This is a genomic window from Streptomyces sp. NPDC044106 (assembly GCF_056433985.1).
On record NZ_JBWKFZ010000004.1, the window covers coordinates 54,365 to 110,719 of the forward strand.

General features: G+C 71.9%; 52 protein-coding genes and 1 pseudogene (2 of these 53 only partly in view). 31 read left to right on the forward strand and 22 right to left on the reverse strand.

The window, feature by feature from the left end; translation table 11 throughout:
- The 5 genes from AC07DI_RS07870 to AC07DI_RS07890 all read left to right on the forward strand — a co-directional run.
- A protein-coding gene (locus AC07DI_RS07870; protein ID WP_384259716.1) for a cation:proton antiporter crosses the window boundary here: on the forward strand, positions 1-1,168 show its 3' portion. It extends 116 nt beyond the left edge of the window; only the last 1,168 of its 1,284 coding nucleotides appear in the window; its start codon lies off the left edge, out of view; the stop codon is at positions 1,166-1,168.
- Between the two features lie 252 nt (positions 1,169-1,420).
- On the forward strand, positions 1,421-2,161 hold the full coding sequence (locus tag AC07DI_RS07875; protein WP_478902945.1) for a hypothetical protein: 741 nt from the start codon (positions 1,421-1,423) through the stop codon (positions 2,159-2,161).
- Positions 2,162-2,277: 116 nt separating this feature from the next.
- Positions 2,278-2,871: a sigma-70 family RNA polymerase sigma factor gene (locus AC07DI_RS07880; protein ID WP_478902946.1), complete on the forward strand. Its 594-nt coding sequence runs from the start codon at positions 2,278-2,280 to the stop codon at positions 2,869-2,871.
- Positions 2,872-3,006: 135 nt separating this feature from the next.
- On the forward strand, positions 3,007-4,548 hold the full coding sequence (locus tag AC07DI_RS07885; protein ID WP_478902947.1) for an MFS transporter: 1,542 nt from the start codon (positions 3,007-3,009) through the stop codon (positions 4,546-4,548).
- A gap of 66 nt (positions 4,549-4,614) precedes the next feature.
- Positions 4,615-6,192 carry an MFS transporter gene (locus tag AC07DI_RS07890; RefSeq protein ID WP_478902948.1) on the forward strand — a complete coding sequence of 526 codons (1,578 nt, stop codon included), beginning with the start codon at positions 4,615-4,617 and terminating at the stop codon, positions 6,190-6,192.
- 60 nt (positions 6,193-6,252) lie between these two features.
- On the opposite strand, the gene AC07DI_RS07895 is transcribed toward AC07DI_RS07890, so the two are convergent.
- Positions 6,253-6,729, reverse strand: a complete 477-nt coding sequence (locus AC07DI_RS07895; protein WP_384259705.1) for a GNAT family N-acetyltransferase — start codon at positions 6,727-6,729, stop codon at positions 6,253-6,255.
- A gap of 243 nt (positions 6,730-6,972) precedes the next feature.
- Here AC07DI_RS07895 and hemC point away from each other — a divergent pair, with 243 nt between their 5' ends.
- Together hemC and AC07DI_RS07905 are read left to right on the forward strand one after the other, a co-directional pair.
- A complete protein-coding gene (gene hemC, locus AC07DI_RS07900; RefSeq protein WP_478902949.1) occupies positions 6,973-7,908 on the forward strand; it encodes a hydroxymethylbilane synthase in 936 nt (311 codons plus the stop codon).
- Between the two features lie 549 nt (positions 7,909-8,457).
- Positions 8,458-9,024, forward strand: coding sequence for a type 1 glutamine amidotransferase domain-containing protein (locus AC07DI_RS07905; RefSeq protein WP_478902950.1), 567 nt, complete (start codon positions 8,458-8,460; stop codon positions 9,022-9,024).
- A gap of 80 nt (positions 9,025-9,104) precedes the next feature.
- Here AC07DI_RS07905 and AC07DI_RS07910 read toward each other — a convergent pair whose 3' ends face one another.
- From AC07DI_RS07910 to AC07DI_RS07920, 3 genes are all read right to left on the reverse strand, one after another.
- On the reverse strand, positions 9,105-9,728 hold the full coding sequence (locus AC07DI_RS07910) for an O-methyltransferase (RefSeq protein ID WP_478902952.1): 624 nt from the start codon (positions 9,726-9,728) through the stop codon (positions 9,105-9,107).
- A 97-nt stretch (positions 9,729-9,825) separates the two neighbouring features.
- Complete coding sequence (ligD, locus tag AC07DI_RS07915; RefSeq protein WP_478902954.1) at positions 9,826-10,779, reverse strand: non-homologous end-joining DNA ligase; 954 nt, start codon at positions 10,777-10,779, stop codon at positions 9,826-9,828.
- 157 nt (positions 10,780-10,936) lie between these two features.
- Positions 10,937-11,590, reverse strand: a complete 654-nt coding sequence (locus AC07DI_RS07920) for a hypothetical protein (RefSeq protein WP_478902955.1) — start codon at positions 11,588-11,590, stop codon at positions 10,937-10,939.
- 155 nt (positions 11,591-11,745) lie between these two features.
- Here AC07DI_RS07920 and aac(3) point away from each other — a divergent pair.
- The 4 genes and pseudogenes from aac(3) to AC07DI_RS07940 form a co-directional block, all read left to right on the forward strand.
- Positions 11,746-12,438, forward strand: a pseudogene (aac(3), locus tag AC07DI_RS07925) (aminoglycoside 3-N-acetyltransferase); the annotation flags it as partial.
- Positions 12,439-12,746: 308 nt separating this feature from the next.
- The gene (locus AC07DI_RS07930; protein ID WP_478902956.1) at positions 12,747-14,159 is read left to right on the forward strand and encodes a sensor histidine kinase; all 1,413 of its coding nucleotides are present in this window, start codon (positions 12,747-12,749) and stop codon (positions 14,157-14,159) included.
- 12 nt (positions 14,160-14,171) lie between these two features.
- Positions 14,172-14,816: a LuxR C-terminal-related transcriptional regulator gene (locus tag AC07DI_RS07935; RefSeq protein WP_478902957.1), complete on the forward strand. Its 645-nt coding sequence runs from the start codon at positions 14,172-14,174 to the stop codon at positions 14,814-14,816.
- Positions 14,817-15,286: 470 nt separating this feature from the next.
- Entirely contained in the window at positions 15,287-16,705 is a 1,419-nt protein-coding gene (locus tag AC07DI_RS07940) for a PP2C family protein-serine/threonine phosphatase (protein ID WP_478902959.1), read from the forward strand.
- Between the two features lie 3 nt (positions 16,706-16,708).
- Here AC07DI_RS07940 and AC07DI_RS07945 read toward each other — a convergent pair whose 3' ends face one another.
- On the reverse strand, positions 16,709-18,193 hold the full coding sequence (locus AC07DI_RS07945; protein ID WP_384263007.1) for a DNA-binding protein NsdB: 1,485 nt from the start codon (positions 18,191-18,193) through the stop codon (positions 16,709-16,711).
- A 234-nt stretch (positions 18,194-18,427) separates the two neighbouring features.
- Between AC07DI_RS07945 and AC07DI_RS07950 the strand changes: the two genes are divergently transcribed.
- A complete protein-coding gene (locus AC07DI_RS07950) occupies positions 18,428-19,615 on the forward strand; it encodes an aminoglycoside phosphotransferase family protein (RefSeq protein WP_384263009.1) in 1,188 nt (395 codons plus the stop codon).
- A gap of 172 nt (positions 19,616-19,787) precedes the next feature.
- Here the strand turns inward: AC07DI_RS07950 and AC07DI_RS07955 are convergent, their stop codons facing one another.
- Positions 19,788-20,525 (reverse strand): PAS domain-containing protein, encoded by a 738-nt coding sequence (locus AC07DI_RS07955; protein ID WP_478902960.1) that lies wholly within the window; start codon positions 20,523-20,525, stop codon positions 19,788-19,790.
- Positions 20,522-21,040 carry a methanogen output domain 1-containing protein gene (locus AC07DI_RS07960; RefSeq protein ID WP_478902961.1) on the reverse strand — a complete coding sequence of 173 codons (519 nt, stop codon included), beginning with the start codon at positions 21,038-21,040 and terminating at the stop codon, positions 20,522-20,524. The genes AC07DI_RS07955 and AC07DI_RS07960 overlap by 4 nt, the downstream gene beginning before the upstream one ends.
- 500 nt (positions 21,041-21,540) lie before the next feature.
- On the opposite strand from AC07DI_RS07960, the gene AC07DI_RS07965 reads away from it, so the two are divergent.
- The 5 genes from AC07DI_RS07965 to AC07DI_RS07985 all read left to right on the forward strand — a co-directional run bounded on the left by AC07DI_RS07965 (position 21,541) and on the right by AC07DI_RS07985 (position 25,496).
- On the forward strand, positions 21,541-21,774 hold the full coding sequence (locus AC07DI_RS07965; RefSeq protein ID WP_478902962.1) for an acyl carrier protein: 234 nt from the start codon (positions 21,541-21,543) through the stop codon (positions 21,772-21,774).
- Positions 21,771-23,006 (forward strand): beta-ketoacyl-[acyl-carrier-protein] synthase family protein, encoded by a 1,236-nt coding sequence (locus tag AC07DI_RS07970; protein WP_478902964.1) that lies wholly within the window; start codon positions 21,771-21,773, stop codon positions 23,004-23,006. The genes AC07DI_RS07965 and AC07DI_RS07970 overlap by 4 nt, the downstream gene beginning before the upstream one ends.
- Positions 23,007-23,061: 55 nt before the next feature.
- Positions 23,062-23,952: an alpha/beta fold hydrolase gene (locus tag AC07DI_RS07975; protein WP_384263018.1), complete on the forward strand. Its 891-nt coding sequence runs from the start codon at positions 23,062-23,064 to the stop codon at positions 23,950-23,952.
- Between the two features lie 69 nt (positions 23,953-24,021).
- A complete protein-coding gene (locus AC07DI_RS07980) occupies positions 24,022-24,273 on the forward strand; it encodes an acyl carrier protein (RefSeq protein WP_384263020.1) in 252 nt (83 codons plus the stop codon).
- A complete protein-coding gene (locus tag AC07DI_RS07985; RefSeq protein ID WP_478902966.1) occupies positions 24,270-25,496 on the forward strand; it encodes a beta-ketoacyl-[acyl-carrier-protein] synthase family protein in 1,227 nt (408 codons plus the stop codon). The genes AC07DI_RS07980 and AC07DI_RS07985 overlap by 4 nt, the downstream gene beginning before the upstream one ends.
- A 34-nt stretch (positions 25,497-25,530) precedes the next feature.
- On the opposite strand, the gene AC07DI_RS07990 is transcribed toward AC07DI_RS07985, so the two are convergent.
- Positions 25,531-26,211, reverse strand: a complete 681-nt coding sequence (locus tag AC07DI_RS07990) for a class I SAM-dependent methyltransferase (RefSeq protein ID WP_478902967.1) — start codon at positions 26,209-26,211, stop codon at positions 25,531-25,533.
- A gap of 142 nt (positions 26,212-26,353) precedes the next feature.
- Here AC07DI_RS07990 and AC07DI_RS07995 point away from each other — a divergent pair, with 142 nt between their 5' ends.
- The 8 genes from AC07DI_RS07995 to AC07DI_RS08030 all read left to right on the forward strand — a co-directional run bounded on the left by AC07DI_RS07995 (position 26,354) and on the right by AC07DI_RS08030 (position 34,551).
- Positions 26,354-27,163, forward strand: coding sequence for an alpha/beta fold hydrolase (locus AC07DI_RS07995; RefSeq protein ID WP_478902968.1), 810 nt, complete (start codon positions 26,354-26,356; stop codon positions 27,161-27,163).
- A complete protein-coding gene (locus AC07DI_RS08000; RefSeq protein ID WP_478903441.1) occupies positions 27,163-28,434 on the forward strand; it encodes a SpoIIE family protein phosphatase in 1,272 nt (423 codons plus the stop codon). Before AC07DI_RS07995 ends, AC07DI_RS08000 begins: the two co-directional genes overlap by 1 nt.
- A complete protein-coding gene (locus AC07DI_RS08005) occupies positions 28,431-28,790 on the forward strand; it encodes an STAS domain-containing protein (RefSeq protein WP_478902970.1) in 360 nt (119 codons plus the stop codon). The genes AC07DI_RS08000 and AC07DI_RS08005 overlap by 4 nt, the downstream gene beginning before the upstream one ends.
- Positions 28,791-28,839: 49 nt before the next feature.
- Positions 28,840-29,112 carry a hypothetical protein gene (locus AC07DI_RS08010; protein ID WP_384263044.1) on the forward strand — a complete coding sequence of 91 codons (273 nt, stop codon included), beginning with the start codon at positions 28,840-28,842 and terminating at the stop codon, positions 29,110-29,112.
- Positions 29,113-29,289: 177 nt separating this feature from the next.
- Entirely contained in the window at positions 29,290-31,008 is a 1,719-nt protein-coding gene (locus AC07DI_RS08015) for an ABC-F family ATP-binding cassette domain-containing protein (RefSeq protein WP_478902971.1), read from the forward strand.
- Between the two features lie 136 nt (positions 31,009-31,144).
- Positions 31,145-31,552 carry a RidA family protein gene (locus tag AC07DI_RS08020; protein ID WP_478902972.1) on the forward strand — a complete coding sequence of 136 codons (408 nt, stop codon included), beginning with the start codon at positions 31,145-31,147 and terminating at the stop codon, positions 31,550-31,552.
- 307 nt (positions 31,553-31,859) lie between these two features.
- Complete coding sequence (locus AC07DI_RS08025) at positions 31,860-33,851, forward strand: N-acetylmuramoyl-L-alanine amidase (protein ID WP_478902974.1); 1,992 nt, start codon at positions 31,860-31,862, stop codon at positions 33,849-33,851.
- Between the two features lie 139 nt (positions 33,852-33,990).
- The gene (locus tag AC07DI_RS08030; RefSeq protein WP_478902975.1) at positions 33,991-34,551 is read left to right on the forward strand and encodes a cysteine hydrolase family protein; all 561 of its coding nucleotides are present in this window, start codon (positions 33,991-33,993) and stop codon (positions 34,549-34,551) included.
- A 28-nt stretch (positions 34,552-34,579) separates the two neighbouring features.
- On the opposite strand, the gene AC07DI_RS08035 is transcribed toward AC07DI_RS08030, so the two are convergent.
- The 6 genes from AC07DI_RS08035 to AC07DI_RS08060 all read right to left on the reverse strand — a co-directional run bounded on the left by AC07DI_RS08035 (position 34,580) and on the right by AC07DI_RS08060 (position 39,682).
- Entirely contained in the window at positions 34,580-35,080 is a 501-nt protein-coding gene (locus AC07DI_RS08035) for a hypothetical protein (protein ID WP_384263042.1), read from the reverse strand.
- Between the two features lie 110 nt (positions 35,081-35,190).
- Positions 35,191-35,433 carry a DUF397 domain-containing protein gene (locus tag AC07DI_RS08040; RefSeq protein ID WP_384256363.1) on the reverse strand — a complete coding sequence of 81 codons (243 nt, stop codon included), beginning with the start codon at positions 35,431-35,433 and terminating at the stop codon, positions 35,191-35,193.
- Between the two features lie 107 nt (positions 35,434-35,540).
- Positions 35,541-36,734: a thiolase domain-containing protein gene (locus AC07DI_RS08045; RefSeq protein WP_478902977.1), complete on the reverse strand. Its 1,194-nt coding sequence runs from the start codon at positions 36,732-36,734 to the stop codon at positions 35,541-35,543.
- Positions 36,731-37,810, reverse strand: coding sequence for a thiolase domain-containing protein (locus tag AC07DI_RS08050; RefSeq protein WP_478902978.1), 1,080 nt, complete (start codon positions 37,808-37,810; stop codon positions 36,731-36,733). Before AC07DI_RS08050 ends, AC07DI_RS08045 begins: the two co-directional genes overlap by 4 nt.
- A complete protein-coding gene (locus AC07DI_RS08055; RefSeq protein WP_478902980.1) occupies positions 37,810-38,784 on the reverse strand; it encodes a Zn-ribbon domain-containing OB-fold protein in 975 nt (324 codons plus the stop codon). Before AC07DI_RS08055 ends, AC07DI_RS08050 begins: the two co-directional genes overlap by 1 nt.
- Positions 38,785-38,881: 97 nt before the next feature.
- Positions 38,882-39,682, reverse strand: coding sequence for a crotonase/enoyl-CoA hydratase family protein (locus AC07DI_RS08060; RefSeq protein ID WP_478902981.1), 801 nt, complete (start codon positions 39,680-39,682; stop codon positions 38,882-38,884).
- 210 nt (positions 39,683-39,892) lie between these two features.
- Here AC07DI_RS08060 and AC07DI_RS08065 point away from each other — a divergent pair, with 210 nt between their 5' ends.
- Positions 39,893-41,506, forward strand: coding sequence for an acyl-CoA synthetase (locus tag AC07DI_RS08065; protein WP_478902983.1), 1,614 nt, complete (start codon positions 39,893-39,895; stop codon positions 41,504-41,506).
- 59 nt (positions 41,507-41,565) lie between these two features.
- On the opposite strand, the gene AC07DI_RS08070 is transcribed toward AC07DI_RS08065, so the two are convergent.
- Positions 41,566-42,453 carry a LysR family transcriptional regulator gene (locus AC07DI_RS08070; RefSeq protein ID WP_478903442.1) on the reverse strand — a complete coding sequence of 296 codons (888 nt, stop codon included), beginning with the start codon at positions 42,451-42,453 and terminating at the stop codon, positions 41,566-41,568.
- 171 nt (positions 42,454-42,624) lie between these two features.
- Between AC07DI_RS08070 and AC07DI_RS08075 the strand changes: the two genes are divergently transcribed.
- Entirely contained in the window at positions 42,625-43,689 is a 1,065-nt protein-coding gene (locus AC07DI_RS08075) for a YncE family protein (protein ID WP_478902985.1), read from the forward strand.
- A gap of 34 nt (positions 43,690-43,723) precedes the next feature.
- Here AC07DI_RS08075 and yczR read toward each other — a convergent pair whose 3' ends face one another.
- The gene (gene yczR, locus AC07DI_RS08080) at positions 43,724-45,235 is read right to left on the reverse strand and encodes a MocR-like transcription factor YczR (protein ID WP_478902986.1); all 1,512 of its coding nucleotides are present in this window, start codon (positions 45,233-45,235) and stop codon (positions 43,724-43,726) included.
- A gap of 145 nt (positions 45,236-45,380) precedes the next feature.
- On the opposite strand from yczR, the gene yczE reads away from it, so the two are divergent.
- Complete coding sequence (gene yczE / locus AC07DI_RS08085) at positions 45,381-46,031, forward strand: membrane protein YczE (protein ID WP_384256345.1); 651 nt, start codon at positions 45,381-45,383, stop codon at positions 46,029-46,031.
- Here yczE and AC07DI_RS08090 read toward each other — a convergent pair.
- Positions 46,014-46,643, reverse strand: coding sequence for a chorismate mutase (locus tag AC07DI_RS08090; protein WP_478902988.1), 630 nt, complete (start codon positions 46,641-46,643; stop codon positions 46,014-46,016). The genes yczE and AC07DI_RS08090 overlap by 18 nt on opposite strands.
- Positions 46,644-46,807: 164 nt before the next feature.
- Complete coding sequence (locus AC07DI_RS08095) at positions 46,808-47,653, reverse strand: alpha/beta fold hydrolase (RefSeq protein WP_478902990.1); 846 nt, start codon at positions 47,651-47,653, stop codon at positions 46,808-46,810.
- Positions 47,654-47,864: 211 nt separating this feature from the next.
- Between AC07DI_RS08095 and paaK the strand changes: the two genes are divergently transcribed.
- Positions 47,865-49,148, forward strand: a complete 1,284-nt coding sequence (paaK, locus tag AC07DI_RS08100; protein ID WP_478903443.1) for a phenylacetate--CoA ligase PaaK — start codon at positions 47,865-47,867, stop codon at positions 49,146-49,148.
- A 79-nt stretch (positions 49,149-49,227) separates the two neighbouring features.
- On the opposite strand, the gene AC07DI_RS08105 is transcribed toward paaK, so the two are convergent.
- Complete coding sequence (locus AC07DI_RS08105) at positions 49,228-50,094, reverse strand: ANTAR domain-containing protein (RefSeq protein WP_478902992.1); 867 nt, start codon at positions 50,092-50,094, stop codon at positions 49,228-49,230.
- A 128-nt stretch (positions 50,095-50,222) separates the two neighbouring features.
- Here AC07DI_RS08105 and AC07DI_RS08110 point away from each other — a divergent pair, with 128 nt between their 5' ends.
- Complete coding sequence (locus AC07DI_RS08110) at positions 50,223-50,591, forward strand: helix-turn-helix transcriptional regulator (RefSeq protein ID WP_478902993.1); 369 nt, start codon at positions 50,223-50,225, stop codon at positions 50,589-50,591.
- Between the two features lie 71 nt (positions 50,592-50,662).
- Here AC07DI_RS08110 and AC07DI_RS08115 read toward each other — a convergent pair whose 3' ends face one another.
- The gene (locus AC07DI_RS08115; protein ID WP_478902994.1) at positions 50,663-52,177 is read right to left on the reverse strand and encodes an acyl-CoA synthetase; all 1,515 of its coding nucleotides are present in this window, start codon (positions 52,175-52,177) and stop codon (positions 50,663-50,665) included.
- A 106-nt stretch (positions 52,178-52,283) separates the two neighbouring features.
- On the opposite strand from AC07DI_RS08115, the gene AC07DI_RS08120 reads away from it, so the two are divergent.
- The gene (locus tag AC07DI_RS08120; RefSeq protein WP_478902995.1) at positions 52,284-54,695 is read left to right on the forward strand and encodes a penicillin acylase family protein; all 2,412 of its coding nucleotides are present in this window, start codon (positions 52,284-52,286) and stop codon (positions 54,693-54,695) included.
- A gap of 49 nt (positions 54,696-54,744) precedes the next feature.
- On the opposite strand, the gene AC07DI_RS08125 is transcribed toward AC07DI_RS08120, so the two are convergent.
- A complete protein-coding gene (locus AC07DI_RS08125; protein WP_478902997.1) occupies positions 54,745-56,313 on the reverse strand; it encodes an acyl-CoA synthetase in 1,569 nt (522 codons plus the stop codon).
- On the reverse strand, positions 56,310-56,355 hold the 3' portion of the coding sequence (locus AC07DI_RS08130) for an NAD(P)H-dependent flavin oxidoreductase (protein ID WP_384256327.1). It continues 1,082 nt past the right edge of the window; 46 of the gene's 1,128 nt are visible here — the last part of the coding sequence; the start codon falls outside the window, past its right edge; the stop codon is at positions 56,310-56,312. Before AC07DI_RS08130 ends, AC07DI_RS08125 begins: the two co-directional genes overlap by 4 nt.

The window sequence follows — 56,355 nt, forward strand, 5'->3', positions numbered from 1 at the left end:
GCTGGCGTTCGGCGAGGGCGGGCTCCTGCCGCTCGGGGCGAGCGAGGAGTTCGTGGCCATCGGCGCCGAGATCGGCGTCATCCTGCTGCTCCTGATGCTGGGGCTCGAGTACACCGCCAACGACCTCGTCAGCAACCTCAAGACGCAGTACCCGGCCGGCCTGGTCGACTGCACGCTCAACGCCCTGCCCGGCGCCATCGCCGCGCTGCTCATGGGCTGGGGCCCGGTCGCCGCCGTCGTCCTCGCCGGTGTCACCTGGATCTCGTCGTCCGGCGTCATCGCCAAGGTCCTCGGTGATCTCGGCCGGCTCGGCAACCGCGAGACGCCGGTCATCCTCAGCGTCCTGGTCCTCGAAGACCTGGCGATGGCCGTCTACCTGCCCATCATCACCGCCCTGCTGGCCGGTGTCGGGCTTGCCGCGGGCAGCCTCACGCTCGCCATCGCGCTCGGCGCCGCCGGGCTCGTCCTCTTCGTCGCGGTGCGCTACGGCCGGCTCATCTCGCGGTTCGTCTCCAGTGACGACCCCGAGAAGCTGCTGCTCGTGGTGCTCGGCCTGACGATCCTCGTCGCGGGGATCGCGCAGCAGCTCCAGGTGTCCGCGGCCGTGGGCGCGTTCCTGGTCGGCATCGCGCTGTCCGGTGAGGTCGCCGAGGGCGCGCACTCCCTGCTCGCGCCCCTGCGGGATCTCTTCGCCGCCGTCTTCTTCGTCTTCTTCGGGCTGCACACCGACCCGGCGAGCATCCCGCCGGTGCTGCTGCCCGCACTCGCGCTCGCCGTCGTCACCGCGCTGACGAAGATCGCGACCGGCTACTGGGCGGCCCGGCGCGCGGGCGTCTCGGTCAAGGGCCGCTGGCGGGCGGGCGGCGCGCTGGTGGCGCGCGGCGAGTTCTCCATCGTCATCGCGGGGCTCGCGGTCGGCTCGGGCATCGAGCCGTCGCTCGGCCCCCTCGCGACGGCGTACGTCCTCATCCTGGTGATCGTCGGCCCGCTGACCGCGCGTTACGCGCAGCCCGTCGCGGCGTACGCGGGTGGCGTCCTGGGGCGGCGGCGCGAAGGTGCCGGGGCCGGGGCCGGAACCGGGACCCGGGCCGATGCGGGGCCCGCGGTGCCCGGGCCGCGGGAAGCGGTCGAAGCGCTGGACGGGCAGGACGCGGCCGACCGCTCCTAGCGTCATCCCCCAAGGTGTCCAGGCGTCCAGGCACGCGGACGTACAGGCGACGCTTCCGGAGCGGACGCCTTCGGACGGCACGTGGACAGCACTCCCCTCGTGCCGTCCGGTCCACCGCCCGCACCGCTCTCACGTATGCGTAGCGCCCCAAGTGGCCACCAAGCGGGCACATATGGCGGCAATTCGGCACACTCCAGACATCTCACGGGCGCGACGAGCCGCACTCCAGCGCCGCCTGGCACGATGCTGCCCATGACCTATGGGCCCGCGTTCCGCCTCGCACGAGCCGCGATGTTCGCGGCCGTCTGCGTGGTGACGACGGCCCTGGGTCACGCCCTGATGTCCAGTGCCGCGCTGCCCTGGTGGGCGGTGGCGTACGCGTTCGGCGCCACGGTCGCCGCCGCCTGGTGGCTCACCGGGCGCGAGCGCGGGGCGCCGACCGTCACGGGCGCCACCGTCGCGGCCCAGCTGTGCCTGCATGAACTGTTCGGCCTCGCGCAGCGGTTGGGCGCGGGACCGAGCGGCGGCGGCGCGTCCCGCGCACCCGCGCTGCCGCACCACGCCGGCGACGGCATGAACCACATGAACCATCCGATGCCGGTCTCGGCGCCGCCCTCCGGCACCGGTCCGTCCGCCGTCGCCCCCTTCACCCCCTCCTCCCACTCCGCCGCCATGCCGGACCAGGGCGTCTCGCACTGGATCATGTCCGTCTTCGGACACAGCGGCTCCGGCATGTTCCTCGCCCACGTCGTCGCCGCACTGGTCTGCGCCCTGTGGCTGTGGCGCGGCGAGGCCGCCGTCTTCCGCAGCGGACGCGCCCTGGCCGCGGCCCTCTTCGTGCCGCTGCGCCTCGTTCTCGCGGTCCTGGTCGCCGCCCTCCCCCCGTCGACGCCCCCTGTCGGCGCGCTCGTGCCCGTGCCGCGGCTGCGCGGGGTCCTTCTCCAGTACGTCGTCTCCCGCAGAGGTCCGCCGGTCCTTCCGGTCAGTTCCTGAAAACCGCCCGCGCCCCAAGGTGCCGGGCGGATCTTCGGCGTCCGCGCAGGCCGGGCCATCACTCCCGCCGTGCGCGCGCCGCTTCCCGAACTCCGTTCACCGAAGGACCTTTTGCGATGACTCCTGCCCTTGTGCGGTCACGGCCCGGCGGGGACCTGGCCCGCGACGAATCGATCACCCAGTGGGCGCTGGCGGCCCGCGACGGCGACGCCCAGGCGTTCGAGCAGTTCGTGCGGGCCACCCGGCGCGATGTCTGGCGCTTCGTGGCCCATCTCAGTGGCGATCCGCACAGCGCCGACGACCTGACCCAGGAGACGTATCTGCGGGCCATGACCTCGCTGCACGGCTACGCCGCCCGGTCCTCCGCGCGCACCTGGCTGCTCGCCATCGCGCGCCGGACCGTCGCGGACCGCTTCCGTTCGGCGGCCGCCCGGCCGCGCATCGCCGACACCGGCGACTGGCAGGCCGCCGCCGAGCGGGCCCAGCCGCGCGGGCTCCCGGGCTTCGAGGAAGGCGTGGCGCTGCTCGACCTCCTGGAGTCGCTCGACGCTCCGCGCCGTGAGGCGTTCGTGCTGACCCAGCTCGCCGGTCTGCCGTACGCGGACGCGGCGGACGCCGTCGGCTGCCCCATCGGCACCGTGCGCTCGCGCGTCGCGCGCGCCCGGGAACGGGTGGGCGAGCTGCTGCTCGCCGCGGACCGGGCCGGGTAGCGGACCCCGCCGTCCAGCGGTCCGGTGCCGCGTCGGGGCCTTCTCTCGCGGGAGGTCCCGGCCGGGCCGCGGCGACCCCGGTCGCGTCACCCGATCAGGGCGTTTAGCGTGGGGCGGGGGTGTTGGGAGGACACCATGGACCGTGAAGCCGTGCCTGTTCCGGAGCCCTCGCCCACGCGGGATCCCGCGCCGCCCGGGAGCGGGCCCGCGGGCGCCGCGCCCTACCGGGGCGGCGGCCGTCACGAGCACCGCTGGCTCATTCTCGCGGTGGTCGGCATCGCCCAGCTCATGGTGGTACTTGACGCGACGATCGTGAACATCGCGCTGCCATCGGCCCAGCAGGATCTCGGGTTCTCCGACGGCAACCGCCAGTGGATCGTCACCGCCTACGCCCTCGCCTTCGGTTCCCTGCTGCTGGTCGGGGGCCGGATCGCCGACCTGGTGGGGCGCAAGATCGTCTTCCTGGCCGGGCTCGCCGGATTCGCGGTGGCGTCCGCGATCGGCGGCGCGGCGACCAGCTTCTCGATGCTGGTGGCGGCCCGCGCGCTGCAGGGCCTGTTCGGCGCGCTGCTCGCACCGGCCGCCCTGTCCCTGCTCACGACCACGTTCACCGACCCCCGGGAGCGCGCCAAAGCCTTCGGCATCTACGGCGCGATCGCGGGTGCGGGCGGCGCCGTGGGCCTGCTGCTCGGCGGCGTGCTCACCGAGTATCTGAACTGGCGCTGGTGCCTGTACGTGAACCTCGCGTTCGCCGCGCTCGCCATGGGCGGCGGCGCCCGCCTGCTGCACGCGGGCGCCCCGCCGGACCGGCCGAAGCTGGACGTGCCCGGCACCCTCCTGGTGTCGGCCGGACTGTTCTGCATCGTGTACGGCTTCTCCAACGCCGAGACACACGCCTGGAGCTCCGTCCTGACCTGGGGCTTCCTGGTGGTCGGCGCCGTACTGGTCGCCGCGTTCGGATGGTGGCAGACGCGCGCCGCGCATCCGCTGCTGCCCCTGCGGGTCGTCCTCGACAGGGACCGCGGGGCGTCGTTCCTCGCGATGTTCATCTCCGGCGCGGGCATGTTCGGGGTGTTCCTGTTCCTGACGTACTACCTCCAGCAGATCCTGGAGTACACGCCGGTCAAGACCGGTCTCGCGTTCCTGCCGATGGTCGCGGTGATGGTGGTGGCCTCGGTGGTGACCACCAACAGCCTGGTGCCGCGGATGGGGGCGAAGCCGATCGTGCCGCTGGGCATGGGGCTCGCGGCCGCCGGCATGGCCTGGCTCACCGCTCTCGACGTGACGAGCGGTTACGCGGCACACGTGCTGCCGCCGCTGCTCGTCGCCGGACTCGGCCTCGGCTTCGTCTTCGCCCCCGCGATGAGCATGGCGACGGCCGGTGTCGCGGCCCACGACGCGGGCGTGGCCTCCGCGATGGTCAACACCAGCCAGCAGGTGGGCGGTTCGATCGGCACAGCCCTGCTCAACACGCTCGCCACCACGGCCGCGTCCAACTACCTGGCCGGCCGGAAGCCGACGCCACAGGCGCGGGCCCAGGCGGCGATGCAGTCGTACTCGACCGCGTACTGGTGGTCGGCTCTCTTCTTCGCGATCGGCCTCGTCGTTACCGTCGTCCTGTATCGCAGAGGGGCGCCGGCTGCCACGGGGACGGACAGCGGTGCGGTTCATATGTAGGGCGGTCCACAAGGCGGTCCACGTAGAGGGCGGTGTGACGATGGCTTCACGCGGGGCGGTGTGACGATGGCTGCTGCGAGTCCGGGCTCGGCCTCCGGTGCGGGCGGCTCTGCTCCAGGCGCAGGCCGCCCGGCTCCCGGCGCAGACCCGGCTTCCACTGCCGACGGCGGTGTCGCGCTTGCCTCGGCCCGCGGGCGCTGGGTCCTGCTGTGCGCGGTGCTCGCCTCGGGCATGGCGCTGCTCGACGGAACCGTCGTCAATGTCGCCCTGCCGACGCTCGGCCGTGACCTCGGCACGTCGATCTCGGCCTTGCAGTGGGTCGTCAACGCCTACATGCTCACGCTCTCGGCGCTCCTCCTGCTCGGCGGCGCGCTCGGCGACCGCATCGGGCGCCGCCGCACCCTCGTCGTCGGCGTGGTCTGGTTCGCGGCGGCGTCCGCGCTGTGCGGGCTGGCACAGGACGCCGGGACACTGATCGCGGCCCGCGCGCTCCAGGGCATCGGGGGCGCGCTGCTCACGCCCGGTTCGCTGGCGCTCGTCCGCGCCTCGTACCGCCCCGAGGACCAGGCCCGCGCGGTGGGCGCGTGGTCGGGGCTCGGTGGTGTGGCGGGGGCCGTCGGCCCCTTCCTCGGCGGCTGGCTGATCGACGGGCCCGGCTGGCGGTGGATCTTCCTGATCAACGTGCCGCTGGCCGCGCTGGTCCTGTTCGCGGTGCGGCACGTACCCGAGAGCCGCGACGAAACGGTGGCCGAGCAGCCGTTCGACGTGCCCGGCGCGTGCCTCGCCGCATTGTTCCTCGCAGGAATCAGCTTCTCGCTGATCGGCGCGTCCGGTGACACATCGACGGTCGGCACGGTCCTGCCGGGCGTTCTGGGCCTCGCGGCGGGCGTCACCTTCGTCATGGTCGAGCGCCGCGGACGGAACCCGATGCTGCCCCTCGGACTGTTCCGCTCGCGCCTTTTCACCGCGGCCAACGTCATGACGTTGTGCCTGTACTCGGCGATCGGCGGAATCCTGTTCATGCTGCCGGTGCAGTTGCAGACGACTCTCGGCTACGACGCGTTGCAGGCGGGCACGGCGACGCTGCCGATCACCGTCCTGATGCTGCTCCTTTCCGCGCCCGCCGGTGATCTGGCGCGGCGCCTGGGCCCACGGCCCCCGCTCGTCGCGGGTCCTTCGGTGGCGGCCGCGGGCGTGCTGCTCATGCTGCGGATCAGGCCCGGGGCGGCATACGTCACCGAGGTGCTGCCCGCGGTGGTCGTCCTCGGCCTCGGCATGAGCCTGTTCGTGGCGCCGCTCACGGCGACCGTGCTCGCCTCGGTGGACGCGAACCGCGCGGGGCTCGCCAGCGGCGTCAACAACACGGCGGCACGCATCGCACAGCTGCTCGTCGTGGCCGGACTGCCGCTCGCGGTGGGCCTGTCCGGCACGGCGTACGCGGATCCGGACGCGCTGAACACCGCCTTCGGCAAGGCGGCCGTGGCCTGTGCGGCGCTGTTCATGCTGGCGGCGGTCGCGGCGGCCATGTTCGTCCGCACCACCGCACCGGCCTGGCACGGCGAACACGGCAACGAGCCGCGGTGCAAGACCTGCCTGGGCGTCGAGGCGCCGCCGCTGGAACCCGGCGGGCGCTGCGGAGGGTGACGCCGGACGCGGCGGGCGAAGCGGGCTCGGCAGAGGGGCAGGCGATGCGGGCGCTTCCGCCTACCGGGGCGTCTCTCGTACGAACAAGGTCACCGACACACTCGCCTCGAAGCCGTTGCGCCTCATCAGCGTGGCCGAAGCGGTGTTCCTCGACTCGACGTCGGTCACTACGGCGCTCGCCCCCGCCTCCGCGAGCGTCGCGCAGCACGCCTTCACGAGGCGGCTCGCGACGCCCCGCCCCTGGTACTCCGGGGCGCTCGCGATCCACTCCAGGTTCCCCCAGTCGGCGCGCTGGTCGAAGCCCATGGAGCCGAGCACGAACCCGGCGAGGTGCCGGCCGCCGTCCAGCGCGACCCAGCAGGCGGACGCCTCGTTGTCCATGTGCCGGGCGACCGCGGAGAGCGACCAGGACGTGTACGGCTTCACGGACGTGTCGTAGACCCGCCGGCCCAGACCGAGGACGTCGGCCAGATGGGTGGCCGTCATCGGTTCGAGGACGATCGACTCCGAACGCTCCGGCGCGGTGGGGCTGGGCATGGGGCCTCCAGAGGGGGGGCGGCGCGGCGGCGGGCCGCGGGCGCGTGGGTCTTACGTTATGAGGGGGTGGGGGCGTACGCATGTGGAGAGTGGCGGGGGGCGGGTGGTGGTGGGCAGGCGGTGATGGGTGGGCGAGGGTCACCCCGGCCGCCCCTCCGGGGGCCAACTCGCCCACGCCTACGGTCGTTTGATCAGCTGGACGCCTGTCCGAACCACCGCCCCGGAGCCCTTATCGTGGACCGCATGTCCGTTCCTGAGCTGATCCGCATCGTCTCCCGCTCCTCCCCCATGGCCCTCGCCCAGGTGGAGCGCGTCCGCACCGAACTCGCCGCGCTGCATCCCGGCATCCGCACCGAGGTCGTACCGGTGACAACCTCCGGGGACCGCTGGATGGGTGACCTGGCGGCACTCGGCGGCAAGGGAGCCTTCACCAAGGAGGTCGACGCCACGCTCCTCGCGGGCGAGGCGGACCTCGCGGTGCACTGCGTCAAGGACGTACCCGCGGACCGGCCGCTTCCGGCGGGCACCACGTTCGCCGCGTTCCTCAAGCGGGACGACATCCGCGACGCGCTCATCCACCCGGGCGGGCTCACCCTGGACGAGCTGCCCGCAGGCACCCGCATCGGCACGTCGTCGGTCCGCCGGGTGGCGCAACTCGCGGCGTCGCACCCGGAGCTGGAGTGCGTTCCGATGCGTGGCAACGCGGGCCGCCGGCTGGAGAAGCTGGCCGCGGGCGACGCCGACGCGCTGCTGCTCGCCCAGTCGGGCCTCGACCGTATCGGCCGCCCCGAGCTGGCCAGCGAGATCCTGTCGGTGGAGACGATGTGCCCGCCGATCGGAGCGGGCATCCTCGCCCTGCAGTGCCGCGAGGACGACACCGCGACCATCGACGCCGTGACGGATCTGGGCGACAAGAACGCCTGGCGGGAGGCGACCGCCGAGCGCATGTTCCTGCACGTCCTGCAGGGCCACTGCAACTCGCCGATCGCCGGGTACGCGCGGTCGGAACGCGGCGGCGACCTGTCACTGCGCGCCTGCGTGTTCACGCCCGACGGCAAGACGGTGCTCAACGCGCACGAGTGGGCGGGCCCGCTCGACCCCGCGACGCTCGGCACATCCGTGGCCGTCGCACTGCTGCGTCAGGGTGCGCGGGAGCTGATCGACGGCATCGCGCACTGAACCGGGAGGGGTGACGCGGACGGCGCGTACATACACGCGTACGTACGTACGTCTGGGGGACAGGACGCCCGGCCCCTCGGCCAGCTGTCACGACCACGACCTGCCGCAGCCTCACCTTCGCCAACACCCCTCACCCGCCCGCCAGTTGACGAGACGGGACCCGCACTTATGTCACAGATCATCGACAGCGCCAACCGATGAAGCGGACTCTCTCCTCTTGAGGGACGGGCCGACGGCCCCGCCCACTGCCTGCCCTGCCGAGGAGGAGCCCGCAATGCCCAAGACGCCCGCGTCCATGAGCAGACCTCTTCGCCGTCGCGCCACGGGACTCGCCGTGGCCGGTACGGTTCTCGCCCCCAGATCAGGCCTTTGGTCCCGAATCGCACCGGGGAGGCCGGGGCACCCGCCCTGACAGCGGTTACTCCGGTCGCCGGGCTCGTCTGGCGGCATTCCGGCGTGTGCTCATGCTGGAGAGGGGGTACCGGAGCGTCCGATCGACTTCGAAACAGCGCTTTCGAAGCAGCACTGCAGCAGAGGAAAGGCAGCGTCATGGCTGAGAACACACTGAACGGCCGCCGCGTTCTGACGATCGTCACCAACTACGGAGTCGAACAGGACGAGCTCGTCGTGCCGGTGCAGCACCTGCGTGAGCGTGGCGCGCATGTCGACGTGGCCGCCGTGTCGGCGGAGGGGATCCGCACGCTCGTCGGCGACAAGGACCCCGGCAAGACAGTACAGCCGGACCTCAAGCTCGTCGACGCGGACGCGTCCTCGTACGACCTGCTCCTGGTACCCGGCGGCACGGTCAACGCCGACACGCTGCGGCTCGAGGAGACCGCCGTCTCGACGGTCCGCTCCTTCGCGGAGTCCGGCCGCAAGGTGGCGGCGATCTGCCACGGTCCGTGGCTGCTGGTGGAGGCCGACGTCCTGGAGGGCAAGACCCTCACGTCGTACGCCTCGGTAGCCACCGACATCCGCAACGCCAAGGGCACCTGGGTCGACAAGTCCGTCATGCACTGCGGAGCCAACGACTGGGACCTCATCACCTCCCGCACCCCCGACGACCTGGAGGACTTCCTCCGAGAGATCGACAGCATGCTCGGCGCGGCGAGCTGACGGCAACGCCCGTACGGGGCGCGAGGATCTTGGGTGGCCGGGAGACGTCTCCCGGCCACCCAAGTCGTCCGGCTCAGACCTCACCATCGCGGAAGGGCCGGGAGCGCAGACGGTGGTCGAGCCAATGTCCTCACGCTCTGGACGCGACGTGCAGCGACGACCGCTGAGCTGGTCGGTGTGGTCAGTACTTCGGTGGACTCCAGGTCCGGGTGGGTGAGGTAGAACAGGCGGAGTTCGTCGACTTCTCCCTCGAAACGTGGTGGCCAGTGGGTCGAGGGGGTGAAGTCGTCGAGGATGAGCATGCCGCCGGGAGCGAGCAGTTCGACGACGCGTCGGGGGTCGTCGCGCTTGCCTCCGCCGTCGCAGAAGAAGACATCGAAGGGGGCGTGCTGCTCGAGCAGACGCCAGTCCCCGGTGAGGACGCTGACGCGCTTGTCGTCCGCGAAGACGTCCGCCGCCCGCCGGGCCAACTCCTCGTCCCGTTCCACGGTGACCAGGCGCGCGTCGGCACCGAGGCCACTGTGCAGCCAGGCCGTGCCCACCCCCGAGCCGGTGCCGCTCTCCGCGATGGTCCCGTGGGGTTTCGCCGCGGCGGCCAGCCTGAGCAGCCTGCCCACCTCAGGGAGGCAGCTCTTCTCGAAACCCGCCTCGCGGGCCACGCGTTCCGCCGCTGCCACGCGGGACGGAAGCGTACGTTCTGCCATGGTCGTTCCTCCCCCTCGCCGTGCACATGACGCTATACGTCGGGGGGAGCCGTCCGCAGAGGGTTCCACGAGGTCACAGCGCCGGGCGCGGGTCGGCTCAGACTTCGGGTGCCAGGTCCGGACGCAGCCGGTGCCACACCGGGTGGCGCAGGAGACCGGCCCGGGTGATGGCGGTGTAGCGGACCTCTGCGACCAGCCGCGGCAGGACCCAGCGGGCGCCGGGTACAGCGGGGGCGGGGGCGAAGGGGCACTCGTCCATGGCGGCGATGCTCAAGAGGTAGGCGAGTTCGGTACGTTCCCGTTCGTTCCAGCCCGTGCCCACGCTGCCCCGGTAGGACAGCGCCCCGTCCTGGTACTGACCGACCAGGACCGCGCCGGGCAGCCCGGTCAGGCGGCCGTTGCCGGGCAGCCAGCCGCCGACGACCACGTCGACGGTGCGGACGTTGCGGATCTTGACCCAGTTCGGCGATCTTCTGCCGGGTTCGTACACCGAGTCGAGCCGTTTCAGGACGATGCCTTCCAGACCGTGCTCGCGGGCCAGCTCCAGGGCCTGGCGGCCGTGCCCGGCCACCGCGCGCGGCACCGACCAGCGTGGCCTTGCCTCGACCAGGCGCTCCAGGGCGTCGCGACGCCGCGTGTAGGGCTGCCCGGTCAGGTCATCTCCGGCCAGGAACAACACGTCGAACAGGACCAGATGCACGGGTACGTCGGCGGCGAGACGGGCCGCCTTCGCCGGGGAACCGGACAGCCCCATGCGCGGCTGGAGACGCTCGAAGTCCGGGCGTCCCGCCTCGTCGAGGACGACGATCTCCCCGTCGAGCACCGTCGGCACACCACCCAGTACGTCGGCCAGAGCGTGGAGTTCGGGGTACGCCGGTGTGATGTCCGCGCCGGAGCGGGAGCGGATGAGCACGGTGTGGTCGCCGGGCAGGTACACCAGCGCGCGCTGCCCGTCGTACTTGGTCTCCGCGCTCCACAGGCGTTCGCTGTGCGGTGGCGGCAGCGAACCGGGGGTGGCGAGCATCGGGGCGAGACGCGGCAGAGTGGCCATGAACGTCAGCCCTCGCCCCATCCGGGTGCGTTCATGCGCGACGCGGGCCCATCTCGCCCGGTCGGGCCAGCGTTCGGCCCGGGCGGTTCCGGTTTCCGGCCGCCGCCGAGCGGTTCCGGTTCCCGCCGTAGCCCGGTCGGCGCGAGGGGCGGCGGCGTCAGCTGACGGTCTGGTCCCCGTCAGGGACGTCCTCGACCGTGGCCAGGCCACGCGGCACCCCGAGCCCCGTCGACACCGCCTGGGCCAGCCCGTCCAGGTCCTGGCCCACCGGAACCGGGACCTGCTCTCCCTCCCCGTAACTCTCGATCGCCCGCACGAAATAGCTGGGGTGCCAGGCGCCGACCGCCCCTCTGACCTCCACCGCGGTCACGGCGCGATGGCCGACGAGGCCCTTCATCGCACCCAGGATCTCGTCGGACCGCAGTTCGCCCGGCACCTGGAACAGACTGGCGTGGGCCCCGACGAGCCCGCCGTCCCGCAGCCGCACGGTGACCGTGAGGCAACTGGTGACACTCGGATAGGTGATCACGCCTCCGGGCGCGACCTCCTTGACCTGCCCCTCCGTAACCGTCGCCTCGGCGGGGGCCGTGGCGGTCGCCGCCGCGTGCGCCCCCGGGCCCGAAGGCGCGTAGGCCTGGGCCACGGGGCTGCGCCCGAATTGCAGGGCCACGAACGCCGACGACAGGACCACGGCACCCACGGTGATGCCCTTCCATCCTGTCGTCCGGGTGGCGCGACGCGCGGGGCGGTCTATCGGGTGGTGCACCTGCACGAGCTCTCCAGAGGCCGACTGCTTGAGTACTTTGATCACTTTGATCGCCTTGACCAAAGTGATCACTGTACTGAGACGACAAGACGACGCTTGTCGGCAGCACGGTCCAAGCCGACCCGCACCAACGCGATGCACCACAAAGGTGCACCACAAATCCATTGGCCTGTCGACGGGTAGGCGCATACCTTCCCCTGATGGATGAACTCGACCTCCTGAAACGGTCCGACGGCCCCGTCACCCGTGCCGGGCTGCGTCGCGAGCTGGCCTTGCTGGGGCTGGCCGAAGGCGACACCGTGATGTTCCACACCGAGATGTCCGCACTCGGGTACGTATCCGGGGGCTCGCAGACCGTCATCGACGCGCTCTGCGACGCGGTGGGCGCGGCGGGCACGCTGATGGTCACGTGCGGGTGGAACGACGCGCCGCCCTACGACTTCGTCACCTGGCCCGAGAGCTGGCAGGCGGCTCTGCGCGCGGAGCATCCCGCGTACGACCCGCGGCTCAGCGAGGCGGACCACAGCTACGGGCGGCTGCCCGAGGCCCTGCGCAACCGGCCCGGCGCGGTGCGCAGCCGCCATCCCGACGCGAGCTTCGCCGCCCTCGGTCCTGCCGCGCACGCCCTGATGGACGACCACCCGTGGGACGACCCGCACGGCCCCGACAGCCCGCTCGCCCACCTCACCGCCATGGGCGGCCGCGTGCTGCTGCTGGGCGCGCCGTTGGACTCACTGACCCTTCTGCACCACGCGGAAGCGCTCGCCGAGGCGCCGGGGAAGCGGTACGTCGACTACGAGCAGCCCATCACCGTGGACGGCGAGCGGGTCTGGCGGCGCTTTCACGACATCGACTCCGAGAACGGGGCCTTCGACTACACCCCGGTGGTGCCGGCCGCACCGTGACACCGGAGGTGGAGGCGCGGATCGCCTCCCTCATAAAGAAGGCGGTGGGTTGAGGCGGTTCACCTGCCGGACGGGTTCTGGGCCGCCCATGCCTGGTTCGGTTCGACGGGGGGAGCCTGGGGGAAAACCCCCAGGACAGAGGGAGGAAAGCTGCGTTCCGGGCGAGCCCCCTGCCGACCTAGCGTGATGGGCAGGAATGACGTCCGGCGCACGGCAGGGAGTTGTACGGCCGCGGTGCCGGCGGTGGGGGCGGGCGTCTGCCGGCCCACAGGGACACGTGACAGGACACTGACGGCATGCACGTGCAGAAGAGCGCCGAGCCTGAGACCGAACGTCGGAAGAGCGCCCGTCCGGAGAGCACCCGTCCGGAGAACGCCCTGCCGGTCGGTCGGCGACCGCGACTCGTCGCGGAAGTGGCCCGCGCCCCGTTCACCCGGCGGACGTGGGCCGAGGCGGCGTACTGCCTGATCGGCTTCCCGCTCGGCCTCGCGGGCGGGCTGATCCTCGCGGTGGTGTTGGCCCTCGGGGCCGGATTCACCGTCTCGCTGGTGCTCGCGGTGGTGGGGGCGCTGCTGCTCATCCTTGGACTCCGGCTCGCCCGCGCGCTGGGCGCCGTCAACCGCGGACTGGCCGCGACGCTCCTCGGTGAGCGCACCGCCGTACCGCCGCCCGTTCTGCCGGGCGAGGGCTTCGTGGGCCGTCTCGACGCGCGACTGCGGGACGGGACGGGCTGGCGCTCGGCGGGGTACGTCCTCCTGAAGCTGCCCGTGGGCGCGCTGGGTGCGTACGCCGTGCTGTGGTGGGTCACCGGGCTCGTGAACCTCACGGCGCCACTGCGGTGGGGCGTCCTCGGCCAGCAGCCCACGGTCGGATCCGGCGACCCGGAAGGCATGCCGGTACTCACTCCGATCCCCTTCGGCGGGCTGACCGCGGACACCTTCGCCGGGACGTGGCTCGCCGTCCTGATCGGCGTCGGCACCCTCCTGTGCGCCCCCTGGGTCACCCGCCTCGTCGTCGAGGGCGATCGCAGGCTCATCCGGGCGCTGCTCGGCCCCGGCCCGCTGACCGTCCGCGTACGGGACCTGGAGGAGACCCGCGCGCTGGCCGTCGACGACTCGGTGGCGCTGCTGCGGCGGGTCGAGCGTGATCTGCACGACGGCGCGCAGGTCCGTCTGGTCGCCGTGGCCATGGGTCTGGACATGATCAGGGAGCGGCTCGACGACGGGCGGCCGCTGGACGCGGACCGTCTGCGGCAACTCGTCGACGGCGCGCACCGCAACGCCACCGAGGCACTCACCGAACTCCGCGATCTGGCCCGCGGCATTCACCCGCCCGCGCTCGACGAGGGCCTGCCCGACGCCCTCGCCACGCTCGCGGCCCGCAGCACGGTGCCCGTCGAGTTGACGGCGGACGTGCCCCGGCGCCCCACCCCGGCGATCGAGACCATCGCGTACTTCTGCGCGGCCGAGCTCCTGACGAACGTCATCAAACACAGCGGGGCGCGGCGAGCCGCGATCGGCGTCACCCAATGGGACGGACTGCTGCTCCTCCAGGTCACCGACGACGGACGGGGCGGCGCCACGCCCGGGGGCGGCAGCGGCCTGACCGGGCTCACCCAGCGCGTCCGCACGGTCGACGGACGCATCGACATCCGCAGCCCCGCGGGCGGACCGACGACCGTCACCGTCGAGCTGCCGTTGCACGCGTGAGAGCATGCGGCCATGCGCGTCGTGATCGCCGAGGATGCCGCCGTACTGCGGGAGTTGCTGGCCCAGATGCTCATCGAGCGCGGCCATGAGATCTGTGCCGCCGTGGGGAACGCGGACGCCCTGCGCGAGGCGGTCGCCGCGCATCGCCCCGACGTCACGGTGGTCGACATCCGGATGCCGCCTTCCCACTCGGATGAGGGGCTGCGCGCCGCCATCGACATCCGTGGCGCACATCCCGGCACCGGCGTGCTGCTCTTCTCGCAGTACGTCGAGACCAAGTACGCCACGCGTCTGCTCGCGGCGGGCTCCGCGGGCGTCGGCTATCTGCTCAAGGACCGGGTGGCGAACGTCGCGGAGTTCACCGACGCGCTGGAGCGGGTGGCGGCGGGCGGCACCGCGCTCGACCCGGAGGTGGTCACGCAGCTCGCCGGGGCCGGCCACCGTGCGGCGGAGCTGGCCCCGCTCACCGCTCGGGAGCGCGAGGTGCTCTCGCTCATGGCGGAGGGCCGCTCCAACGCGGCCATCGCCCAGGCGCTCTTCGTCTCGCCCGGAACGGTGGAGAAGCATGTGGCGGCGGTATTCGACAAACTCGGCCTGCCCGTGTCTCACGACCACAACCGTCGCGTGCTCGCGGTCATTCACTACCTACGCTCGTGAGGCGAGCCAATGAGTGAGCAGGGCGGGGCGCCGGTGACGGGGCGTGGGCCGGGCCCGAGGGGGTGCCGACGGTGCGCTCATGACAGGCCGCTTCGAGGGCCAATTCCAGCCGTTCTCAAGGGCGTTGGGGCGTCAGGCGGCAGGGTGTTCGCGTCGGCACACGCCTCCCGGGGCCCAGCGCGCGCCCGCCCGACGACCATCACCGGCCGCCTCACCGCACCAGGACCGTTACCCACCCCGACTCCCTCACCCAATCACCACATTTCACCCCCAAGCCCTACGGCTTCTTCACCCGTGCACTCTGGACTGTCGCCCTCTGTCCCCGTACCGGCAGGACACCGGCATATGCCAGAAGCACCACCGCATCGTGTGTTGCCAAATCCCTTACGGGCCACCTTTCGCTGTGCCAAAGTCGTTAACGGTCCACCACCCGTCAAGTTGGTCGCACCGCACCTCCACCGGAGCACCCCATGCCGCCCCACGTCTTCGCGGACCACGCAGCCGCCCAGCCGCCCGAACGCGGCCCGGTAGACGCGCTGATCTCGCAGACACGCCGACTCCGCGGCGAGGTCGACGCCGTGCGGCGCGAAGCCGTGGCCGACCACGGAGGCCCCGAGGGGCGGTGGCAGCGCGCCCTGTGCGACCTGGCGGTGCATCAGCTCAACGACCTCGGCGACCACCTGGCACAGCTCCGCGACGGGCCGCCGGGAGCAGCCGGGGAACCGTCGGTCCCGGCCGCCCCAAAGTGCCCGGAGCCACATCGCGGATCGCTCCTGAGCCGGGTGGGCAGCGCCGAGTGGAACCTGCTCACCGACGAGGCCAGCTGGTCCGGCGAGCTCTACCAGATTCTCGGACGCGACCCGGCCGCTCCCCCGCTCTCCCTGGACGAGCTTCCCTCCCTGGTGCACTCCGAGGACCAGCCGCTACTGACCTCGATGGTCACGGACTGCCTCGTCGACGGCAAACCCATCGACGGCGAATTCCGCGTCGTGCGTTCCGACGGGCGGGTGCGCCAGGTGCACATGATGGGCGAGCCCGTGCTCGCTCCCGACGGCTCCACCGCCTCCATGTGGGCGGTCCTGCGGGACGTCAGCGAATTGCGCCGCAGCCAGCGCGTGGTGCGCGACAGCCACGACTCGATGCAACGCCGACGCGACGCCGCACAGGCCGAACACCGCCTCGCCGTCGAACTGCAGGAGGCGGTCCTCCCGCCGTGGCCCGGCTCACTGCGCCTGCCACACGGCGGCCCCGGCCGGCTCGACCTCGCCGCGCACTACCTCCCTTCCTCGACCAGCACGCTCGTCGGCGGCGACTGGTACGACGCGTTGGAACTGCCGGAAGGCCACGCTCTGCTGAGCGTCGGCGACCTCACCGGCCACGGCGTCGCCGTCACCTCCGGCATGGCGATGCTGCTCGGCGCGCTGCGCGGCATGGCGGTCGCGGGAGCCCCGCCAGGCCAACTCATGGGCTGGCTCAACCTGCTGTTGGACGCAACCGTTCAGCCCGCCCTCGGCAGCGCCGTCTGCTGTCGCTACGACCCCGCCACCCGCCTCCTCACCTGGGCGCAGGCAGGGCACCCCGCCCCTCTGCTGTTCCGCGAAGGGGCGGGGCGCATGCTGACGCCCCCGCACGGCGTGCTCCTCGGCGCCACCTCCGGGGCGACGTACGAGCAGGCCGAAGAGCGACTCCACCCCGGCGACCTGCTGTTGCTGCACACGGACGGCCTGGTGCCGCGGCGCGACAGGGAGACGGCGACGGGCCTGCTACTGTCCCTCGCGTCCCGTTTCACCGGGGCTCGTACGGCACAGGACTGCGTGCGGACCATCGTCGAGGAGGTCGGCGAGTCCCCGCGTGAGGATGACGCCTGCCTGTTGGTCATGCGGGTCTGAGTCCTACGCCCTCGCCGTCCTCCCCGCCCCCCTCGGCAGCGCGAGCTTGATCTCCTCGCGCAGGTCCTGGATCTTCGGGTAACCGGCGTACTGCGCGGTCAGTCGATACATCGCCCGCAGCCGGTCCCAGGTGCGCTGCGAGGAGTTGGACCTCATCGACACCAGCGCCAACCGTGCGTAGCGGTCGGCCTGTTCGGGGTCGTCGGCGATGAAGCAGGCCGAGGCGAGCGAGATGTAGTCGAAGATCTGCGACCGGCCGCGGTTCTTGGCCCGCAGCTCGATCGCCGCCTTGGCGTGCCGCTGCGCGGCACCGGCCGCGGACGCGTCGTGGTCGGCGAGGGTGCGGTAGGCCAGGGCCTGCATGCCGTGCAGATCCGCCTCGTCGAACATCTGCATCCAGCTCGGCGGCGGCACATCCCCCTTGTCCGATACGAAGAGGTCCTCGGCGAGACCGAGGGTGCGGCGCATCGCCTGGCCACGGCCCATGGACGCGTGGGCCCATGCCTCGATGGTGTACAGCATCGCACGGGTGCGGGGCAGGGCCTCTTCGCCCGCGCCCGACTTGGCGAGCTTCATCAGATCCAGGGCGTCGTCGGGCTTGCCGAGGTGCACCATCTGGCGGGCGGCCCGGGACAGTGCCTCCCCTGCGCGCGGTCGGTCGCCGCCCTCGCGGGCCGCGTGCGCGGCGATGACGAAGTACTTCTGGGCCGTGGGTTCGAGGCCGACGTCGTGCGACATCCAGCCGGCAAGCACGGCGAGGTTGGCGGCGACGCCCCACAGGCGCCGCTGGAGATGATCGGGGTGCCGGTAGGCGAGCATGCCGCCCACTTCGTTGAGCTGGCCCACGACGGCCTTGCGCTGCAGGCCGCCTCCGCGAGCCGCGTCCCACGCGCGGAACACTTCGACCGAGCGCTCCAGTTCCTCGATCTCCTGGGACCCGATCGGGGCGGCCTCATAGCGGTCGAACCCGGCGGGGTCGACGTGCAGGGGATCCGCGATACGGGGGGCGTCGGCCGCGAGGGCCGGATCGGTGTGCAGCCAGTCGTGCATGGCGCTGCTGAGTGCGGAGCCTGCGGCAAGCGCAGCGCCCGCGCCCACCAAGCCGCGTCGGTTGAGCATGAGGTCCATTCCCGTGAATTCGGTGAGGACCGCGGCTGTCCGCTCGGGCGCCCACGGCACGCCGTCGGGGTGCTCCACACTCCCGTCGCCACGCCGCTTCCCTACGCGCCCGTGCCGTACCAGACCCAGATCCTCAGTGGTCACGACACGGCCGAGACGCTCGGTGAACAGAACGGCCAGCACCCGCGGGACCGGATCGCGCGGGATCTCTCCCACGTCGATCCAACGCCGCACCCGCGAGGTGTCCGTGGCCAGTTGCGGATGGCCCATGGCCGCCGCCTGCCGGTTCACCAGTCTCGCGAGCTCCCCCTTTGACCAGCCGGCCAGGCCGAACAGGTCCGAAAGGCGGGTGTTGGGTTGTCCGTTCACGTCAAGCCCCCAGGTTCTCGGCTGAGTTGACAGTAACCCTCTGTCAGTTGCTGAGCGACTATTCGCCAGGGTTCGCCAGGGTGCGCCACATGGTGTGCCAGGGGACAACGGGTGTCAGGTAGGAATGCGCCACCCCGACCCGGTCGCCGCAAGGCACTCCCCAGGGTGCACCCGACGCGATCGGGCCGGGAGGCGCACGCAATGCACAGGCACACGAAGGGATCTGTATCGCCCATGTACGCAGCATCGTCCTCCGTGTCCGCCCCGCCTCGGCCGCTGCGCCCGCGCCCCCCGGTCCACCGGAGCCGCGAGATGCCCCCCACGTCGGGAAGCGGCCCCTATCTCGAGCCGGTGCGTCCCGCCGGCGCACCGCTGGGCGCCGGCCACACGCCCCGCCTGCCGGGGACCGGCACGCAGCCGCTCAGCGGGAGACTCGACTTGTCCGGCCCCCAGGGGGCGCAACTGCGCACCGCGATCGCTTCCGTGCACCGCATCTGCCCCGAGTTCAACCCGGTGCAGGTGCTCCGCCGGAGCGGCCGTACCGTACTGCTCGTCGGAACGGCGGGGCGCAGCACCGCCGTCGCCAAGTGTCTGCTCGACCACTCACCGGCGTGGGCCGAGCGGATCAGGCACGAAATAGCGGCCTACCGCTCGTTCGTCCGGCACCGCCCGCCAGTCCGGGCGCCACGGCTCATCGCCGCCGACCCCGATGACTGCACGCTGGTGATCGAGCGGATGCCCGGACGAGTGGCGGCACTGCACCGGCACCCGATCGAGTCCCCGCCGCGCGCCGACATCCGGGCGGCGCTCGGCTCGGTCTGCCGACTCAACCAGTGGCGGCCACCGGCCGAGATGTTCGGTCGGCCGTTGGACTACGGGAAGCGGATCTCCCGCTTCCACGAGTTGGGTCTCCTGACGGACCGCGACATGGGTGACCTGCAGAAACTGTTGCACGGCATCGCCCACTCGGTCGGCCACCAGGGCAACGGCCACCACGCCATGTGGCAGTTCTGCCACGGCGACGCCCTTCTGTCGAACGTCCTGCTCTCCCCCACGGGCCCCGTCCTGGTCGACTGGGAGCACGCGGGCTGGTATCTGCCGGGGTACGACCTGGCGACACTGTGGACGGTCCTCGGTGACTCTCCGGTGGCCCGACGCGAGATCAGCCAACTGGCGCAGGTCGCGGGTCCCGCGGCGCGCGATGCGTTCCTGGTGAATCTGATGCTGGTCCTGACCCGTGAGATCCGGACGTACGAGTCGGCCGTGCAGCGTTCGATGCACGAATCGGCCCCGGTGGCCGCGGGCCCGGCCCACCCCGGCGCCACGCCGTCCGGTGAGGAACAGCGGTTGCTCCTGAGGCGGCTGCACGACGACTGCCAGTTGGCCCGTCGGGCCGTACGAGCGGCGGTCGGCACTCGCTGACGCGGGTGCGGGTCGGACGGGGCCGCAGGGCCGACGGGGGCAGAGGTCCGCGGTGCGCTTTGGACAGGGGCGCACTGCGGACTTTCGTATGCCACCGGCGACTACCTCGGGACTATGACGAGGACTACGACGAAGGCATGTGAGCACCGCCCGACGCGCCCTTGACGAGACCTCACAGACCCCTGAGCACGCCGCCGATCAATGCCGACACCGACTCCAGATGGTCCGGAGGGGGCGCGCCGCCGTCCACGGTGAGGACGAGGGCCGCGTCCGGGGGCACGGGGATGTGGAGCCGGGCGGGGCCGGGTGCCGGCGTGCTGAAGTACAGGTCGGCTCGCGTGCAGCCGAGCACTTGGGGGACGTGTTTGGCGACCAACTCGACGACGGCTGTCTTCGTGGTGGCCGCGGCGAGCGCCACCACGAGCGCGTGCAGGTGGTCGAGTCTGGCGTGGACGGCGGACAGCGAGGAGGTGAGGGTGCTGCGCTCTTCGGTGGCCCGGAAGCGGAGGGTGCGCTCGCGTCCGAGGGCGTCGACCCGTTCCTTGAGCGTGAGGAAGCGGTCACCGGGGTCGATCCGGACGGCGCGCAGATGCACGGTCGGCGCGGTGAGCCATTGCGCGCGGGCGCCGAAGCATCGGCAGCGCACCCGTGAGCCGTCATAGCCGTGCAGGGTCAGACCCGCCGGTGTCGGATGGCCGGTCCGCAGCCACTGCCTGACGAACGAGACGACGTCGTCGGCGGATTCGGAGACCAGGCCGCTCAGAAGTGGACGGTCCTGCACCCCCGGCAGCAGCCGGACCGCCGCCGCGTTCGCGGCCAGGACCTGGGTGTCGGCGGAGACGAGCAGCACCGGTTCCGTGAACAGGCCGGTGATCTTCCCGAAGAGGCTGATCGTCTCGTCGCGGATCACGGAATGTCGCCGTAGTACTCACGCCCGGTACTCCGGTCCGCCTCGGACGGTGGGCGCAGGTGGACGATGACGCGGCAGCCCACGTCCCAGCGGGCGATGGTCTTGTCCAGCTCCACGCGTGCGTACCCGAGGTTCTCCGCGGCGATGGTTCCGAAGACGTTCGACGTCATCATGCACATCGACGGCCGGCCCACGACCTTCTCACCGAACGGGCAGACCCGGTTGCCCAGGACGATGCGCTGTTCGTTCTCCTCGATGACGTAGAAGGCCCCGCCGAGGCGTCTCTTGAGGTCCACCATCACTTTGGCGACCTGCCCGAGGTCGAGCCGGTCGACCGAAAGGGCCTTCGTGTACTGGCGGTTGATGTCGCCGCCGATGGTCTGGCTGACAAGGCTGACGTACCCCGCCGCTTCCTCCAGACCGACGACGTCCTCGAGCACGCGTGCCAACTCGCGGATCAGGCTCCGCATGAACACGTCGCGGTCGAGGGCGATGTCGGTTTCCGCTGGTTCCACTGGGCCCCCTCGCGGTCAGGCCGCTCGACGCACGGCACTCACCTTGTGTCACGCCATGATTGCGCGCCGTGACACGTGTTGTCGACCGGTTTGGTGAGGATGGCCGTTCCTCCCCAGCAGCACCCCGCACCAGCGGACACCCACCAAACTGAAGTGCTAAATCTCAACGAGCCCGGCCCGTCGCCCCAGTTGGCGGAGCGCCTCCCTGACGGCGCTCGGGCTGGTATCGCCTGCCCGAAGAGGTTTGCCGACGCATATGTACGACTAGCCCATGGATTCGGTGGGTGTTCCAGATGTATGTCGCTGGAGCTTGCGCGCCGCGGCGTCGCTGTAGCGTCGCGGAGTCATGCCGTCTGTCGCTGCCGATGTCGCCGGTGAGGTCATCGCTGATGTCGCTGCCGAGAATTCGGCGCTCGCCCGGGGAGGAAGGGGCGGCGACAGGCTGGGGTGTTCCGGCCCGCTGATCCGCATCGGCAGGGCAGACCCGTCAAGGAGATTGCATGGATGCCGCGCAACACGTCCACGAGGTACTGCGTCAGAGTTTCGGAGTCGACGCGCAGGCGGTTCCGGCGGACACCGCTCTGCACCAATTGCGGTTGGATTCGCTCGCTCTGGAGGAATTCCGTTTCATCATCGAGGAGCGGATGGCCATCGACCTCGAGGACGCCCACATCACCTCGCGGGACACCGTGGCCCATCTGGTGAACGTGGTCGGCGCGAGGGCGGGTTCGTGACCGCGCCGCGTCCGGCCCGGTTCGACGCCGCGGTGACCGGGGTCGGCATGGTGACGGCGGCCGGCGCCGACGCGGCGCGCTCGTGGGAGGCCGTGGTGAACGGCGGAGTGCCGGCCGGGGTGGGCCCGCACCCGGCCCTGGAAGGGCTGCCGTGCGATTTCGCCTATGTCGCCGACGCCGATGTGCGCGGCCAACTCGGCGTGGCGGGATGCCGGTTGATGGACCGGTTCGCCCAGCTCGCGGTGGTCGCCGCGCGCGAGGCCGTCGCGTCCGCGGCCCTGGACAGCGGCCTGTGGGAAGGCAGCCGGGTGGGTGTCGTGATCGGCAACGCCCATGGCGGGCTGCCCTTCTACGACGAGCAGCACGCGAGCCTGCGGCGGACGGGCCGGGTCTCCCCCAAGACCGGCCTGCTCACGCCCGTCACCGGAGCGACGGAGAGCGTCACCCGCGACCTCAACGCGTCCGGGCCCAGCTTCGCGGTGGCGACCGCCTGCGCCTCCGGAACCCACGCCATCGGCGCCGCCCACCAACTCCTGCGCTCCGGACAGTGCGACATCGTGATCACCGGCGGCGCCGAGGCCGCTGTCGGCCGGCTGCTGGTCGCCAGCGCGTGCCAGCTCAAGGCCCTGTCCACGCGCCGCGACGACCCCGCCTCGGCATCCCGGCCCTTCGACGCCGACCGGGACGGGTTCGTCTTCGGCGAAGGCGCCGGCATCCTCGTACTGGAACGCCCCGAGCACGCCAGGGCCCGCGGAGCGGCCGTCCTGGCCCAGGTCAGCGGATACGGCGCCGCGACGGACCCCGAGGCCACCGTGGCCCCCGCCGCCGACGGCGCCGCGCTGGAACGCGCCCTGCGCACCGCCCTGGCCGACGCCGGCGTCAGCGGCCCGGACGTCGACCACGTCAACGCCCACGGCACCTCGACCCCGGCGAACGACCTGGTGGAGAGCGAGGTCCTCGCCCGTGTCTGCGGCGAAGGCCCGCTGATCACCTCCAGCAAGGCCATGGTCGGCCACACGTTGGGCGCGGCGGGAGGCATCGAGACGGCGCTGACCGTCCTGGCACTGCGCGACCAGACCGTACCGCCCACCGCCAACCTGTCGTCCCTCGACCCGAACGTCCGCGGCCACGTCGTGGGCAAGGACGCCCGCCCCGCACGCCTGGAGTGCGCGGTGAAGACCGCCATGGGCTTCGGGGGATTCGCCGCCGCTCTGGTACTCACCCAGGCCTGATCCGCCTGACCCTTCTGCCGGCAGTCCCCTGTCGGCCCGACAATGGACGGGAACCATGCTCGACGAGACTGTCCGCTCTCTCACCGTGGACGGACAGCAGTTCGCCTATCGCGTACTCCGCCACCCCTCGCCGCGGACGCACCCCATGGTGCTCCTGGGCGGGGTGTTCCAGGGGATTCACGACTGGTGCCCTGTGGAGCGGGAACTCATGCCGGTGGCCGATGTCGTCACCTTGGACTACCCGGGTTCCCACAACCCGATGCCCGTCGAGGACCTCTCGCCGGCTCTGCTCTGCCGGGCTCTGGCGCTGGTCGTGGACGACCTTGGGGCGGACCGGATCAACCTGTTCGGGTACTCCTACGGCTCCATCATCGCCCACCGGTACGCCGTGGAGCACCCGGAACGTGTCGCCCGCCTGGTCCTTGGCGGGGTCCCGACCGGTGTCACACCGGCCCAGCGACTCCGCGTGGAAGAGGCCAAAGCCCTGGCCGCGGCGGGGCGGGTGGAGGAATTCGCGTCCTTGGCGACGGAGCTGATGCTGTGCATGGGCCCCGAGATGCCGTTGGTGCACCGCAGGCTGGCCAGCCGCTACCTCCGGCGCAGCGTCCTGCGCCAGCTCCGGACGCCGCACGCACTGGCCGTTCTGCAGCGGACCTTCGACGTCACGGTCGCCGTGGGGGCCAGCGACCTCGACGGGATCCCCACACTCGTCTTCAGCGGTGCGCACGACACGCTCTGCCCCGTGGCGCAGCAGCGCGCCTTCGCCGCGACCCTGGCGGAGGGTTCCTTCGCCGTACTGGAGTCATCGGACCACTGGGTCGTCTTCGCGCGGCCCGCCGAGGTGGCCGCTCTCGCGCTGCGCCACTTCACCGAAGACCTGACGCCGTCGGTACGCCCTTCCGTGCTTGCCCTCACCGGCACGCGCGAGGGGCCGAGCGACGGATGAGGCGAGGGTCGCCGCCGCCCCTGTCCGTCTCAGCCTCTCGTTGTCCCCTCTTGTTCAAGAAAGGTCCCCATGTCCGACGTTTCCACCACGGTCCACCGCATCCTGACCGATGACTTCGAGGTCCCCGTGGAAGCCATCCGCCCCCAGACGGCCCTGGGTTCGCTCGATCTCGACTCCCTCGCCCTGGCCGAATTCGCCTTCGTCCTGAAAGAGCAGCTGGGCGTGGGTCCCGCCCCGGGCCTCGTCGTCAAAGCCACCACGATCGACGAGCTGATCGCGTCCCTGGAAGCCGCCCCCAGCCCCGAGAGCGCGGCCCGATGACCCACGACGACATCGCCGTCACCGGCATCGGCCTCGTCACCGCGGCGGGTGACGGCGCCGAGGCCACCTGGCAGGGCGTCCTCTCGGGCGTCTCGACCGCCACCCGCGACACCCGCCTGGCCGGCCTTCCGGTGGACTTCTCCTGTCGCGTGCCGGAGTTGGGGGACGTACGCCGACGGATGGGCGGCCGCAAGGCCCGGCGCATGGCCCACTTCGCGAAGCTGGCGGTCTTCGCCGCGCGTGAAGCGGTCGAGGACGCCGGACTCGACCCGCACACCTGGGACGACGCCCGAGTGGCCGTGGTCATCGGCTGCAGCCTGGGCGGAACCTGGGAGTGGGAGGAGCAGCACCACCGCCTGCTGAACCAGGGGGCCGACATGGTCTCTCCCTTGGCCATCGTTCACTTCCTGCCGAACATCGCCGCGGGCGAGGTCTCCATCGACCTCGGTGCCCGCGGCCCGAGCCTGAGCGTCTCCACCGCGTGCGCTTCCGGTGCCACCGCGCTGGCCACCGCGCGTGACCTGCTGGCCAGGGACGCGTGCGACATCGCCATCGCCGGCGGAACCGAGGCGTCCGCCAGTCCCATGACGACCACGGGCTTCTACCGCACCGGGGCGTTGTCCACCCGTCGTGACGAGGTGGCCACCGCCTCACGTCCTTTCGCGGCGGACCGCGACGGCTTCGTGATGGCCGAAGGGGCGGGCGTCCTGGTCCTTGAGCGGGTCGCGGACGCAACGGCCCGGGACCGCCGGCCACGGGCGCTGCTCGCCGGATGCGCCACCACGTCCGACGCGTACCACCCCACCGCCCAGCCCGACGGCGCACCAGGAGCCGAGCGAGCGCTGCGGGCCGCGCTGGCCGACGCGTCGCTGGCACCCGAGGACATCGATCATGTCAATGCGCACGGGACGTCCACCCGTTCCAATGACATGACCGAAGCGGGCCTCATCGCCCGGGTGCTGCCGCACCGCCCGAGCGTGACCGCCGCGAAAGGGACGCTGGGCCACACGCTCGGGGCGGCCGGCGCCATCGAGGCCGCGCTGACCGTGTTGACCATCGAGCATCAGCGGGTCCCGCCGATCACCAATCTCGCCGCGCCCGCACCTGAGTTCGACATCGACTGCGTCACCAAACAGGCGCGACGCCAGCAGGTGCGCGCGGCCGTCAGCCACTCCTTCGGTTTCGGTGGCCACAACGCGGCCTTGATCTTCACGTCCCCCTGAGCAACACCGCTCGCAGAGGACTACTGCCCGGCCGTCATTCCTGCCGCGGCCCCGGCCCGGGTGCACCGGGGTTGCGGGCCAGGAAGGTGACGACACTCCTCGTCAGGCCTTCGTCCGGCGCCTGCACGAGCTGCGCGGCGACGGCGAGCCCGGCCCGGCCCAACTCGCCGCTGATGCGGCCGGGCGGCAGCAGGTGTGACTCGTAGGACACCGGATGACCGCCGTACGCCTGCGCCGGGCGCAACCGCTCGCCGGTTCCCACGGGGCCGGCCAGTAGGAGGTGTCCGCCGGGCGCGAGTACGCGCCGGAATTCGGCGAACACGAGCGGCAGCAGCTCCGGCGGCGTGTGATGAACGGAGTAGTAGGCGATGATGCCGCCGAGTTCGCCGTCGCCGATCCGCAGCGCCGTCATCGACCCCACTGTGAAGCGCAGACCCGGGTGGGCTTCACCGGCCAGCTCGACCATCTTCGGGGACAGGTCGACACCGAAGGCGGGCACTCCCAGGCCCGCCAAGTGCGCCGTGACCTTGCCCGGCCCGCATCCCACGTCCGCGACCGGTCCCAGCCCGCTCCCCCGTACGGCCTCGGCGAACGCCGCCAGCATCGCGCGCGACAACGGGTCCAACTGCGAGGGGTCCTTCACGAATTCGGCGTAGTCGGCGGCGACGGTGTCGTACGACTGCCGGACCGCGGCGAGGTAGGTGGGCTCGGTCATGGGCGCGACTGTAGGGGAAGGCAGGCGCTGAGTCGGTGTGGGGGTGACTACCCCGGGGCCCCGACCGTGCTGCAGCAGGCGCTCGGGGCAAGAGCCTCGGCGCCGACGTCCCGCACCGCTCCGATCTGCGAGGATGTGTCGCATGGATGTGCGAAGCAGGAACCATGTCACGGTGACCGGCCGGACCGGCGGGCCGGTGGTGATGCTGGCGCACGGGTTCGGGTGCGACCAGAACATGTGGCGGCTGGTGGTGCCGACGCTGGAGCGTGACTTCACCGTGGTCCTGTTCGACCACGTGGGCGCGGGCCGTTCGGATCTGTCGGCGTGGAGCCGGGAGCGCTATTCGACCCTGGACGGGTACGTCGACGATGTGCTGGAGATCTGCCACGAGCTGGCGCTCGGTCCTGTGACCTTCGTCGGGCACTCGGTGAGCGCGACGGTGGGGGTTCTCGCCGCGGCGCGGGAGCCCGAGGCGTTCGCCGGACTCGTGCTGCTCGCCCCGTCCCCGTGCTTCATCGACGACCCGGCCACCGGCTACCGGGGCGGCTTCAGCGCCGAGGACATCGACGAGCTCCTCGAATCGCTGGAGTCGAACTATCTGGGCTGGTCCGGCGCCATGGCGCCGGTCATCATGGGCAATCCGGAGCGGCCGGAGCTGGGCGAGGAGCTGACGAACAGTTTCTGCCGCACCGATCCGGACATCGCCCGTGTCTTCGCGCGGGTGACCTTCCTGTCCGACAACCGCGCGGACCTCGCCCGCGTGAACGTTCCGACCCTGGTCGCCCAGTGCTCCCACGACGCGATCGCCCCGCCGGAGGTGGGCGCGTTCGTGCATGCCCAGATCCCCGGCAGCCGGCTGGTGACGCTCAACGCGACGGGGCACTGCCCTCAGCTCGCCGCACCCGAGGAGACCGCCGCGGTGATCGCCACGTTCGCGGGCGCCGCCGGATGATGTGCGACACCAGTGACGAGGGAGAGGGCGGGGGCCGCGGGCGGCATGAGGACCCGGCAGGGGAGCAGGCGCAGTTCTCCGCGCTCCTCGAGGACAGTGCGGAGGACTTGTACGAGCACGCCCCGTGCGGCTATCTGTCCACCCTCCTGAACGGGCAGATCGCCAAGGTCAACACCACCTTGCTGGACTGGCTCGGCTACGAACGCGGTGACCTCGTGGGCCGCAAGCACTTCTCCGACCTGCTGAGCGTCGGCGGACGGCTCTACCACGAAACCCACTTCGCGCCGCTGCTGCGGATGCAGGGCGAGGTCAGCGGCATCGCCCTGGACCTCAAGGCCGCCGACGGCACCCGCCTCCCGGTCCTGGTGACCTCGGTCGTGAAGACGGGAAGCGACGGGCAGCCGCTGCTGATCCGCACCACCCTCTTCGACGCCCGCGACCGCCGCGCGTACGAGAAGGAGTTGCTGCGCGCCCGCCAGGAGGCCGAGCGTGAGCGTGAGCGCCTGCAGCGGCTGAACGCGACCCTGCAGCAGACGCTGCTGCCGCCGACGCTGGCCGGCGTGCCCGGTCTCGAGGTCGCCGCGCACTACCACATCGCCTCCAGCGACGAGGTCGGCGGCGACTTCTACGATCTCTTCCCGCTGGCCGCCGGTTCCTGGGGGTTCTTCCTCGGCGACGTCTGCGGCAAGGGCGCCGCCGCCGCGGCCATCACCTCGCTCGCCCGCTACACGCTCCGCGCCGCCGCCGTCTACGACCCGGACCCGGCAGCCGTACTGAGCAACCTCAACACCGTCCTCAACCACGAGTACAACGGCGCCGACCCCCGGTTCTGCACCGTCGTCTTCGGCCTGCTCACGCCTGCCGGCGACCAGGGCGGTTTCCACGTCACGCTGGCCAGCGGCGGGCACCCGGCCGCGCTGCTGATGCGCGCCGACGGCACCGCCGACTACCTGCCCACGCCCGGCGGGCAGCTCATCGGCGTCCTGCCCGACGCCCACATCGCCACCACCACCGTCCGGCTGAACGCGGGCGACACCATGCTGCTGCACACCGACGGCCTCACCGAGGCACACACCGCGAGCACCGGCACGGGCGACCGCTACGGCGACGAAGCCCTCCTGGACTTCGCCCGCGACCTCGCGCCCACCACCGCATCCGACACGATCGCCGCGATCCGCGAGCTGCTCGACACGTTCGGCTCAGGCGTGGAGGACGACACCGCGGTGCTGGCCGTCAACGTGCCCCGACCCACCAGTGAAGAGCAGCAGTGACCCACCCTCTCTCCCTGCGCACCCGCACCACCCCAGCCGGTCCCGTCCTGGAGCTGTCCGGGGAGCTTGACCACCGCACCGCCCCCGACGCCCGCGCCGCGCTCCGGGAGCTCGACCCGCGCTCGGGTCAGCAGCTCGTCCTGGACCTCGGCGCTCTCACCTTCTGCGACTCCACCGGGATAACCGTGTTCATCGCCGCCCGCAACCACGCCCTGGCCGCGGACGCGACGATCGCCCTGGCCGCGGTCCCCGACCGTGTCCGCCGCATCCTCCGCATCGCGGGCCTGGACCAGGTCTTTCCCACCCACCCCGACGCCGGGGCCGCCGAAGCCTCCTGGCATCCCGCACCGAGCTGACTCCGCTGTCACAGCTCTGCTGTCAGTGGTGGCTGAGACGCTGGTCGGCATGGACAGCGACGATGAGCAGCTGCTGCGCGGCCGGGTCTACGGCCAGGACCACGAACATCCGGGCCCACGGCCCGGCCAGTGCTACGCCGAACTCGTCGGCGGTCCGCTGGACGGGCTGCTGCTCGACATCACCGGGCGTACGCCGCGGGAGCTCGAAGCGGGCGTCTCGCTGCCGACCGAGCTGGGGCGGTTCGGTGCCGGTGGGCGGGCGATGTACGCCCCGCGTCCGGGCGATCCGCGCCGTTTCGACTGGTCGGGCGACGCCCCGTGAAGCGAGGGGGTCGCGCTGTTAAGGTGATGTTCATGGCACGAGGTATCTGGTCGCAGAAGGTCCGTTCCGCCCGCTGACGGCGGCGCCTTCTCCCACCTGAATCAGCGCTCGCCGTCCCGGTTCCCGCCGGGCGGCCACTTTCCGCTGCCCGGCTCCACTGCGAGCTGCGGAGCACCGTTGAACCCCTTCCCCCTCTCCCCCGCCCCTGCCGAATCCATGTCCCCGCCCGTCGACGCGGGCGCCGGCGCGCACATCCGCGCCGAAGGCGTGACCGTCACCCGCGGGTCCCGGCAGGTCCTGAACGATGTCTCTGTCACCGTTTCGGCCGGGTCGCGGATCGCCGTCGTCGGCGAGAACGGCCGCGGCAAGACGACACTGCTGCACGTCCTCGCCGGTCTTGTCACGCCCGACGAGGGCGCCGTGCACCGGACCGGCACGGTCGGCCTCGCCCGCCAGGAGCTCTCGGCACGCGACGGCGAGACCGTCGGCACGCTGACGTCCGACGCGCTGGCCGCGTCGCTCGCGGCGCTCGCCGCGCTGGACGAGGCGACTCTCGCCATGGCCGGCGGCGACCCTGAGGCCGACGACCGTTACGCCGTCGCGCTCGACGCCGCCACCCGCCTCGACGCGTGGGACGCCGAGCGCCGCGTGGACGTCGCGATGCAAGCCCTCGGCGCCTGCACCGACCGCGGCCGGCCGTTGTCGACCCTGTCGGTCGGGCAGCGCTACCGCGTCCGCCTTGCGTGCCTGCTCGGCGCGCGGCACGACGTCCTGCTCCTCGACGAGCCGACCAACCACCTCGACGCCGACGGGCTCGACTTCCTGACCCGCAGGCTGCGTGAGCACGACGGCGGCCTCGCCGTCGTCAGCCACGACCGCGCGCTGCTGCGCGACGTCGCCGACCGGTTCCTCGACCTCGATCCGAGCCGCGACGGCAAGTCCCGCCTGTACGCCGGGGGTTACGACGCCTGGCAGGACGCCCGGCACCGCGAACGTGAACGCTGGGAGCAGGACTACCAGGAGCAGCAGGAGGAGCACCGGCGGTTGCAGGACGCGGCATCGAAGGCCCGGGACCGGCTCTCCACCGGTTGGCGGCCGGACAAGGGCACCGGGAAGCACCGGCGCCAGTCCCGCGCACCCGGTGTCGTACAGGCTCTGAAGCGGCAGCAGGACGCCTTGGAGGCGCACCGGATCGACGTGCCCGCGCCGCCGCCGGTGCCGACGTGGCCGGATCTCGGTGTCCGGCCCAGAGCGCCGCAACTGCGGGCACGCGGCGTCGAGTTCGATGGGCGGCTGGCAGGTCCGGTCGACGTCGATCTCGTCGGCGGCGACCGGCTGCTCGTGACCGGACCGAACGGTGCGGGGAAGTCCACGCTGCTCGCGGTGCTCGCCGGTGCGCTCGAACCCACGGCCGGGTGTGTGCGGATCGCCCCGGGGGCGCGGGTCGTCCGCGTGAGTCAGGAGACGGCTGCCCAGGAGTCCGAGCTGACCGCGCGCGAGACGTACGCCCGCCATGTGGGGCGGCTGGTGGCGCGCGGGGCGCTGCGCGACGCCGACGTCGTCCCGCTCGGGGTGCTCGGCCTGCTCGACCGCGACGCGCTGCGCACACCGGTGGGCCGCATGTCACAGGGGCAGCGGCGGCGTCTCGATCTCGCGCTGGCGTGGGCCGGGCGGCCCGGGCTGATCCTGTTCGACGAGCCGACCAACCACCTGTCGTCGGCGCTGGTCCACGATCTGACACGGGCGATCCGCGGCACGAGCGCCGCGGTCGTCGTCGCGACGCACGACCGGCAACTGCTGCGGGACCTCGCGGACTGGCCGCGTCTGGAGATCGGTGGTCGCTCCCCCACTCCCGGGCGGGGGCGAGGCACGTCGCCTGGTCGGGCGGGCCGCTGAACTGCTGGGTCACCGTGAGGTGCCTCGGTCACCCAGAAGTGCGTTCTTCCATGTCAGGGGCCACTCTCCTACGGTTCCCGGGTAACCAAAAGAGACCCTGAGAGCTCGCGGGCTCTCTCATGAGGAGGCATGCAGCATGGCCGTCACCCTGGTGAACCCGAGCGGGCTGCCGGAAGTCGCCCCCTACCGGCAGGTGTCGATCGCGTCCGGATCGAAGCTGGTCCACATCGCCGGGCAGGTCGCCTGGGACGCCGAGGGCGTCACGGTCGGCGCGGGCGACCTCGCCGCCCAGGTCGAGCGGTGCTACCTGAACATCGGCACCGCGCTGGCCGAGATCGGCGGATCCTTCGACGACGTGGTGAAGCTGACCGTCTACGTCGTCGACTGGACTCCGGAGAAGATGCCGCTGTTCCTGGACGGGGTCGCCCGGGCCGCCGCCGGGCTGGGGTCCACGCCGGTGCCGCCGGGCACGCTCATCGGCGTCGCGGCGCTGGACGTACCCGCCCACCTGGTCGAGGTCGAGGCCACCGCGGTCCTCGACTGAGCGGGGTGCTCCGGACGGCCCGGCGGAGGGCCGGCCCGTCCGGGCACTGCTCCTGGCCTCCCCCGAATGCTCCCCCGAACAGGTGGATCGCCCCACCACTCATTGGTCCACGCCACTGACGCACCGCAGGCGGTGGGGCCACCTCTGGCGAAAACCCGCCCCTGACCCGCCGGAACCCGCGCTGACATGGGAAATCGCATCACCTGGACATGATTGACGGATCGTCGGAGAACGAGTACCACTGACGCACGCCCGGCCCCGCACGCCCCGCCACGCTTCATCGGCCCAGGAGTCCCAGGAGGCTGCATTGCGAGGATCTGCCACCACCCCCACCCCGTCCAGGCGCAGACGCACCGTCAGGACGGCGGGCGCCCTCGCGTCGGCCGGTCTGCTGGTGCCGCTGCTCGGCGCGGCGCCGTCGTCGGGCGTTCCCCACAAGGCTCCCGCGGCAGGGTTGCAGGGCGCCTTCGCCGCCGCCGCCACCGAGTACCACGTGCCGCAGAGCGTGCTGCTCGGCGTCTCGTACCTGCAGTCGCGCTGGGACGACCACGGCGGCGCGGCCAGCGTCACCGGCGGGTACGGCCCGATGCACCTCACCGACGCACGCACCGCACTGGCCTCGGCACCGCACCACAGCGAGGGCACGGAGGACCCGCGCGGCGACACGTCGCGTCCGGCCCCGCCGCCCACCACCAAGGTTCCCGAGGACTCCCAGCTCCCCGCCCGGCTCAAGACGTTGCCCCGCGCGGCCGAGCTGAGCGGCCGGTCCGCCGAGGAGCTGCGTACCGACCCGGCCGCGAACGTCGAGGGCGGCGCGGCGCTGCTCGCGGCGGCCCAGCGGAGGCTCGGTAAGCCGCTGAGCAGCGACCCCGCCGACTGGTACGGCGCCATCGCCCGCTTCTCCGGAGCGGACGACCGGGCGACCGCGGCCACATACGCCAATGACGTGTTCGCCGTCATGCGCGACGGCGAGCGGCGCACCACGGACTCGGGACAGCGCGTGGCGCTGGCGCCGGTGCCCGGCCTGAAGCCCGACGCCGGGCAGCTGAAGCGCATGGGTCTGCGCAGGGCGCCCGCCGGTGAGGTGGAGTGCCCGAGGACCGTGTCGTGCGAGTGGATTCCGGCGCCGTACGAGGAGTTCAAGGACCCGCAGGGCAATCCCGACTACGGCAACCACGATCTGGCGGACCGGCCGAAGAGCCAGAGCATCGACTCGATCGTCATCCATGACACCGAGGGCCGGTGGGAAGGCGTCCTGAAGCTGGTGCAGGACCCCACCTACGTCTCGTGGCACTACACCCTGCGGTCCACCGACGGCCACATCGCCCAGCACGTGAAGGCGAAGGACGTCGCCTGGCACGCGGGCAACTGGTACGTGAACTCCAAGTCGATCGGCCTCGAGCACGAGGGCTTCCTCACCGCGCCCGACACCTGGTACACGGAGGCGATGTACCGCACGTCGGCCCGCCTGGTGAAGTACCTCGCGACGAAGTACCGCATCCCGCTGGACCGCCAGCACATCCTCGGCCACGACAACGTCCAGGGCACCGTGACGTCGTCGATCCCGGGGATGCACACGGACCCGGGGCCGTACTGGGACTGGCAGCACTACTTCACCCTGCTCGGCAAGCCGTTCCACCGCACGGCCGGACCGCGCGGCGGGCTGGTGACCGTGGCTCCCGACTACGCCAGGAACCAGCCGGAGTACACCGGTTGCGTCAAGCCCGGCGAGAAGTGCGTGCCGCACGGTTCGGCCGCGGTGCGTGTCCACACCGAGCCGCGTGACGACGCGCCGCTGATCAAGGACATCGGCAAGCGCCCCGGGGGTCAGGACTCCACGATCGACGTGAACGACACGGGGGCGCGGCTCTCCACCGGCCAGCAGTACGCGGTCGCCGACCGCCAGGGCGACTGGACGGCTGTCTGGTACCTCGGTCAGAAGGCCTGGTTCAAGAACCCGGTGAAGCAGCCCACCGCGGTGGACGCCACGGGTCTCGTGGTGACGCCGAAGTCCGGCGCGGCCGAGGTGCCGGTCTACGGGCGCGCGTACCCGGAGAAGGAGGCCTACCCTGCCGGCGTGCCGGTGCAGGCGGTCTCCCCGCTGCCGTACAAGATCCTCACGGGCCAGAAGTACGCGATCGGCGACAAGGTGCCGGGCGAGTACCTCTACGCCCCGACGTTCGACACCGCGCCGCACAGGGTGGTGCGCGGCAAGGACATGTACTACGTGATCCAGTACGGGCACCGGGTCGGCTATGTGCGGGCCGCCGACGTGACGGTGGTGCGGTCGGGTTCGTAGCGCCGTCGGGGCAGTCCTACGCCGGGTCCGGATCCGTGCGAGTGCGGACCCGGGCCCGGCGTACGATCTGCGCGGGATCCGGACCCGCGGAACCACCTGCCCCGCGCACCGCCGGACCGACTTGTTCCTGGAGGCGAGTATGAGCAGCGCGCTTCTCGTGATGGACGTCCAGCAGGCCATCGTGGACGTCGCCGACGACGGCTCCGGATACCTGCCACGCCTGCGCAGGGCGATCGACGGGGCCCGGGCGGCGGGCATCCCGGTGATCTACGTGGTGATCGGGCTGCGCCCCGGCTTCCCCGAGGTCGGCACCCGCAACAAGCCTCTCGCCGCCATCGCCCGGGCCGGCCTCTACGTCGAGGGCGCCCCCGGTACCGAGATCCATCCGGATGTCGCACCCCGGCCGGGCGACGTGGTGGTCACCAAGAGGCGGGCGAGCGCGTTCTCGGGCAGCGATCTCGACGTGGTCCTGAGGGCGCGCGGCATCGACAGCCTGGTGCTCACCGGCATCGCCACCAGCGCCGTGGTGCTGTCCACCCTGTGCCACGCGAACGACCTGGACCTCGGCCTCACGGTCCTCTCCGACGCCTGCCTGGACACCGACCCGGAACTCCACCGCGTCCTCATCGAGCGGCTCTTCCCGCAGTGGGCGGACGTCGTCACCGTCGACGACTGGCTCAAGAGGAACGCACCGCGGTAACGGCGCTCGAAGACCTGAGCTGTGGCTGTCAGCCCTGCTGGAAGAGTTCGGCGGGCAGCGGCTTCAGGAGCGCGTACAGGTCGTCGGTGATCGGCCGGTCCCAGGCGGCGATGGTCACCAGGACGTTGTCACTGCGGTCGAACTGCACGCAGGAGATCCGGCTCTCGGAGAGCTTCAGGCGGCGCACGATGAGGAGGTTGTCGCCCTGCATCACCGGCAGGTCCTCGGTGGAGACGACCGTGATCTCCTCGTCGTTCTCCAGGGCGAGGAGCAGCTGGGCCACCTCGAAGGGGACCTCGCCCTCGGCGGTCTCGCGCGCGGGCGAGCCCTCGGGGAGGTTGCCGATGATCATCGCGGGGCCGCGGCCGCCGAACAGGTCGTACCGCAGGAAGACGCCCTGACAGCTGCCGTCGGGCGCGGGCAGCAGGCCCGCGCCGAGATTGCCGGGCCAGTCACCGGGGTCCATGGCCAGGACGTCGAAGTCCGGGCCCGCGGGAGTGGCGGAGCTGCGGCGGCGGAGGAAGGACATGCGCCCATGGTACGTGGCCTCGGACCCTGTCTCCGAACCCCCCGTGCACAGGGCCCGGCCGCCACCGAACAGGTGGCGGCCGGGCCCTGTGCCGTACGGAACGGGCCGCCCTACGTCAGGTCGAACTCGCCCGCGCGGGCGCCGTGCACGAAGGCGCCCCACTCCGCCGGGGTGAAGATGAGGGAAGGGCTCTCCGGGCGCCCACCGTTGCGCATCGCGACGAATCCTTCGACGAAGGCGATCTCCACATCACCACGCCCTTCGCTACTCGATCGCCAGTCCGCCGTGCTGAGGTCGAGCTCCGGCTTGTCCCAGCCCGCGAGCGGATGCTGCTGAGTGGTGCTGTCGGCCACGTCCGTGCTCCTCCCGAATGCGTCGTCCGGCGCCAGCCTAGCTTTCGCTCCGGGCGCCGGACAGGCCGCGGCGACAGGACCTCGGTCCGTCCGCGGCGCCGGCGCCGTCAGGTGGTGGGCGGTTCGGCCCCGACCAGCCACACGGAGAAGAACTGCGCGCCGCCTCCATAGGCGTGCCCAAGTGCCCTGCGGGCGCCGTCGACTTGGTGTTCCCCCGCCTGTCCGCGCACCTGAAGTGCCGCCTCGGCGAAGCGGATCATGCCGGAGGCGCCGATGGGGTTGGTCGAGAGGACGCCGCCCGACATGTTCACCGGGAGGTCGCCGTCCAGTTCCGTCACACCGGATTCGGTGAGCTTCCAGCCCTCGCCCTCCGCCGCGAAGCCGAGGTTCTCCAGCCACATCGGCTCGTACCAGGAGAACGGCACGTACATCTCCACGGCGTCGATCTCCCGGCGCGGGTCCGCGATGCCCGCCTGCCGGTAGACGTCGGCCGCGCAGTCCTTGCCCGCCTGCGGCGAGACGAAGTCCTTGCCCGCGAAGAGGGTCGGCTCACTGCGCATCGCGCCGCCGTGCATCCAGGCGGGCGGCCGGGGTGAACGGGCCGCGCCCGCACGGTCGGTGAGGACCATCGCGCAGGCTCCGTCGGAGGACGGGCAGGTCTCCGAGTAGCGGATCGGGTCCCAGAGCATCGGTGAGGCCTGGACCTTCTCCAGGGTGATGTCGTGCTCGTGAAGGTGCGCGTAGGGGTTCTTCAGGGCGTTGCGGCGGTCCTTGTACGCGACGAGCGAGCCGACCGTGTCGGGGGCACCGGTGCGCCGCATGTACGCGCGTACGTGCGGCGCGAAGAAGCCGCCCGCCCCGGCGAGCAGCGGCTGCTGGAAGGGGATGGGCAGCGACAGGCCCCACATGGCGTTCGATTCCGACTGCTTTTCGAAGGCGAGGGTCAGTACGGTGCCGTGGACGCGGCCCGCGACGAGGTTGGCGGCGACCAGCGCCGTGGAGCCGCCGACGGAGCCGGCCGTGTGCACGCGGAGCATGGGTTTGCCGACGGCGCCGAGCGCGTCGGCGAGGTAGAGCTCGGGCATCATGACGCCCTCGAAGAAGTCGGGCGCCTTGCCGATGACGACGGCGTCGATGTCGGCCCACGTCAACTCAGCGTCCGACAGGGCCTGTTGAGCGGCCTCACGGACCAGCCCCGCGATCGATACGTCCCGCCGCGCGGCCACGTGCCTGGTCTGCCCGATCCCGACGACGGCGACGGGTTCCTTGCCCGCCGCCCGCTTGCCCACCGGACCGCTCATCGTGCGTCTCCTTCCAGGACGGCGACCAGGTTCTGCTGGAGGCAGGGCCCGGACGTGGCGTGGGCGACGGCGCGGTCCGACGCGCCCCGGTGGATGCGGGCGGCGGCCTCGCCGATCCTGATGAGTCCGGCGGCCATCACCGGGTTGGCGGCGAGCGCGCCGCCGGACGGGTTGACGGCGACCTCGTCGCCGAGGCCCAGGGCCTTGCGCAGGACGACCTCCTGCGAGGTGAAGGGCGCGTGCAACTCGGCTGTGTCGACGGGCCGTTCGAAGACTCCGGCCCGCTGGGCGGCCAGGCGGGTGGAGGGCGAGTCGGTGAGGTCGCGCACTCCGAGCGCGTGCGCCTCGGTGCGGTGGTCGATGCCGCGGATCCAGGCCGGCCGCTCGCACAGCTCCCGGGCCCGCTCGCCCGCCGCGAGGATCACGGCGGCGGCCCCGTCGCCGACCGGCGGGCAGTCACCGGTGCGCAGGGGGCGTACGGCGTACTCGCCGTGCTCGACCGCACCCCGCAGCTGCGCGTGGGAATTGGCGGTCGCGTCGGTACGGCTCCGGCTCGCGACCCCGGCGAGCGCGGGCTCGTCGGTCTCGCCCGCGTCGATCAGCGCCTGGGCCTGGAGCGCGGCGAGCGCCACGGAGTCGGGCCAGAGCGGGGCGACGTAGTACGGGTCGAGCTGCCGGGTCAGGACGTCGCGCACGGATCCCGGCGATGACTTGCCGTAGGAGTAGACGAGCGCGGTGTCGGCCTCACCGGTCTGGAGCTTCACCCATGCCTCGTACAGCGCCCAGGCGCCGTCCATCTCGACGTGCGACTCGGAGATCGGCGGCCAGGCACCGACCCCGTCGAGTGCCATCGTGAAGGAGAAGGCGCGGCCCGCGAGGTAGTCCGACGATCCCGAGCAGGTGAAGCCGATGTCGCTGGTCTTGAGGCCGGTGGCGGCGAGGACCCGGTGCAGCACCGGCATGAGCATCTCGACCTCGGAGACCTCGTCGGTGGTGCGCAGGTGGTCGCTCTGCCCGAAGGCGACGACGGCGACGTCGCGGACGGGCCGCATCACGGACTGCTCGCGGGGCGCCATCACACCAGCTCCTTGTACGTGTCGTAGTCGGCGTCGGGCTCGCCGGTCGGCCGGTAGTGGTCCGGGTAGCCGCCGCCCTCGGTCCACACGGGCTCGACCCGTAGGCCCATGCGGACCTGGTCGTAGGGGATGCCGGCGATACGGGCGTGCAGGGCGAGATCGGCGCCGTCGAGGGCGATGTGCGCGTAGACGTACGGGACGTCGATGTCGAGGTTCTTCGCCTTGATGTTGACGATGCAGTACGTGGTGACGGTGCCGCGCGGTCCGACCTCGACCCGGTCGGTCGTGGCGACGCCGCAGGTGGGGCAGGCGCCGCGCGGCGGTACGTACACCTTGCGGCAGAACGGGCAGCGTTCGCCGACGGTCTTGCGGTCGGAGAGGGCGTGGATGTAGGCGGACTGGGCGCGGCCGGGCGAGTAGGTGTATTCGAGCCGGGCGGGTGCGACGATCCCGGTGACGGGTTCCGCGAACCCGCCGTCGTGCGGCTTCGGCCCGGCCGCTTCGTCGCCGCCTTCGTACACCTCGAAGCAGGCGATGTCCGTGATGGCGCCGACCCGTTCGCCGGCCCAGCGGACCCGGACCCGCATGCCGGTGCGCACGGCGTCGGGGCCCGGCGCGTCCAGGGCGTGGAGCAGGGCCGTGTCGGCGCCGTCGAGCCTGACAAGGACCCAGGCGAAGGGGGTGTCGAGGGGCTGACCGCGGCGCGGGTCGTGGTTCCAGGCCCAGGTCGTGACGGTGCCGGTGGCGGCGACCTCCACCAGGTCACGTATCTCCTGTGACGTCACCGGGTCGTACTCGACGGGCGGTACGAGGACGCGCCCGTCACCGGTGCGCACCCCGAGCACGGTGCGCTCACGCAGCCCGGTGAGGAAGGCGCTCTGCACGGGTCCCAGGGAGCGGGTGAAGGGGAATTCGAGGACGAGGGGGGCGCGCAGTACTTCGGGGGACGTATCGGGGGACGTAGCCGATGCCATATCCGTAACTCCGTTTCGGACGACGACGGGGCGCGCCTTGCAAGGGGCGCGGGAAACTGCGCGGCCGGCCACAACGGCCCCGCAGCCGAGGAGCGGCCTACGCGCGCCGGAACACGGGGGCCCGCTTCTCCGCGAAGGCTCTGGAGCCCTCCTTCGCGTCGGCCGTGTCGAAGACCGGCCACCCCCGCTTCAGCTCGGCGGCGAGCCCCTCCGCCTCCGTCAGCTCGGCGGCCTCGTACACGGACGCCTTGACCGCCTCCACGGCCAGTGGCCCACAGGCGTTGATCTGTTCGGCGATGACGAGGGCCTTGTCCAGGGCGGTGCCGTCGGGGACGACATGGCCGATGAGGCCGATGGACGCGGCCTCGGCCGCCGAGTAGGGGCGTCCGGTGAGCAGCATCTCCAGCGCGTGCGTCCGCGGGATCTGCCGGGGCAGCCGCACGGTGGAGCCGCCGATGGGGAAGAGCCCCCGCCTGACCTCGAAGAGCCCGAAGGTGGCCGACTCCCCCGCCACGCGGATGTCCGTGCCCTGAAGGATCTCCGTGCCGCCCGCCACGCAGTAGCCCTCGACGGCGGCGATGACGGGTTTGCGGGGGCGGTGGTGGCGCAGCATCGCCTTCCAGTGCAGATCGGGGTCGGCCTTGAGCCGGTCCCGGTACTGCTCGCCCTCCATGCCCTTGCCCGCGAGTGCCTTGAGGTCCATGCCCGCGCAGAACGCGCCGCCCGCGCCGGTGAGCACGACCGAGCGGACCTCGTCGTCCTCGTCGGCCGCGAGCCACCCGTCGTAGAGGCCCACGAGCATCGCGAGGGACAGCGCGTTCTTCGCGTCGGGCCTGTTCAGTGTGAGTATCAGTGTGGCGCCCTCGCGCCGCACGGAGAGGTGTTCCGTCCCACCCATGTGCCGTGCTCCCTCCCTCGACGGCCACCGCGCGGGCGGCCTGTCGCCTGCGGACCTGGAACAGGTTGCAGTAGCCGCGATGCCAGTTCAATAGTTTTCTGACACCCAGTCAGTTTTGTTGCCCGGGGCCTCTTCCCACTTGGGTGCCGCTCTGCTCTGATGACCGCCAAGCGCGACGTCACTGTGGGCACCGGGGTCAGGAGGAGTGCGGTGGAGTACAACCTTGCCGACCTGTTCGAGTCGGTCGTCGACGTGGTCCCCGACCGCGAGGCGCTCGTCTACATCGACCACCCCGGCACGGGCGCGGAGCGCCGGCTGACCTATGCCGCGCTCGACGCGGCCGCCAACCGCATCGCCCACCACCTGATCGACAGCGGCCTGGAGCCCGGCGAACACCTGGGCCTGCACCTGTACAACGGCGTCGAGTACCTGCAGACGGTCCTCGGCTGCCTCAAGGCGCGCCTCGTACCGGTCAACGTCAACTACCGTTACGTGGAGGAGGAGTTGGTTTACCTCTACCGTGACGCGGATCTCGCCGCACTCGTCTTCGACGCCGAGTTCACCCACCTGGTGGCGGCGGCGCTGCCGCGCACGGAGAAGCTGCGGCACCTGGTGCGGGTGGGGGCGCCGCCCGCGGACGCTCCCCCGCTCGACGTGGTGACCTTCACCGACGCGGAGGCCGCGGGTTCACCCGGGCGCGGGTTCGGTCCCCGCTCCGGCGACGACCTGTTCATCATCTACACCGGCGGCACGACGGGCATGCCCAAGGGCGTGATGTGGCGCCAGGAGGACCTGTTCTTCGCCGGGCTCTTCGGCGGCGAGCCGACGGGCGAGCCGGTGAAGCGGCCCGAGGAACTGGCCGAGCGGGTCGCGGCGGGCGGCCCCGGCCTCACCTTCTTCCCCGCTCCCCCGCTGATGCACGGCACGTCGACGCTGACGTCGTTCATCGCCTTCAACTACGGGCAGCGCGTGGCCCTGCACCGCAAGTACGTCCCCGAGGAGCTGCTGCGCACCATCGAGCGGGAGAAGGTCTCCAGCGTCTCCCTCGTCGGCGACGCCATGCTCAGGCCGCTCATCGACGCGCTGCGCGGCCCGCTGCGGGGCACGGACCTGTCGTCGCTGTTCAGCGTCTCCTCGTCGGGGGCGATCATGTCGGAGACGGTGCGCGCCCAGTTCCAGGAGCTCGTGCCGGACGTCCTGCTCCTGAACAACTTCGGTTCCTCCGAGTCGGGTTCCAACGGCAGGGCGACGGACGACTCGGGCCCGGAGAAGGGCTTCCGCCTGGAGGTCAACGAGTGGACGCAGGTGGTGGACCCTGCGACGTACGAGCCGGTCCCGGTGGGTGAGCCCGGCCGCCTGGCCCAGCGCGGGCACGTGCCGCTCGGCTACTACAACGACCCGGTGAAATCGGCCGAGACCTTCTTCCAGAAGGGCGGGGAGCGCTGGGTGCTGCTCGGTGACATGGCGACGGTCGACGAGGACGGCATCGTGACCGTGCTCGGACGCGGTTCGCAGTGCATCAACACGGGCGGCGAGAAGGTGTACCCGGAGGAGGTCGAGCAGGCCCTGAAGTCCCATCCGGACGTGTACGACGCGCTGGTCGCCGGGGTGCCGGACGAGCGGTGGGGCAGCCGGGTGGCCGCCGTCATCCAACTCCGCGACGGCGCACCCGCGTTGGACCTGACGGCGGTGCAGAGCCACTGCCGGGAGCGGCTCGCCGGGTACAAGATCCCGCGGGCCGTGGTCTTCACGGACCTCATCCAGCGCTCACCGAGCGGCAAGGCGGACTACCGGTGGGCGAAGACGGTGGCGACAGGCGGGTAGGCGTTCCGTTCCGGCGCGAGGCGTGGCATGACAGGTCTGCGCCGAACGTCAGAAGGGCCCTAGGGGTTCAGTACCGCGGCCGTCAAGTGGTCGCGGAACCACCGGTGGCCCGGGTCCGCCGAGTTGCGGGGGTGCCACGCCATTCCGAGGTCGATCGGCTCCAGGTCGAGAGGGATGGGGAACGTACGCAGGCCGAGCGCCGCGATAGTGTCCTGGAGCCAGCCGTCCGGGGTCAGCGCCACGAGGTCGGTGTCGCGGGCGAGCATCATCGCGCTCGTATGGCTGGGGACGACGACCGCGGTCCGGCGCCGCAGGCCGAGCTCGGCGAGCGCGCTGTCGATGGGGCCCTGGCGCTTGCCGCGCCGGGAGATGCCGATGTGGTCGGCGGCGGCGAAGCGACGGGCGTCGATCGGCGCGTCGAAGAGGGGGTGCCCGCCGCGCGCGACGGCGACCACCGCCATCGGCATGAGCCCCTGGGTCCGGATCTCCGGGTCCAGGTGTCCGAGTGAGCCCAGTTCGACGTCCACCCAGCCCTGCCGTAGCGCGGGGCCGCCCTCCACCGTCTCCGGCAGGAAGACCACGTCCACGTGCGGGGCCTGCGCGCGAATCCGGTCGGTCAGGGTTCCGGCGAGGCCCGCGAGGAGCACGTCGGTGGCCTGCACGGTGAAGGTCCGCCGCAGATGGACGGCGTCGAAGCCGGCACCGGGGCGCAGGACGTTGTCACAGCCGCGCAGCAGCGTGCTCACCTCACCGCGGAGCTCCAGGGCGCGCGGGGTGGGGACCATGCGCTGGCCCGCGCGGACAAGCAGCGGATCGCCGACGGCCCGGCGCAGACGGGCCAGCGAACGGCTGACGGCCGCGGGCGACGTGCCGAGCCGCTCGGCGGCGCGGGTCACGCTGTTCTCCTGGAGCAGGGCGTCCAGCACGCGCAGCAGATTGAGGTCCAGTGACAATTTCGGGCTCCTGAGCTGCGTTTTCACGTCTGCGACCGCGTCCGCGGCCATGGCTGGCCGCCGAGACCTGCATTGTGGCGGAACGCGCTCGGGCCGAGAGTGGAGGGGTCGGTGTTCGTGCGTGACACCGTGTGCTGTCCCTTCGCCCCCGCTGAGGAGCCCGCCATGCAGCAGCCCGCCGCGCAGCAGTCCGCCCGTACCGGTCGAGAAGGCGACGTGCTGGCCGTGGTCAGTCAGAGCGGCCCGACGGTCTCGTTCTTCGACGCCGCGTCCGACCGGCGCCTCGGCACGGTGGAAGTCCTCGCCCAGCCGCACGAGCTGTGCTTCGATCCGACGCAGCGGCTGCTGTGGTGCACCTCGACGTACCACTCGGGCTACTACCACGCGAACAGCGGCAGGCGCACCGAGGTGACGGTCATCGACCCCGACGCGCGCCGCATCGTCGAGGTCGTCGACCTCGCGCCGGAGCACGCGCCGCACGGCCTCGCGCTGGACATGGCGCGGAGCCGCCTCTACGTCAGCGTGGAGGGCTCGGCGGACCGGCCCGGCGGCGTCGTGGTCATCGACACGGGAACTCGCCGCCCCATCGGCAGGATCGACACGCAGGCGCCGGGCCCGCACTGGTTCGCCATCGACGCGGCGGGCAGGACGGGCTACGCCACCAACAAGGACGCGTGGTTCGTGTCGGTCGTCGATCTCGAACGGGGCATCCTCACCGCGAAGGCCGAGGTGCCGGGCAGTGAGGGCCTCGCCGTCTCCCCCGACGGCGCGTACGCCTATGTGGCCGCGCCCTACACCAACTTCTCCCCCGCCGCCGGAGAGGAGTCACCGGCCCCCGGGATCCGGGTAATCGACGGGCGTACGGCGTCCGTCGTCGATGTCCTGCCGCTGGGGAACACCGCCATGCCGGTGCATCTGACGTCGACGAGGAAGCTGCTCGCGGGCGAACTGCAGAAGGACGCCGGATCGGAATCCGGGCCCGGTCGCGCCGCTCGCCTCACCGTCTTCTCTGCCGCCACGCACGAGCGCATCGGCGCGGCCGAGGTGGGGAACGGCCCGCTGACGATCACCTCGTCCCCCGACGGCCGGATCGCCTACGTGGCCTGCGTCGCCGCGTCCACCGTCGACCTCGTCGACCTGGAGACGCTGCGGCGCCTGGCCCGGCTGGACATCGCCAGACTCGGCGACCCCGGCGCGCACGGGCTCGCCTACCTCCCGCGTCCGTCCTGAGGGCCCTTGTCACGCTTCTGGTTCGCAGACAGGCTCAGGCCACCCAGTGCGGGCGCCCCACAGCGGCCGACGAGGGCGCCGGTCCGTCGGCGAGGGCGGCCGCCAGGCGGCGCACCGCTTCGCGCAGGGTGTCGGGCGACATCGTGTACGGGATGCGGAGCCGCTGCTCGAAGACGCCCGGGTCGGTGGCGAAACAGGAACCGCTCTCGATCCGTACCCCGTGCGCGAGAGCCCGCTCGGCCAGCCACGATCCCACCGGCTCCCCCAGGTCGACCCAGAGTGACAGGCCGCCGGGCGGCAGGCGCCAGCCCCACCGGGGAAGGTGTTCGGTCAGGGCGGCGGCGAGCGCGGCGCGCCCCGCGCGCAGCTGTTCAAGGCGGGCCGGCAGGAGGTCGTCGGCCCGGTCGAGGAGGTCCAGGGCGAGGAGCTGGTCGAGGACCGAGCCGCCCATGTCGGTGGCCACCCGCTGCCCCGCGAGTTCGGTGACGAGCCGCGCGGGGGCACGCAGCCAGCCGATGCGCAGGCCCGCCCAGTGGGTCTTGCTCATGGAGCCGACGGTGATGAGCTGTCCGGCGCCGCCCGACGCGGCGTGCGAGGCGAAGGGCGGCGGCGCGGGCGCGTCGAGGGCGAGCTCGGCGAGGGTCTCGTCGACGACGAGCCAGGAGCCGGACCGCTGGGCGGCGCGCAGCACCCGGCCTCGTTCGTCCTCGGGCATGAGGCAACCGGTCGGGTTGTGGAAGTCCGGGATGACATAGGCGAGTTGCGGCACCGTCTGCCGGAAGGCCGCCTCGACGAGGGCGATCTCCCAGCCCTCTTCGGTCACGGGCACCGACAGTGTTCGGAGCCGGCCGCGGCGCATGGCCTCCAGGGCGTTGGGGTACGACGGGTTCTCGGTCAGGACGCGGTCGCCCGCCCGGCACAGGAGAGCCACGACGAGGGTCAGGGCGTGCTGGGCGCCGGAGGTCACCAGGATCTGCTCGGGCACGGTGGCCAGGCCCCGCCGGGTGTAGCGCTCGGCGACGGCGGCCCGCAGTTCGGGCAGCCCGTAGGGGTGGTAGCCGGGGGTGTGCGCGTGCGCCGTGAGCTGCGGGGCGACCCTGGCGAGGGCGTCGGCGAGCTCCCGCTCCGGCAGGCCGGGGGCGGCTCTGGCCAGGTCGATCGCGGTGTCCTCGGCCGCGAGGAGCCGCCGTACACCGCTCGGGGCGCGGCCCTCGGGCAGGGTCGTCCAGGTGCCCGCGCCCTGTCTGCTGTGGGCGTAGCCGCTCTCGCGCAGCAGGTCGTACACGGCGGTGACGGTGGTCCTGCTGGTGCCGAGGGCGGTGGCCAGGTCGCGTTCGGCGGGGAGTCTGACGTGCAGGGCGATGCGACCGTCCAGGATCAGCTCGCCGATCGTGCGGGCGAGGTGGCGGTAGGCGGGCCGCATGCCGGCCGGGTCGGGCAGCATCGCGGCGAGCTGCCCGCTGCCCAGCGTCCGGCCCGTGCGCCCCGCCGCCTCCCGCAGGGGCCGCTCCGGGTCCGCCTCGACCACAGCGTCCGCCTCGACCACACCATTCTCCTCGGATTGGCTGTGTTGTCCGGGCCAATGACTCTACAGAGTGGCCGCAATGGCTTTGAACACGTGCAGCCACGGGCCGCCCTGTCGCGGCCACAGGCAGCGCCCCTCAGCACACCGGCACGGAGGCACTACTCGCATGCGGCAGAACATCTCGTACGTCCCGGTCCGCGAACGCCCGTCGAGACGGCTGCCCCAACTGCTCCTCGGCCTCGCCCTGTACGGCTTCAGCCTCTCGGTCCTGGTCCGGGCGGCGCTCGGCGTCAATCCGTGGAGCGTCCTGTACGAGGGGCTCGCACGCCGTACGCCATTCAGTTTCGGCGCGATCAGCGCGGTCCTCGGGGTACTCGTCCTGCTGCTGTGGATTCCGCTGAAGCAGCGGCCGACGCTCGGCACCGTCGCCAACATCGCCGTCCTGGCCGTCTCCTCCGACGTCGGACTGCTCGTGCTGCCCGAGGGCCTCGGCCTGCCCGCCCGTGTCGGCCTGCTCGTCGGCGGGGTCGTCCTCAACGGCCTTTCCGTGGCCGTCTACGTCGGCGCGCGCTTCGGCCCAGGGCCCCGGGACGGGCTGATGACCGGCGCGTCCGCCGTCACCGGTCATTCGCTGCGGCTGGTCCGCACCGTCATCGAACTCGCCGTGCTCGCCGTCGGCCGGCTGCTCGGCGGGACCGTGGGCGTCGGCACCGTGCTGTACGCCGTCGCCGTCGGCAGCGTCACCCAGTACTGCATGCCGTGGTTCGCCTACCGCAGCCCCCGTGACACACCGCGGGCCTCAGTCCGCGCAGACTGAGCCGAGCGCACGGGCGAGGGCGACGGAGTGCAGGAGGTCGAGCCGGTCCTCGTGCCGCACGTGCGCGGTCGCGGCGGTCAGGGCGCCCCCGCAGTACGGCGCCGTCCGCGCGCCCGGGGATGCGGCGACGGCCCGTACCAGCTCGCCGTTGACGCGGTTGATCCTCTCGCGGATCTCGCCGAGGTCGGGCCGCTCCTTCGGGGCCTTGGACGGATCGGCGTCCCAGCGCCGGAACAGCCCCCGCTGGACGACCTTGTTGGCCTCGATCTGGTCGCGGAAGATGCGCACGGTCGCCGCCGGGTCGGCACCGGCCTCGGCCGCCTGCCGGGCCACCGCCTCCAGTACCTGCCGCTCACGGGCCGGGTCGCCGATCGGGCTGTCCGTGCCGTACTTGGCCGCGGCGACGAGGTCGGCGGTGGCCAGGCGCCGCGCGGACAGGGCGGCGAGGGGCCGGAGTTCGGCGTAGGGGCCCGCGGGCGCGGTGGCCGCCGGGGGTCCGGCGGCCTCGGCCGGTCGCGCGGGCGCCGCGACGGCGAGGCCGCCGCCCGTGAGCAGGGCGCCGGTCAGCGTACCGGCGGTGAGCAGGCGGCGAGTGGGAGTGGTGAAGCGCACGACGGTTCCCCCCGGGGGGTCGGTGGCGAACGTACGGTGACCGCGCACGGTCGGCGGTCATCGTACGAGCAGGACCCACACCTGCGACGATCCGCGCCCCGCGCCCCCGGAAATGCGGCAATGCGGCAATGCGGCAACCGGAGCCGGTCTCCCCCGCCGGCCCGTCAGTCCTGCGCGAGGAACCCCGCCACCCGTCGTGTGAACCACTCCGGGTCGTCGAGCCACGGGAAGTGCCCGCCCTCCGGCTGCACTTGGCACACGCCGTTGGGGAAGAGTTCCGCGAGCTCCGCCGCGCGCGCCGGGTTGGGCCCGCCGTCGTAGGCGCCCGCGAGGACGAGGACGGGAGCCGTCATGTCGGCCAGAGCTGCACGCGTCGCGGGCGGGTCGAAGGAAGCCTCGCCGTAGTACACCTCGGATGCCGCCGCGTTCTTCTGCGCCGCACTCTGCGCCCGGTGCGCCTGCGCGCGGTCGTCCCACCGGCCGTACATGAGCGGCCCGATGACCTCCCAGCCGGCGCTGGGCGCACCGGTCTCCGCGATCTCCCGCAGCGCGGTCTCGACCGCCGGGTACCAGGGCTCGCCCTTGCGCAGCGCGGCCGCCTCACTGCGGTCCTCGGCGGTCACGACGCCGCCGACGGCCAGCGTGGCGGGGGTGACGAGGACGAGGTTGCGGATCCGCTTCGGGTGGCGGGCCGCGTACAGCGTGGCGACGTCGCCGCCCGCGGAGTGGCCGAGCACGTCGACCCGGTCGAGCCCGAGGTGCTCGCGCAGTGCCTCGACGTCGTCGACGAGCCGGTCGCAGCGGTACGTCGCCGGGTCGTCCGGCACCGCGGAGTCGCCCGTACCGCGCAGGTCGAGCAGGATCAGGCGGCGGTGTGCGGTGAGGCCGCCGAGATCACCGAGGTAGACGGAGGCGCGCATGGGGCCGCCCGGGACGCACAGCAGCGGCTCGCCCTCCCCCTTCTGGTGGTAGGCGAGCTCTGTCCCGTCGTACGCGCTGAAGGTCGGCATGGGGGTGATCATCACATCCGGTGCCACGTGCGGGCAACGCGGTTGTCAGCGTGGCCCATGACGGTGGCCCATGCCCTTGCGCCCCAGCTCAAAGCAGTGGTGCGAGATCTCTTGACGCCCACTGCCGGGCCTGGATTACTGAGCTGGACAGAAGATCGACGACCGAATGATCGGTCGCCCGTTCAGGACGGGAGCTCTCCCCATGACGCGTATGCCGCTACTGCTCGACGCGGCGGAACGGCTCGTCCCCCGCCAGCTCGCGGCCCTGCAGCTCGAACGCCTCCAGGACACCCTGCTGCACGCGTACGAGAACGTCCCGTTCTACCGGGCGGCGTTCGACAAGGCCGGGCTGCGGCCGGACGACTGCCGCTCCCTCCGTGACCTCGCGCGCTTCCCCTTCACGACCAAGGACGACCTGCGGGCCAACTACCCCTTCGGCATGTTCGCGGTGGAGCAGTCGGAGGTGCGCAGGCTGCACGCATCGAGCGGCACGACGGGGCTGCCGACGGTCGTCGGGTACACGGAGCAGGACCTCTCCATGTGGGCGGACGTGGTGGCGCGCTCGATCCGCGCCGCGGGCGGGCGTCCCGGCGACAAGGTCCATGTGGCGTACGGCTACGGCCTGTTCACCGGCGGCCTCGGCGCCCACTACGGCGCGGAGCGGCTGGGGTGCACGGTGATCCCGGCCTCCGGCGGCATGACCGCGCGCCAGGTGCGGCTGATCCAGGACTTCCGCCCCGAGATCATCATGGTGACCCCGTCGTACATGCTCACCCTCCTGGAGGAGTTCGAGCGGCAGGGCGTCGATCCCCGTACGACATCCCTGCGTGTCGGCATCTTCGGCGCGGAGCCGTGGACGGAGGAGATGCGGCGCGAGATCGAGGAGCGCTTCGCGATCGACGCGGTGGACATATACGGGCTCTCGGAGGTGATCGGCCCCGGGGTGGCGCAGGAGTGCGTGGAGACCAAGGACGGGCTGCACATCTGGGAGGACCACTTCTACCCCGAGGTCGTGGACCCGATCACGGGCGAGCCGCTGCCGGACGGCGAGCGCGGCGAGCTGGTGTTCACGGCGCTCACCAAGGAGGCCATGCCCGTGATCCGTTACCGGACACGGGACCTGACGCGGCTCCTGCCCGGCACGGCGCGGATCTTCCGCCGGATGGAGAGGGTGACGGGCCGCAGCGACGACATGGTGATCCTGCGGGGCATCAATCTCTTCCCCACTCAGATCGAGGAGATCGTGCTGCGTACGGCGGGCATCGCCCCGCACTTCCAGCTGCGTCTGACGCGCGAGGGGCGGATGGACGCCCTGACGGTGCGGGCCGAGGCGCGCGCGGACACGCCGTCCGCCCGCCGGGATGCCGCGGCCCGGGAGATCGCGGCGGCGGTGAAGGACGGGATCGGCGTATCGGTCGGTGTGGAGATCGTCGATCCGGAGACGCTTGAGCGGTCGATGGGCAAGTTCAGGCGCATCGTGGATCTGCGGGGCTGAGAGCGGTCCGCAGGCCCGAGTGAGCGGCGGGGCGGCGGAGTCGGCTGTCCGAGGGCGGCCCCGCACCGGCGGGCTCGGGCTACGCGTCCGGTGGCGGGCACGGTCCGGGCTCGGGGGCGACCGGGTCCGGCTTCGGCTTCGGCTTCGAGGGCGGGGCAGCGCGTGCCGTGTTCGTCTTGGCGACCGCGGCCTCGAGCTGCTTGCGCATGGGCGCGGGCAGGGCGTCGCCCTTCACGGTCCCCACCACGTCGTCGGCCAGGAGGTGCAGCTTGGTGTTGGTGTTCTGGGAGGCGGTGACCAGGACCTCCCAGGCCGCCTCGGGGCTCAGGTTGAAGGACGACATCAGGATGCCGCGGGCGAGGTCGATGGTCGGCCGGGTCTCCATGGCCCGGCGCAACTGCGCCACCACGGTGTGCAGATCCTCGTCGGTCTCCGCGTGCTGCTGCGCCGCTTCGTCGGTCTCCTCGTGCTGCTTCGCCGCGTCGACGGCCGGGGACGGTGGGTCCCCGGCCCCCTCGTGGCAGGTGGCCGCCTCCTGATGGGCGGCCCTGAACAGCTCGCGGGTGCTGGTGAGGTCGAGCAGACGCTCCACCGCGGGGCTGCTGGTGGCGATGAGGACCGTCTTGCCCTGCTTCATCGCCTGGTGGCGCAGGCCCAGCAGGAGGTTGAGGCCGGAGCAGTCGCAGAAGTCCACTTCGCCCAGGTCCAGGTCGAGACCGTGGGCCGCGTTGCTGAGGGCGAGGTACAGCTCGGACCTGAGGTGCCGGCCGGCGTCGAGGTCGAGATCGCCCCGCAGCGCCAGGCTCCTCCTGCCGCCGCCCGGCGCGGCGTCGGCCGGTGCCGACGGGGACAGCGACGACGGCGGCGCCGGAAGGGGCACCGCTGTGCGGCTGTGGTCACTTCCCTCTCCCCTCAGGGAGTTCTGAGAGAACACCGGCTTCGCCATGTCCTCTTCCTCTCCTCGTTGCCTACCGCCGCCACCAGGCTGCCCGCAACCTCATATGCACGTCAATCGATACCGGAAACATAGTACGTGTTTTTGAAAGCACGTATGTTACGTCCTAGAGTTGCCGCATGGATGGAGTGCCCGAGCCACACACCGGATGGACGTTTCTCACCAACCACGCGCGAGTGCTGGCGGCCATCGCCGACAACCACAACGCCCGCATCCGCGATATCGCCGCCCACTGCAGACTCACGGAACGCTCCGTGCAGAAGATCATCGGAGACCTGGAGCAGGACGGTTACCTCTCCCACAGCAAGGAGGGGCGCACCAACACGTACCGGATCGACCCCGGCAAGGTGCTGCGCCACCCCGCCGAGTCCGGCCTCGCGGTCGCCTCGCTGCTCTCCCTGCTCGTCCGCGACGAAGCCGACCGGTCCCCCACGCCCGAGAGCCCCGGGCGGTCCGGGAACGGCGAGCGGGACCACGCCAGAGCCTGACGGCGACCGGGCCGGGGCGGAGGACTGGGGCGGCGGGCCGGGACGGAGGCAGGTCCGGGCCGCGCCCGCCGTCAGCTCGCCGCGAACCGGTCCCGCAGCTCCCTCTTGAGGATCTTGCCGCTGGCGTTGCGCGGCAGTTCGTCCACGAACAGGACCCTCTTCGGCGCCTTGAAGTGGGCGAGCCGCCCGCGCGCGTGGGCGATGAGCCCGGCCTCGGTGATCTCGCTGTCCGCGCGTACGACGACGGCGGTGACCGCCTCGATCCAGCGCTCGTCCGGCAGGCCGATCACCGCCGCCTCCGCGACGCCCGCGTGCTCGTACAGCACCTCCTCGACCTGTCGCGACGCGACGAGGACTCCCCCGGAGTTGATGACGTCCTTGAGCCGGTCGACGACGGTGAAGTAGCCCTCGGCGTCCCGCACGGCGAGGTCGCCCGAGTGGAACCAGCCGTCGCGGAACGCCTGCGCGGTCTCCTCGGGCTTGTTCCAGTAGCCGTCGCACAATTGCGGTGAGCGGTAGACGACTTCGCCCGGGGTGCCGTCCGGCACCTCGCGGCCGCGTTCGTCGACGACCCGCGCCTCGACGAACAGGACGGGCCGCCCGCAGGAATCCATCCGCCCCTCGTGCTCGCCGGGCCCGAGGACGGTGGCGAGCGGGCCGATCTCGCTCTGCCCGAAGCAGTTGTAGAAGCCGAGCCCCGGCAGCCGGGACCGCAGCCTCTCCAGGACCGGCACCGGCATGACCGACGCCCCGTAGTAGGCCTTGCGCAGCGCCCCGAGGTCACGGGTGGCGAATCCGGGATGGCGCGAGAGGCCGATCCAGACGGTGGGCGGCGCGAAGAGGCTGTCGGCGCGCCCCGCCTCCACCAGCTCGAAGATCCGCTCGGCGTCGGGGCTGTCGAGCAGGGTGTTCTCGGCGCCGACGGCGAGGTAGGGCATGAGGAAGACGTGCATCTGGGCCGAGTGGTAGAGCGGCAGCGCGTGGACGGGCTTGTCCGTCTCCTTGAGGTCCAGGGCGGCGATGGCGCTGGCGTACTCGTGCACGAGGGCGCGGTGGGACAGCATGGCGCCCTTGGGGAGCGCCGTCGTGCCCGACGTGTAGAGCAGTTGGGCCAGTTCGCCGCCGTCGTCACCGCCCATGATGAGATGCCCGCCGCCCCCCTCGCGCCGTCGGCTGCGCTCCAGGAGCGAGCCCGTGTCGTCGCGCAGCGCCAGGACCCGCGTGGAGCCGGGCAGCCGCTGTCGCACCACCGGGTCGGCGAGAACGAGGGCGCTGCCCGACTGCTCGACGATGTAGCGCAGGTCCTCGCCGGTGAGGTTGTGGTTGATCGGCACATGGACCAGGCCCGCGCGGGAGCAGGCCAGGAAGCCGATCAGGTAGGCGTCGGAGTTGTGGCCGTAGGCGCCGACGCGGGCGCCGTGCTCCAGCCCTTCGTCGAGGAGGAAGGCGGCTGCCTCGGTCACCGCGTCGTCCAGTTCGCGGTACGTCCAGCTCCGCTCCTTGTAGCGGAGCGCCACGCGCCCCGGTGTGCGGCGCGCGCTGCGCGCGAGTACGGCATCGACCCTGTTGCCCCCGGCGCCCGTCATGGCGCCGATCCTGTGTCCCGCACATCTCCCGGTCAAGGGAACACGCAGATGACCAACCGCTTGGTACGCTCAACCGCTTCTTCCCTGACCCCAGTTGGGAGGCACGATGCGCATCCGCACAAGACGCACGGCGGCCGTGGGAATCACCCTGCTGACGGCGGCGGCCCTGCTGCCCGCGTCCGGCGCGGGGGCGGCGCCCCGGGACGCCCGCCCCTCCGGCGGCGGCCTGCACGCCACCATCCGCTACACCGAGTACGGCATTCCGCACATCCTCGCCGAGGACTACGAGAACCTCGGTTTCGGCACCGGCTGGGCCCAGGCGGCCGACCAGGTGTGCACGCTCGCCGACGGCTACGTGACCGTGCGCGGCGAGCGCTCGCGGCACTTCGGCCCGGACGCATCCCCCGGTGGCGCGCTGTCGTCCGCGTCCACGAACCTCGCCAGCGACCTGTACTTCCGCGGCGTACGGGAGGCCGGGACCGTGGAGAAGCTGCTTGACCAGCCGGCCCCCGCCGGTCCCGGCAGGCGGTCCAAGGAGCTGATGCGCGGCTTCGCCGCCGGCTACAACACGTGGCTGAAGCAGAACCGCGTCACCGACCCGGCCTGCGCGAAGGCCGACTGGGTGCGCCCGATCACCGCTCTCGACGTGGCGCGGCAGGGGTTCGCCGTGCAGGTGCTCGGCGGGCAGGGGCGCGGGATCGACGGCATCACGGCCGCCGCGCCGCCCGGTACGGCGAGCGGGAAGAACCGGACGGCCGATCCCGGGCGTACCGCGAAGGCGGCCCGCGAGCTGTTCTCCACGCAGGACGCGGACATGGGTTCCAACGCCGTCGCGTTCGGCGGAGAGACCACCGCGAACGGCAGGGGGCTGCTGCTCGGCAACCCGCACTACCCCTGGCAGGGCGGGCGCCGCTTCTGGCAGTCGCAGCAGACCATACCGGGCGAACTGAACGTGTCCGGCGGGTCGTTGCTCGGCACGAGCGTGGTCAACATCGGCTTCAACGGCGACGTGGCGTGGAGCCACACGGTCGCGACCGGCGTCACCCTCAACCTGCACCAGCTGACGCTGGCCCCGGGCGACCCGACCACCTATCTGGTGGACGGCAAGCGGCACAAGATGACGAAGCGTACGGTCACGGTGGCGGTGAAGGACGGAGCACCGGTGACCCGCACCCAGTGGTGGACCCGCTACGGCCCCGTCGTCACCGCCCTCGGCCCCCAGCTGCCGCTGCCCTGGTCCTCGACCACCGCGTACGCGCTGAACGACCCGAACGCCGTCAATCTGCGCGGCAGCGACACCGACCTCGGCTTCGGCAGGGCGCGCTCCACCGCGGGCGTCCTCAAGTCCCTGCGCGACACCCAGGGGCTGCCCTGGGTGAACACCGTCGCCGCCGACCGCCACGGCCACTCGCTGCTCAGCCAGTCCCAGGTGCTCCCCCGCATCACCGACGAGCTGGCCGAGCGCTGCAGCACCGCGCTGGGCAAGGTCACCTATCCGGCGTCGGGCGTAGCCGTCCTCGACGGCTCGCGGGGCGCCTGCGCGCTCGGCTCCGACAAGGACGCGGTGCAGCCCGGCATTTTCGGGCCCTCACGGATGCCGACCCTCAGGGACGCCCCGTACGCGGAGAACTCCAACGACAGCGCCTGGCTGACCAACGCCGACAAGCCGCTCACGGGGTACGAGCGGATCTTCGGCACGATCGGCACGCAGCGCTCGATGCGCACGCGTGGGGGCATCGAGGATGTGTCGGCGATGGCGGAGAGGGGCGGCCTGACCGTCCGCGACCTGCAACGCCAGCAGTTCGCGAACCGCGTGCCCGCGGCGGATCTCGCGGCGGGCGACACGGCGAGGGCCTGCGCCGCACTGCCCGGTGGGACAGCACCCGGCAGCGACGGCAGGGCGGTTGACGTACGCGCGGCCTGTGACGTCCTGGCCCGCTGGGACCACACCATGGACACCGGCAGCCGCGGCGCCCTGCTCTTCGACCGCTTCTGGCGGAAGTTGACGGCGGCCGTGCCGAACGCGCGACTGTGGAAGGTGCCGTTCTCGGCGGCCGACCCGGTGCGCACCCCGAACACCCTCGACACAGCGCAGCCGGGCTTCCCGACCGCGCTGGCCGACGCGGTGACGGAGCTGAACGCGGCGGGCATCGCCCTGGACGCGCCCCTGGGTGAGAACCAGTACGTGGTGCGCGGCGGCGGGCGCATCCCGGTCTCCGGCGGCACGGAGTCCCTCGGCGTCTGGAACAAGGTCGAGGCCAACTGGGACGCCGGGAAGGGGTACACCGAGGTCCTGCACGGGTCGAGCCACATCCAGGCGGTCGGCTGGAACGCCGGCCGCTGCCCCGAGGCCCGTACGCTCCTGACGTACTCCCAGTCCTCCAACCCCCGTTCGCCCCACTACAGCGACCAGACGAAGCTGTACTCCAAGGAGCGCTGGGTGACGTCACGCTTCTGCGAGAAGGACATCCTCGGCGACCCGGCACTGGAGGTGGTGCGGGTGCGCGAGCGCGGCTGAGGCCGTCGGGGGCACGGGAAGGCAGTCGGCCCGCCCCGTGCCCCACCCCTCAGAGCACCCGCTCCCGGCCCTCCCAGTACGGCTCGCGCAACCGCCGCTTGTACAGCTTGCCGTTGGGGTCGCGCGGCATCGTCTCGATGAAGTCGACGCTCTTCGGCCGCTTGTAGCCCGCGAGGCGCTCCTGGCAGTGGCCGAGGATCTCGGCGGCGAGCGCGTCGTCGGCGGTCCTGCCCTCGGCGACCTCGACGACGGCCTTGACCTCCTCGCCCCAGTCCTCGTGCGGAATGCCGAACGCGGCGGCGTCGGCGACCGCGGGGTGGGTGAGCAGCGCGGACTCGATCTCGGCGGGGTAGATGTTGACACCGCCAGAGATGATCATGTCGATCTTGCGGTCGCGCAGGAAGAGGTATCCGTCCTCATCCAGCAGACCGAGGTCGCCGACGGTGAAGAAGTCGCCGATACGGTTCTTCTTCGTCTTCGACTCGTCCTTGTGATAGGAGAAGCCGCCGGTGGACATCTTCATGTAGACGGTGCCGAGTTCGCCCGGAGGGAGGCGGTTCCCGTCGTCGTCGAAGACCGCCAACTCGCTGATGGGCCAGGCCTTTCCGACCGTCCCCGGCTTCTTCAGCCACTCCTGCGCGGTGGCGAAGGCGCCGCCGCCCTCGCTGGCCGCGTAGTACTCCTCGACGCAGTTGCCCCACCACTCGATCATGGCGCGCTTGACGTGGTCGGGGCAGGGCGCGGCGCCGTGGATGGCGTGCCGCATCGAGGACACGTCGTACGCGGCCTTCGTGGCGTCCGGCAGCGCGAGCAGCCGGTGGAACTGGGTCGGCACCATGTGGGTGTGCGTGCAGCGGTGCGTGTCGATGAGGCGGAGCATCTCCTCGGGCGTCCACTTGTCCATGAGGACCAGCGGATGGCCGATGTGCAGGGCGGCGCCCGCGAACTGCAGGACCGCGGTGTGGTAGAGCGGTGAGCAGACGAGGTGGACGTTGCCGTCGAAGGGCTTGATCCCGAAGATGCCGAGGAAGCCGCCGAGGTAGGACTCCTCGGGGAGCTTGCCCGACAGCGGGCGGCGGATGCCGCGGGGTCGGCCGGTCGTGCCCGAGGTGTAGTTCATGACCCAGCCGAGCGTGCGGCCGGACGGGGGCGACTCGGGCCGCCCGTCGAGGAGTTGTCGGTAGGGGCGGAAGCCCGGCACGTTCCCGACGGCGTAGCGGTGGCTCGCCGCGAGGCCCGCCTCGTCGGCCGCCGCCACGGCCGCGTCGGCGTACCTCTCGTGGGTGATCAGGACCTTGGCGCCGGAGTCGGCGACGATCCAGGCGATCTCGGGTCCCACCAGGTGGTGGTTGACGGGCACGAGGTAGAAGCCGGCCTGTGACGCGGCGAGGTACGCGGTGAGGAACTCCACGCCGTTGGGCAGCACGACGGCGAACGCGTCGCCGGTTTCCAGGCCCGCGGCGCGCAGCCCGTGCACCAGCTGGTTGACGGCGGCGTGCAGCCGTCCCGCCGTCCACTGTTCGCCCTCGGGCGTGACGAGGACGGTGCGGCCGGGGTCGGCCGAGGCCTGGGCCCAGAAGCCGTTGGGGGGTGTGCTCGGAACTGACGCTGCGCTCACGGTCGGCTTCCCCTTTCCGCGATGCGGATGACACGGTCGACG

Coding starts and splice junctions, on each gene's coding strand:
- AC07DI_RS08110 (WP_478902993.1), top strand. CDS start 50,223: ATGGATGGAGTGCCCGAGCCACACACCGGATGGACGTTTCTCACCAAC.
- AC07DI_RS07905 (WP_478902950.1), top strand. CDS start 8,458: ATGGCTGAGAACACACTGAACGGCCGCCGCGTTCTGACGATCGTCACC.
- AC07DI_RS07935 (WP_478902957.1), top strand. CDS start 14,172: ATGCGCGTCGTGATCGCCGAGGATGCCGCCGTACTGCGGGAGTTGCTG.
- hemC (WP_478902949.1), top strand. CDS start 6,973: ATGTCCGTTCCTGAGCTGATCCGCATCGTCTCCCGCTCCTCCCCCATG.
- AC07DI_RS07895 (WP_384259705.1), bottom strand. CDS start 6,729: ATGCCCAGCCCCACCGCGCCGGAGCGTTCGGAGTCGATCGTCCTCGAA.
- AC07DI_RS07910 (WP_478902952.1), bottom strand. CDS start 9,728: ATGGCAGAACGTACGCTTCCGTCCCGCGTGGCAGCGGCGGAACGCGTG.
- AC07DI_RS07890 (WP_478902948.1), top strand. CDS start 4,615: ATGGCTGCTGCGAGTCCGGGCTCGGCCTCCGGTGCGGGCGGCTCTGCT.
- paaK (WP_478903443.1), top strand. CDS start 47,865: ATGCCGCTACTGCTCGACGCGGCGGAACGGCTCGTCCCCCGCCAGCTC.
- AC07DI_RS08105 (WP_478902992.1), bottom strand. CDS start 50,094: ATGGCGAAGCCGGTGTTCTCTCAGAACTCCCTGAGGGGAGAGGGAAGT.
- AC07DI_RS08055 (WP_478902980.1), bottom strand. CDS start 38,784: ATGGCATCGGCTACGTCCCCCGATACGTCCCCCGAAGTACTGCGCGCC.
- AC07DI_RS08120 (WP_478902995.1), top strand. CDS start 52,284: ATGCGCATCCGCACAAGACGCACGGCGGCCGTGGGAATCACCCTGCTG.
- AC07DI_RS08075 (WP_478902985.1), top strand. CDS start 42,625: ATGCAGCAGCCCGCCGCGCAGCAGTCCGCCCGTACCGGTCGAGAAGGC.
- AC07DI_RS07980 (WP_384263020.1), top strand. CDS start 24,022: ATGTCCGACGTTTCCACCACGGTCCACCGCATCCTGACCGATGACTTC.
- AC07DI_RS08050 (WP_478902978.1), bottom strand. CDS start 37,810: ATGGCGCCCCGCGAGCAGTCCGTGATGCGGCCCGTCCGCGACGTCGCC.
- AC07DI_RS07930 (WP_478902956.1), top strand. CDS start 12,747: ATGCACGTGCAGAAGAGCGCCGAGCCTGAGACCGAACGTCGGAAGAGC.
- AC07DI_RS08020 (WP_478902972.1), top strand. CDS start 31,145: ATGGCCGTCACCCTGGTGAACCCGAGCGGGCTGCCGGAAGTCGCCCCC.
- AC07DI_RS07995 (WP_478902968.1), top strand. CDS start 26,354: ATGGATGTGCGAAGCAGGAACCATGTCACGGTGACCGGCCGGACCGGC.
- AC07DI_RS08045 (WP_478902977.1), bottom strand. CDS start 36,734: ATGAGCGGTCCGGTGGGCAAGCGGGCGGCGGGCAAGGAACCCGTCGCC.
- AC07DI_RS08060 (WP_478902981.1), bottom strand. CDS start 39,682: ATGGGTGGGACGGAACACCTCTCCGTGCGGCGCGAGGGCGCCACACTG.
- AC07DI_RS08000 (WP_478903441.1), top strand. CDS start 27,163: ATGTGCGACACCAGTGACGAGGGAGAGGGCGGGGGCCGCGGGCGGCAT.
- AC07DI_RS08115 (WP_478902994.1), bottom strand. CDS start 52,177: ATGACGGGCGCCGGGGGCAACAGGGTCGATGCCGTACTCGCGCGCAGC.
- AC07DI_RS08095 (WP_478902990.1), bottom strand. CDS start 47,653: ATGCCGACCTTCAGCGCGTACGACGGGACAGAGCTCGCCTACCACCAG.
- AC07DI_RS07885 (WP_478902947.1), top strand. CDS start 3,007: ATGGACCGTGAAGCCGTGCCTGTTCCGGAGCCCTCGCCCACGCGGGAT.
- AC07DI_RS07975 (WP_384263018.1), top strand. CDS start 23,062: ATGCTCGACGAGACTGTCCGCTCTCTCACCGTGGACGGACAGCAGTTC.
- AC07DI_RS07875 (WP_478902945.1), top strand. CDS start 1,421: ATGACCTATGGGCCCGCGTTCCGCCTCGCACGAGCCGCGATGTTCGCG.
- yczE (WP_384256345.1), top strand. CDS start 45,381: ATGCGGCAGAACATCTCGTACGTCCCGGTCCGCGAACGCCCGTCGAGA.
- AC07DI_RS07985 (WP_478902966.1), top strand. CDS start 24,270: ATGACCCACGACGACATCGCCGTCACCGGCATCGGCCTCGTCACCGCG.
- AC07DI_RS08030 (WP_478902975.1), top strand. CDS start 33,991: ATGAGCAGCGCGCTTCTCGTGATGGACGTCCAGCAGGCCATCGTGGAC.
- ligD (WP_478902954.1), bottom strand. CDS start 10,779: ATGGCCACTCTGCCGCGTCTCGCCCCGATGCTCGCCACCCCCGGTTCG.
- AC07DI_RS07990 (WP_478902967.1), bottom strand. CDS start 26,211: ATGACCGAGCCCACCTACCTCGCCGCGGTCCGGCAGTCGTACGACACC.
- AC07DI_RS07880 (WP_478902946.1), top strand. CDS start 2,278: ATGACTCCTGCCCTTGTGCGGTCACGGCCCGGCGGGGACCTGGCCCGC.
- AC07DI_RS07940 (WP_478902959.1), top strand. CDS start 15,287: ATGCCGCCCCACGTCTTCGCGGACCACGCAGCCGCCCAGCCGCCCGAA.
- AC07DI_RS07950 (WP_384263009.1), top strand. CDS start 18,428: ATGTACGCAGCATCGTCCTCCGTGTCCGCCCCGCCTCGGCCGCTGCGC.
- AC07DI_RS08010 (WP_384263044.1), top strand. CDS start 28,840: ATGGACAGCGACGATGAGCAGCTGCTGCGCGGCCGGGTCTACGGCCAG.
- AC07DI_RS08035 (WP_384263042.1), bottom strand. CDS start 35,080: ATGTCCTTCCTCCGCCGCCGCAGCTCCGCCACTCCCGCGGGCCCGGAC.
- AC07DI_RS07965 (WP_478902962.1), top strand. CDS start 21,541: ATGGATGCCGCGCAACACGTCCACGAGGTACTGCGTCAGAGTTTCGGA.